This window comes from Belnapia sp. F-4-1 (assembly GCF_000802185.1).
Classification (GTDB): Bacteria; Pseudomonadota; Alphaproteobacteria; order Acetobacterales; family Acetobacteraceae; genus Belnapia.
This window is the reverse complement of the sequence record NZ_KN676113.1, coordinates 2,487,071-2,543,000: the sequence shown is the minus strand read 5'-3', so window position 1 is coordinate 2,543,000 and position 55,930 is coordinate 2,487,071. Positions and strand designations below refer to the sequence as shown.

The 55,930-nt window shown below is 70.2% G+C and carries 39 protein-coding genes and 1 pseudogene (1 of these 40 only partly in view); 18 read left to right on the top strand and 22 right to left on the bottom strand.

Translation table 11 applies throughout. The features are described 5' to 3' along the window. The 3 genes from LH62_RS31490 to LH62_RS28315 form a co-directional block, all read right to left on the bottom strand. On the bottom strand, positions 1-472 hold a 472-nt coding region (locus LH62_RS31490; protein ID WP_201445480.1), incomplete at its 3' end, for a class I SAM-dependent methyltransferase. A 40-nt stretch (positions 473-512) separates the two neighbouring features. Next, positions 513-2,591 carry a glycosyltransferase gene (locus tag LH62_RS28320; protein ID WP_052214288.1) on the bottom strand — a complete coding sequence of 693 codons (2,079 nt, stop codon included), beginning with the start codon at positions 2,589-2,591 and terminating at the stop codon, positions 513-515. 2 nt (positions 2,592-2,593) lie between these two features. Next, complete coding sequence (locus LH62_RS28315) at positions 2,594-6,709, bottom strand: hypothetical protein (RefSeq protein WP_144404466.1); 4,116 nt, start codon at positions 6,707-6,709, stop codon at positions 2,594-2,596. A 659-nt stretch (positions 6,710-7,368) separates the two neighbouring features. Here LH62_RS28315 and LH62_RS11990 point away from each other — a divergent pair. The 7 genes from LH62_RS11990 (at position 7,369) to LH62_RS30320 (ending at position 15,955) form a co-directional block, all read left to right on the top strand. Then, positions 7,369-7,977 (top strand): helix-turn-helix domain-containing protein, encoded by a 609-nt coding sequence (locus LH62_RS11990; protein WP_043361526.1) that lies wholly within the window; start codon positions 7,369-7,371, stop codon positions 7,975-7,977. Between the two features lie 70 nt (positions 7,978-8,047). Further along, positions 8,048-8,626 carry an MOSC domain-containing protein gene (locus LH62_RS11985; protein ID WP_043361525.1) on the top strand — a complete coding sequence of 193 codons (579 nt, stop codon included), beginning with the start codon at positions 8,048-8,050 and terminating at the stop codon, positions 8,624-8,626. A gap of 1 nt (position 8,627) precedes the next feature. After that, complete coding sequence (locus tag LH62_RS11980) at positions 8,628-9,575, top strand: PDR/VanB family oxidoreductase (protein ID WP_043361522.1); 948 nt, start codon at positions 8,628-8,630, stop codon at positions 9,573-9,575. Between the two features lie 157 nt (positions 9,576-9,732). After that, positions 9,733-10,824, top strand: a complete 1,092-nt coding sequence (locus LH62_RS11975) for a TRAP transporter substrate-binding protein (protein ID WP_043361520.1) — start codon at positions 9,733-9,735, stop codon at positions 10,822-10,824. A 275-nt stretch (positions 10,825-11,099) separates the two neighbouring features. After that, positions 11,100-12,665 carry a choice-of-anchor I family protein gene (locus tag LH62_RS11970; protein ID WP_144404465.1) on the top strand — a complete coding sequence of 522 codons (1,566 nt, stop codon included), beginning with the start codon at positions 11,100-11,102 and terminating at the stop codon, positions 12,663-12,665. A gap of 610 nt (positions 12,666-13,275) precedes the next feature. Continuing rightward, entirely contained in the window at positions 13,276-15,471 is a 2,196-nt protein-coding gene (locus LH62_RS11965) for a bifunctional UDP-sugar hydrolase/5'-nucleotidase (protein WP_052214281.1), read from the top strand. A 283-nt stretch (positions 15,472-15,754) separates the two neighbouring features. Beyond that, positions 15,755-15,955, top strand: a complete 201-nt coding sequence (locus LH62_RS30320; protein ID WP_144404464.1) for a hypothetical protein — start codon at positions 15,755-15,757, stop codon at positions 15,953-15,955. A gap of 65 nt (positions 15,956-16,020) precedes the next feature. Here LH62_RS30320 and LH62_RS32355 read toward each other — a convergent pair whose 3' ends face one another. From LH62_RS32355 to LH62_RS11955, 3 genes and pseudogenes are all read right to left on the bottom strand, one after another. Beyond that, the gene (locus tag LH62_RS32355; RefSeq protein ID WP_255359992.1) at positions 16,021-16,680 is read right to left on the bottom strand and encodes an EAL domain-containing protein; all 660 of its coding nucleotides are present in this window, start codon (positions 16,678-16,680) and stop codon (positions 16,021-16,023) included. Between the two features lie 13 nt (positions 16,681-16,693). Next, positions 16,694-17,686: pseudogene (locus tag LH62_RS32350) on the bottom strand (diguanylate cyclase domain-containing protein); the annotation flags it as partial. A 1,184-nt stretch (positions 17,687-18,870) separates the two neighbouring features. Further along, entirely contained in the window at positions 18,871-19,083 is a 213-nt protein-coding gene (locus tag LH62_RS11955; protein ID WP_043361519.1) for a hypothetical protein, read from the bottom strand. A 350-nt stretch (positions 19,084-19,433) separates the two neighbouring features. Between LH62_RS11955 and LH62_RS28300 the strand changes: the two genes are divergently transcribed. The 3 genes from LH62_RS28300 to LH62_RS11945 all read left to right on the top strand — a co-directional run bounded on the left by LH62_RS28300 (position 19,434) and on the right by LH62_RS11945 (position 25,983). Further along, a complete protein-coding gene (locus tag LH62_RS28300) occupies positions 19,434-23,270 on the top strand; it encodes a PAS domain-containing protein (protein WP_052214275.1) in 3,837 nt (1,278 codons plus the stop codon). A 216-nt stretch (positions 23,271-23,486) separates the two neighbouring features. After that, positions 23,487-23,588, top strand: coding sequence for a GTP-binding protein (locus LH62_RS29330; protein WP_082012839.1), 102 nt, complete (start codon positions 23,487-23,489; stop codon positions 23,586-23,588). A gap of 262 nt (positions 23,589-23,850) precedes the next feature. Then, positions 23,851-25,983, top strand: coding sequence for a TonB-dependent receptor (locus LH62_RS11945; RefSeq protein ID WP_043361516.1), 2,133 nt, complete (start codon positions 23,851-23,853; stop codon positions 25,981-25,983). 150 nt (positions 25,984-26,133) lie between these two features. Here LH62_RS11945 and LH62_RS11940 read toward each other — a convergent pair whose 3' ends face one another. Next, entirely contained in the window at positions 26,134-26,751 is a 618-nt protein-coding gene (locus LH62_RS11940; RefSeq protein WP_201445479.1) for a TetR/AcrR family transcriptional regulator, read from the bottom strand. Between the two features lie 140 nt (positions 26,752-26,891). Here LH62_RS11940 and LH62_RS30315 point away from each other — a divergent pair, with 140 nt between their 5' ends. Both LH62_RS30315 and LH62_RS11930 read left to right on the top strand, forming a co-directional pair. Continuing rightward, a complete protein-coding gene (locus tag LH62_RS30315; RefSeq protein ID WP_144404463.1) occupies positions 26,892-27,206 on the top strand; it encodes a hypothetical protein in 315 nt (104 codons plus the stop codon). A 268-nt stretch (positions 27,207-27,474) separates the two neighbouring features. After that, positions 27,475-27,894: a response regulator gene (locus tag LH62_RS11930; protein WP_052214273.1), complete on the top strand. Its 420-nt coding sequence runs from the start codon at positions 27,475-27,477 to the stop codon at positions 27,892-27,894. Here the strand turns inward: LH62_RS11930 and LH62_RS11925 are convergent. The 6 genes from LH62_RS11925 to LH62_RS11900 form a co-directional block, all read right to left on the bottom strand. Continuing rightward, complete coding sequence (locus LH62_RS11925) at positions 27,852-28,571, bottom strand: response regulator transcription factor (RefSeq protein ID WP_043361512.1); 720 nt, start codon at positions 28,569-28,571, stop codon at positions 27,852-27,854. The two genes, LH62_RS11930 and LH62_RS11925, sit on opposite strands and share 43 nt — an antisense overlap. A gap of 242 nt (positions 28,572-28,813) precedes the next feature. Next, positions 28,814-31,282 (bottom strand): PAS domain-containing protein, encoded by a 2,469-nt coding sequence (locus LH62_RS11920; protein ID WP_160299828.1) that lies wholly within the window; start codon positions 31,280-31,282, stop codon positions 28,814-28,816. 28 nt (positions 31,283-31,310) lie between these two features. Beyond that, the gene (locus LH62_RS11915) at positions 31,311-31,916 is read right to left on the bottom strand and encodes a helix-turn-helix domain-containing protein (protein ID WP_052214269.1); all 606 of its coding nucleotides are present in this window, start codon (positions 31,914-31,916) and stop codon (positions 31,311-31,313) included. A gap of 487 nt (positions 31,917-32,403) precedes the next feature. After that, entirely contained in the window at positions 32,404-33,408 is a 1,005-nt protein-coding gene (locus LH62_RS11910) for a ribonucleotide-diphosphate reductase subunit beta (RefSeq protein WP_043361509.1), read from the bottom strand. A gap of 149 nt (positions 33,409-33,557) precedes the next feature. Next, complete coding sequence (locus LH62_RS28295) at positions 33,558-35,720, bottom strand: HWE histidine kinase domain-containing protein (protein ID WP_052214267.1); 2,163 nt, start codon at positions 35,718-35,720, stop codon at positions 33,558-33,560. A gap of 168 nt (positions 35,721-35,888) precedes the next feature. Further along, entirely contained in the window at positions 35,889-37,754 is a 1,866-nt protein-coding gene (locus LH62_RS11900) for a ribonucleoside-diphosphate reductase subunit alpha (RefSeq protein ID WP_201445478.1), read from the bottom strand. Positions 37,755-38,071: 317 nt separating this feature from the next. Between LH62_RS11900 and LH62_RS11895 the strand changes: the two genes are divergently transcribed. The 3 genes from LH62_RS11895 to LH62_RS28290 all read left to right on the top strand — a co-directional run bounded on the left by LH62_RS11895 (position 38,072) and on the right by LH62_RS28290 (position 41,944). Beyond that, complete coding sequence (locus LH62_RS11895; RefSeq protein ID WP_043361506.1) at positions 38,072-38,425, top strand: hypothetical protein; 354 nt, start codon at positions 38,072-38,074, stop codon at positions 38,423-38,425. A 188-nt stretch (positions 38,426-38,613) separates the two neighbouring features. Beyond that, positions 38,614-38,964, top strand: coding sequence for a hypothetical protein (locus tag LH62_RS11890; RefSeq protein WP_043361503.1), 351 nt, complete (start codon positions 38,614-38,616; stop codon positions 38,962-38,964). Further along, on the top strand, positions 38,957-41,944 hold the full coding sequence (locus tag LH62_RS28290; RefSeq protein WP_052214265.1) for a PAS domain S-box protein: 2,988 nt from the start codon (positions 38,957-38,959) through the stop codon (positions 41,942-41,944). The genes LH62_RS11890 and LH62_RS28290 overlap by 8 nt, the downstream gene beginning before the upstream one ends. Positions 41,945-41,965: 21 nt before the next feature. Here the strand turns inward: LH62_RS28290 and LH62_RS28285 are convergent, their stop codons facing one another. Further along, positions 41,966-42,688, bottom strand: a complete 723-nt coding sequence (locus LH62_RS28285; RefSeq protein ID WP_052214262.1) for a GntR family transcriptional regulator — start codon at positions 42,686-42,688, stop codon at positions 41,966-41,968. Positions 42,689-42,836: 148 nt separating this feature from the next. On the opposite strand from LH62_RS28285, the gene LH62_RS11875 reads away from it, so the two are divergent. Both LH62_RS11875 and LH62_RS11870 read left to right on the top strand, forming a co-directional pair. After that, on the top strand, positions 42,837-44,168 hold the full coding sequence (locus tag LH62_RS11875; RefSeq protein ID WP_043361500.1) for an aspartate aminotransferase family protein: 1,332 nt from the start codon (positions 42,837-42,839) through the stop codon (positions 44,166-44,168). Then, entirely contained in the window at positions 44,168-45,184 is a 1,017-nt protein-coding gene (locus LH62_RS11870; protein WP_043361499.1) for an amino acid ABC transporter substrate-binding protein, read from the top strand. The genes LH62_RS11875 and LH62_RS11870 overlap by 1 nt, the downstream gene beginning before the upstream one ends. Positions 45,185-45,194: 10 nt before the next feature. Here the strand turns inward: LH62_RS11870 and LH62_RS11865 are convergent, their stop codons facing one another. From LH62_RS11865 to LH62_RS11850, 4 genes are all read right to left on the bottom strand, one after another. After that, positions 45,195-45,476: a hypothetical protein gene (locus LH62_RS11865; RefSeq protein WP_043361496.1), complete on the bottom strand. Its 282-nt coding sequence runs from the start codon at positions 45,474-45,476 to the stop codon at positions 45,195-45,197. A gap of 62 nt (positions 45,477-45,538) precedes the next feature. Continuing rightward, entirely contained in the window at positions 45,539-46,825 is a 1,287-nt protein-coding gene (locus LH62_RS11860) for an ArgE/DapE family deacylase (protein WP_043361494.1), read from the bottom strand. Positions 46,826-46,877: 52 nt separating this feature from the next. Further along, on the bottom strand, positions 46,878-48,443 hold the full coding sequence (locus tag LH62_RS11855) for an ABC transporter substrate-binding protein (RefSeq protein ID WP_043361493.1): 1,566 nt from the start codon (positions 48,441-48,443) through the stop codon (positions 46,878-46,880). A gap of 89 nt (positions 48,444-48,532) precedes the next feature. After that, positions 48,533-49,546 carry an amino acid ABC transporter substrate-binding protein gene (locus tag LH62_RS11850; protein ID WP_043361490.1) on the bottom strand — a complete coding sequence of 338 codons (1,014 nt, stop codon included), beginning with the start codon at positions 49,544-49,546 and terminating at the stop codon, positions 48,533-48,535. A 132-nt stretch (positions 49,547-49,678) separates the two neighbouring features. On the opposite strand from LH62_RS11850, the gene LH62_RS11845 reads away from it, so the two are divergent. Next, positions 49,679-50,566 (top strand): TauD/TfdA family dioxygenase, encoded by an 888-nt coding sequence (locus LH62_RS11845; protein ID WP_043361489.1) that lies wholly within the window; start codon positions 49,679-49,681, stop codon positions 50,564-50,566. Between the two features lie 360 nt (positions 50,567-50,926). Here LH62_RS11845 and shc read toward each other — a convergent pair whose 3' ends face one another. The 4 genes from shc to LH62_RS11825 form a co-directional block, all read right to left on the bottom strand. Continuing rightward, entirely contained in the window at positions 50,927-52,972 is a 2,046-nt protein-coding gene (gene shc, locus LH62_RS11840; protein WP_369796760.1) for a squalene--hopene cyclase, read from the bottom strand. Between the two features lie 104 nt (positions 52,973-53,076). Then, entirely contained in the window at positions 53,077-54,243 is a 1,167-nt protein-coding gene (locus LH62_RS11835) for a glycosyltransferase (protein ID WP_082012521.1), read from the bottom strand. Next, on the bottom strand, positions 54,240-55,235 hold the full coding sequence (gene hpnA / locus LH62_RS11830) for a hopanoid-associated sugar epimerase (protein WP_043361488.1): 996 nt from the start codon (positions 55,233-55,235) through the stop codon (positions 54,240-54,242). The genes LH62_RS11835 and hpnA overlap by 4 nt, the downstream gene beginning before the upstream one ends. A gap of 257 nt (positions 55,236-55,492) precedes the next feature. Next, positions 55,493-55,930, bottom strand: partial view of a tripartite tricarboxylate transporter substrate binding protein gene (locus LH62_RS11825; RefSeq protein ID WP_043361486.1) — the 3' end only. The gene runs 519 nt beyond the window's last position; 438 of the gene's 957 nt are visible here — the last part of the coding sequence; its start codon lies beyond the right edge, outside the window — the gene reads right to left on this strand; the stop codon is at positions 55,493-55,495.

The following is a 55,930-nucleotide window of genomic DNA, read 5'->3' as shown; positions in this document are numbered from 1 at the left end:
GGGGGGGGGGGGGGGGGGGGGGGAGCCACTCCGCGGCGGCGGCCGCGGCCGCCGGGTCGCTGCTGTCGCCGACATGCAGCCGCACCACCTCGCCGAGCCCGGCGCGGTCGATCCAGGCCTGGGTATAGGCGGTGACGCCGGCATCGATGTCGATGCTGAACAGCGCCCGCTGCCGGCCCATGCGGCGCAGGGCGAAGCCGAGCATCAGCGTCGAGTAGCCGACATAGTGGCCGAGCTGGACGACGGCGCCGAGGCCGTTGCCGGCGACGATGCCGTTCAGCAGGGGGAGGCCGGGGACGGAGATCTCGCCGGGGCTTGGGAATTTCGCCTCGGTGTCGGCGAACCAGGCCTGCATCAGTGCCCATTCCGGCTCGGAAAGGGCGCCGAAGACGGGCGGGACGTAGTCGCTGTCCTGCAAGTGGTACCACCAGTACCGGTTGTGGCTCCGCTGGCGAAATTCGAGGGTACGCATCGTCATGTCCTGTCACTCTGCGCCGGGTGGCCGGCAGCCGTTATCCCTGCGCCCGCAGCCACCCGAGCACCCGCGCCTCGGACGGCTCGGCGATCATCTCGAAGGCTTCGCCGACGCGGCTGAAATGCGGGTTGAAGGTCAGGTCCTCGGTGAGCGCCGAACCCCAGCGGCGCTGCATCGTGGCGAGGGCCTGGCCCCAGGCGGCGTCGCGCATCGCCTCGTCGAAGGCGGTGCGCAGGCTGCGGCTTTCCTGGTGGACGGCCTCGACATCGCCGAGGAACAGCACTTCGTGGCCGGCGGCGCGGAGCTTCAGGCAGAAATCGATGTCGTTGAACCAGACCGGCAGACCGGCAGCGTCGAAGCCGCCGCAGTCGCGGAAGGCGGAAGCGCGGCAGGCCAAGGCCGCGCCGGTGACGGCGGCGGCGCGGCGGCGGGTGACCCAGCGGCGCAGCGGGCCCGGCGCGTCGCGCTCGGCGCCGCGGCCCTCATGCTCGGTGCGTCCGTTCAGGCCGAGCACCACGCCGGCATGTTGCACGCGGCCATCCGGGTAGAGCAGGCGCATGCCGGCGGCGCCGACCTGCTGGTCGGCGAAGGCCTCGGCCAGGGCCAGGTCCCAGCCGGGGGTGAGCAGTTCCACGTCGTCGTTGAGGAAAAGCAGCAGTTCCTCCCCGGCCGTCTCGGCGGCGAGGTTGTTGAAGGCGGACCAGTTGAAGCCCCCTGGGCGCCGCAGCAGCGTGGCGCCGGCGCGGGCGGTGGCCGGGCCGGGCGCCGCCTCGGGCCGGTTGTCGACGACCGTCCAACGCAACAGGCCGGGCCGTGCGGCCTGGGCCGTAGCGGCGTCGAGGCAGCGCTCCAAGAGCGGGCCGGCCTCGCACGTCGGAACGATGACGCGGATGGCGAGCGGCGCGGCCGCACCACGCGGGTCAGGCGCCGGCGGGACCGGCGGGCGGCGGCGCTCGGCCAACATCCGCGGCAGGTGGATTACCCGGCCCGCGGCGGCGGCGGCGGCCAGCAGCGCCTCGGCGGTGGCAACCCCGGCGAGCAGGCCGCGGCGGATGGCGAAAAGGCTGGGGCGGTACCCGGCGGCGGCCAGGGCGCGCGGGTCGTAGCCGGGCAGCAGGATCGGCTGCGGCGGCGCGCCGGGCGCCTCGCGCAGCACCTCGTCGCAGATCAGCGCCGTGGCGTCGGGGCCGAGCTGCGCCGCGGCATGGGCGAACCAGGCGAGCGCCGTGTCACAAAGGGCGGCCGCGCCGGTAGCCACCAGCACCCAGTCGGCCACATCGCCCTCCGGCAGCCAGCGCGCCGGCGGCGCCGCGGGGTCGAGAAGGACGGGGCGGAGATGCCGCTCGGCCAGGGCGGCGAGCGCCGGGTCGGCGGTGACCAGGCCGAGGCGGCGCAGCACGCCGGGGGCGGCAGCAATCGCATGGGCGAGGCTTCCGACCAGCGCCGCCGCCTCGGCCGGCGCCGCCTCGCCCGGCAGCACCAGCAGGTCGAGCCGCGCCCGCCCGGCACCCGCCGGCAGGCGCGGCCGATAGCGGGCGGCGTAGAGGTCGAAGCGGTGCAGCGGCACGGCGGCGAGGCTCTCGATGGCCGGCAGCCGGGCCTCCAGCAGGGCGAGGCTGCGGCGCAGCTCCCCCACCGCGGCCAGGGTGTCGTAGAGCAGCGAGCGGCCGGCAGCCTGCGCCTCAACGATGCGCCAGCCCTGGCCGAGTGCGGCGAGTTCCGTCGCCGCATCGCCGGAGAGGGCGTCGCGGGCGAGCGCGTTCTGGTAGGCGGCGGCGGCCGCCTCGCGCCGGCCGAGCCGCTTCAGCAGGTGGCCGAGCTGCAGCCAGCCATCGGCACAGTCCGGCGCGATGGCCAGCGCGGCGCGATAGGCGGCTTCGGCCTGGAGCGGCTGGCCAGCCTCCTTCAGCATGTTCCCGAGCTGGATGCGGATGCCGGCATCTTCCGGCCCGGCGGCGAGGGCCGCGGCGTAGAGGCCGGCGGCCTCCGCCCAGCGGCCGGCGTCGCGGGCCTCGTCCGCCAGGCGCAGGATCGCGCCAGGCGAGGCGGCCGAGGCCCCGGCTGCCAGCTCCGTCCCGCGGGGCGGCAGGGCCATGCCTTCTGCGCCGTCCGGCATGGTCAACCTCCCTCGCCGGCAGGGCCGGGCCGCATGGCGGCCTGCTCGGCCTGCCAGCGGAGAAAGGCGCGCACGCCGGGACGGTCCTCCTCCACGGCGACCACCGGCGGCTCGGCATAGGGCGGCGGGCAGGGCCAGTCGGGGCAGGCCGGTAGGCCGCGCACCAGGTCCAGCACATGGTTGGCGGCGGCCTCGACCTCCCACTCCAGGCTGCGCTCGGCGGCATCCTCCCTGCAGGCAGCGGAGCGCCGCGCCCAGCCCGCCGGGTCGTCCAAGAGCCCCTGCATCGCCCGGGCCAGCGAATACTCGCCGTCGAAGGCCAGCACTGCGGTGCCGGCGCGATGGTCCAGCAGGTTGTTGTAGCGGTAGAGGTCGACCGGCACGCAGCCCGCCGCCATCATCTCGAAGGGGATGCGCGACGGGTTGGAAGCGCTGATGCAGAGCCCGACCTTGCAGCGGGCATAGAGCTCGGCGAGCCGGCCGAGATCGAGCACCAGCCCGAGATTGACCACCGGGAAGTCGAGGGTGATCGGCAGGTCCGAGCCGTAGACGTAGATAGTGACGTCCGGCCGCGCCCGCTTGAGCAGCCGCAGCGCGTGGATGCCGTGCTGCGGCGTGCGGCGCGGCTTGTCCGGCTGGTAGAGGAAGCAGACCGCCTCCTCCCGCGCGATCTCCGGGCGCGGGCGGTAGAGCGCGGTGTCGCAGCCGAGGCCGGCCGGCACGGCATCCGTCGCGTATTGCCGGCGCAGCAGGTGGGTCAGCCAGTGGCCGATGGTGATGTGGCGGAGGCCGTAGGTGTAGCTCGCCTCGTTCCAGAGATAGGCGTCGCTCACCGGGTTGAAGAGCGCCTCCAGGTCCTGCACGAGATAGGCGCGGTGGCGGGCTTCCGGCAGTTCGGCGACGAAGCGGGCGGAATGGGCGATGGTCGCCAGCGCCAGGTCGGAGGCGATGTGGCGGTGCCACTGGGTGTGGATCACCGCACTGGTGCCGGCGAGGTAGTGCTCGGCGACCTCGACCCCCTCCCCCACCCCTTCGAGGAAGACATCGAGCCGCCAGCCGAGCGCGCCGAGCGGCCGCGCCAGGTTGAACAGGGTGCGGTGGCCGCCGGAGCCGCGGATCGGCGCCGGGGCATAGACACCGATCCGGTCGCCGGGGCCTCGCAGCAGTGCGGGGCCATGGACCAGGGTGAAGGCGGTGGGCAGGGCGGCGCGCCGGGCGGGGCCGATGCCGTCCAGCCAGGCGTGGACCTCGCGGGTGCGGAGCGCCGCCGCCGGCCAGCGCAGCCCGGTGGTGGCGGCGCGGGCGGCCTCCAGCAAACTGCCGCGCGCCTTGCCCTCCAGCCGGGCCGGCAGCGGCCCGCCGCCGACCTTGTCGCTCCGGCCGGTGCCGAAGGTTTCGTCATGCTCCAGCGCGGCGAAGGCGTCGGCGACGGCGACGGGCGGGCGGTCGGCGAGGCTCTGCGCCATGCGGCGGACGAGCGGCAGCAGGTCGGCGGCGACCAAGCCGTGCAGCCGGATGTAATCGGCCAGCGGCGCCACCGCCTGGAGCATGCCGCGCTGCATGGCGGCGACCGGGCCGCGGATCACCGCCTCCTCGCCCGGGATCGGGGCGCGGCGGGCGATGATCCGGCCATCTTCCTCCGCATAGTCGCGGACCGAGCCGCCGGGTGCGTTGAACAGCATCTCGAGGCCCGCCACCTCGTCCAGGGCGAAGCCCTGGCCCGGCAGGTTCTCGTTGCCCAGCCAGCCATGCTTGCGGCTGCGCGGCGGCTGCGGGTTGAGGAAGCCGAAGAGGCCGAGATACCAGCCGACGGTCGGCGCGCCGGAAACCAGGGCGATGTTGTCCTGGATGGTGCCGCGCCAGCCGATATCGACGCAGTGGCGCGGCGTGGCGCCGGCGGTGAAGCCGCGCTCGGCGAGATAGGCGCGGAGCAGGGTGCGCTGCCCGCCGAGCCGCTCGCCGGCGGCAGCGCGAAGCTCGGCATCCTCGAGGATGCGCAGCACCGCGGGGCTCTTCCAGGGGTAGCGGACCGGGCGGCCGGCGGCGAAGCCGTGCCGCTCCGCGACCCGGCGCATCAGCGCGGCATCGAGGTTGAGCGAGGCGGCGAGGCCGGCCATCGACTGGGTGCCGTAGAGGCTCCAGAGCCGCATCAGCGCCTCGGCCGAAAGCTCGGGCAGCGAGGGGCCGAAGGTCGCCAGCCGGCTGACCTCCAGCAGGCCGCTTTCGGGCAGGGCGAGGTTGAAGGGATCGGCGGCGCGGATCGCCTCGTGGACCTCGCGCAGGAAGGCGCCCTCGCGGGTGAAGAACCAGAGCGTCTCGGCACCGGCGGCGAGCGCGCCCTCGGCGGCGTTCAGGCAGAAGCCGAAGGCGAAGAGGGAGAGGCGGATGCCGGCGGCGGTGTCGGCATCCGGCGCGGCCCGCGCCAGGTCCTCCAGCAGCCCGAGGATGCGGCGGTGGTGGGGGCCGGCATCGCCGCCGCGCAGCGCCTCGAAGGCCTCGCCGAACCAGGACTTGCGCGCCTCCTCGGCGGGCGAGACGTAGCGGAGGGAGCGCAGCCCGTGGCGGCGCGGCATCTCGACATCGGCTTCGAGGTTGTCGCCGACATGCAGGACCTCCTGCGCCGGCAGCCCGGCCTCGGCGAGGATGCGGGGGAAGAGCTGGCCGCCGCGCTTGGTCTCGAAGCTGTCGCAGGAGACGTGGCGGGACAGGAAGCCGTCATCCATGCCATGCGCGGCCAGCAGCCGGTCCATGAAGCCGTCCGGCATGTAGAAGTCGGAAGCGTAGCCGGCCCGGCCGGCGGCGGCGCGAAGCAGTTCGCGGGCGATGGCGTCGGGGCGAGTGGCGCGGCGCTCGGCGGCGAATTCGTGGTCGAGCAGGGCCTGGCGCAGCGTGGCCAGGGCGGCTGGCGGGGTACTCGGCACCAGGGCGCGCCACAGCCAGACATCGGCCGCCTCGGGGAAGCGGAATTCATGTCCGGCATGGGCGACGGCGGCCTCGGCCTCAAGCCGCAGCGTCAGCAGCGTGGCCGGCGTCGCCTCCTGGTCGCGCAGGAAGGCCTGGCCGCGCAGCTTCAGCAGGCGGGCGGATTGCAGCTTGATCTCGTCGGGGTGGCAGTCGCGCCGCAGCAACGTGTCCCAGATGTCGAACGAGACACGGCCGGCGCTGGCGATCGCCGCCAGCAGCGGGGCCGGGGCGGACATCGGGCGGCGCTGCGGCAGGCGATCGGCGGGGCCGGCCTCGGCACCGTAATCCTCGAGGTCGATGACCGCGCGGATCGGCGCCGGCGGGGCAGCGGCCGAGGCAGCGCTCGCCGCGGCCTCGCGCGCGGCGGCGAGGTCGCGGTCGCCGATCAGGCCGGCGCCGTCCGTCAGCAGGTGGCGGTAGAGGGCGAGCGGTTCGGCCGGCGCCTCCGGATACTCGGCCGCGCAGGCGGCGAGGTCGATGCCGGGATGCGGCGCCGCGCCGGCGGCGGCGCCTCGGGTGAGGAAATGGACCAGCGGATTGAGGCCGGGGGCGGCGGCCTCGGGATGGCGGGCGGCGTACCAGGAGACATCGAACAGGCGGTTGGGCGAGAGGCCATGCGCCCAGCCGGCCTCGACGAAATGGGTCAGCGGGTTGACCCGCGCGGCGCGCAGCTCCGGCGCCTGGCCGAGGTAGAAGTCCGGGTCGAAGGCCGGGTGCGGCGGGAGGCCCGTGGCGAAGCCCTCGCTCAGGTAGTGGCGGAACAGCCCGGTCGCCGGAATGCCGGGAGCCTGGGCGGCATACCAGGCGGGATCGAAGAGCGGGTGCGGGCTGGCGCCGGCGGCGGCGCCGGCCAGCACGTAGTGGCCGAGCGGCGTCGCCGCCTTCTCCTGCCAGCCGGGGTTGGCGGCGGTGTAGTGGGCGACGTCGAAGAGCGGATGCGGCGGCTGGAGCGGCGCTTCGCGCAGCTGCCAGGCGACCACGCCGGCCGGGTCCCCGGCCGCCTCGGGGTGGCGCTCGGCGAACCACTGCGCGTCGAACAGGCCGGGAGCTTCGATCCGCTCCACCTCGGCGGCGCGGTGATCCTGCTTGCCGAAGCCGGTGGCGAGCGTGGAGAAGGCGTCCAGCGCCGGGCTGGAGCGGAGGGAGACGTTCATCGGGCCGCCCCGTGGAAAGGCCGGCATGGGTGGCCGCCGGTCGACGGCGGCGCAACCGGGGCGTCCTGAATCCCGCGTTGCTGCGGCATCTTTCCGTCCTGGCGACGATCCGTCACGCTCGTTATCATTACAAAATGATAGCACATGGTTTATGGAATGCCAGGGCTTTGGCAAGGCATGCGCAGCATCGGCGCCAAACGTTACTTGGGCGTCACGCCAACGACCCGGTTGCAGCGCGGCGGGGAACGGGCGAATGAGCCTCGATAGGATGGAGGGAGGCCTTCCGGCCGCCTGCCGGAAAACGCCGCCGCGGCCGTCGCGAGCCATGCCCCGGGCGTGGCCGCCCGGAGTGGACGCCCGAACCTTTGGGCGGGGACCGCCGATCGAGGCGCGTTGAGGCGCACCGGGCGCCGATCCGGGACATGGAACAGCCGGAACTGGCGCGCTGGCGCCGACGCCCACCAAGCGCCAGGCGGCGCCGGCGCGCCGCGGGGCCCGGGAGCACCCGCGCGGCCATGCTGATGAGATCGGGCGGGCCGCCCAGACCGATCGGCTGCGCCCCGTCACAGGTTGCCGCTGATGCCAGGGGCGGGCTCGTCCGGCCATCTCATGACCTCCCGCTTTCCCCTGGAGCCGCCTCCGGTGTAGGGAGACGGCAGATGCCAGACACACAGACCGCCGACCCGCGCGCAGCCGACCGTGCCGCCGAGATCGAGGCGCTGGCGGCCGAACTGCGCGAGCGCCGCCGCCGCCAGGGCCTTTCGCTGGAGGCATTGAGCGCGAAGTCCGGCGTCAGCCGCTCCATGATCTCCAAGGTGGAGCGGGGCGAGGCGGTCCCCTCCACCGTCGTGCTGTCCCGCCTGGCCGAGGCATTGGGCACGACCTTCGCGGCACTGATGATGCCCGCCAGCGCCGAGGCCGAGGTGCTGGTCATTCCCCGCGCACGCCAGCCGGTGCTGCGGGACGAGGAAACCGGTTTCACGCGCCGCGTGCTCTCCCCCGTGCTGCCGGGCCGGGGGCTGGATGTGGTGCACAACACCCTGCCGCCAGGCGCGGCGACAGGCGCCTTCACCCCGCACCGCAGCGGCGTGGAGGAATATGTCTGGGTGCTGCGCGGCCGGCTGCTGGCGCAGCTGGGCGAGGCGGAAGTGCCGCTGGAGGCCGGCGACAGCCTGTTCTTCGGCGCCACTATCCCCCATGGCTTCAGCAACCCAGGCACGGAACCATGCGAGTACCTGCTGGTCATCGACAGCTCCTCGCGTCGATGAGGCTTCCCTTGTGATGGAAATATCTCCACCATAAAAGAGGAACAACGAACAGCAGGCAAGGGCAGCGTGCATGAACAGCCTCCCCCCCAAGGCCCCGCCCACCCATTGGGAAGCCTTCGACCACCCCGCCGCCCGCATCGCCAGGGATGTCGCCGGCGGCGCGGGCGGCTGGCGCGGGGAGCTGCTGCACATCCACATCGCCGAGGCCGCCAGCTTCGAAATGGAGGAACTGCCCGAAGCGACCTGCGTCGCCGGGCGCGGGATCGAGGGCGACCGCTACTTCCTCGGCACCGGCACCTACTCGCCCAAGCCCGACGTGCGGGAGGTGACGCTGATCGAGCAGGAGGCGCTGGACGCGCTGGCTCGCAACGATCCGCCGCTGCAGGGCGGCCCCATCGTGCTGGCGCCCGAGCAGCATCGCCGCAACCTGACGGTGCGCGGCGTGCCGCTGAACCACCTGGTGGGCCGGCGCTTCCAGGTGGGCGAGGTGATCCTGCGCGGCGGCCGGCTGAACTTTCCCTGCAAATACCTCGAAGAGCTGCTGGGGATGCCGGTCTACCTGCCCCTCTACAACCGCTCCGGCCTCAACTGCGGCATCGAGCGCGGCGGCATCATCCGGCCCGGCGACGCCATCATCCCGCTCGACTGACATGACGGCGCGCATCATCCAGAAGCTGCGCGTCGCAGCCGTGCAGGCCTCGACGCCGGAGGTCATGCTCTACACGCTGGAACACCCGCGGAAGCCGCTGCTGCCGGCCTGGGAAGCGGGCGCCCATGTCGACCTGCGCCTGCCCGATGGCCGCCTGCGCCAGTATTCCCTCTGCGGCGAGCCGGGCGTGCAGCAGCGCTGGCAGCTGGCGGTGAAGCGCGAGGAAGGCGGCCGCGGCGGCAGCGCCTGGCTACATGGCGCGCTGGCCATGGGCAGCGATGTGCTGGTTTCTTCGCCCCGCAACAACTTCCCCCTGGTCGCGGGCGCTCGCCGCCATGTGCTGGTGGCCGGCGGCATTGGAGTCACCCCGCTGCTGGCCATGGCGCGCAGCCTGGCTGCCGAGGGTGCGGACTTCACTCTGCATTTCTGTGCCCGCAGCGCCGAGCTGGCACCGCTTCTGCCGGAGTTGCGCGCGGCCTGCCGTGAGCAGCTCGTGACCTGGTTCGCCGAGGAGGGCCGTCGCTTCGACCCGGCGCTGATCGGCGGGCCGGAGGCGGGCACCCACCTCTATGCCTGCGGCCCGCACCGGCTGACCGAGGCGGTGCGCGCGGCGGCCAGGGCGCTCGGCTGGGCCGAGGCCAACCAGCACTACGAGGTGTTCCAGCCGACGCTGGACGAAAACTTCAAGCCCGAGCCCTTCGAGTTGCGCATCGCCTCGACCGGCCAGGTGCTGCTGGTGCCCGCTGACCGCTCGGCGCTCGAGGTGCTGCGGGAGGCCGGCTTCGCCCTGGCCTCCTCCTGCGAGCTGGGCGTCTGCGGCAGCTGCGTCTGCGGCTACCGCGACGGCGTCGTGATCCACCGCGACAACGTGCTGCCCGTGGCCGCACGCCAGGACCGGATGACGCCCTGCATTTCCCGTGCAAGGGTGTCGGTGACGCTCGATTTGTAGGCGGAACGCCGGACTTCCGGGCTGCGGCGCCTGGACGCCGCGCAATTCAGCTGCTGTTGCGCAGCAATCGCCGGGTTAGCCAGCGGCACGGGATGTGCATCTCCTTTGATGGAAGTTCCTCCAATGCGGTGGAACCGACTTCCGAGAAGGACATCCCATGCGTCGCCGCGACATGCTCTCCGCAGGAGCCGGTTCCGCCCTGGCCGCCGCCCCTCTCGCCGCGCCGGCCCTGGCGCAGACTGCGCCGGCCATCCGCTGGCGCATGACCTCCTCCTTCACCCGCACCTTGGATATCACCTATGGCACCGGCGAATTCTTCTGCCGCCATGTCGCCGCACTGACCGACGGGCAGTTCCAGATCCAGCAATTCCCGGCCGGGGAGCTGGTGGGCGGCTTCCAGGCGCTCGATGCCGTGCAGCAAGGCTCGGTCGAGGCGGCTTACACTGGCCTGCTCTTCAACATCGGCAAGGATCCGACCTTCGCCCTGGCCGCTGCCGTACCCTTCATGATGAACCCGCGGCAGCAGCATGCGTGGTGCTACCACGGCGGCGGCAACACGATGATCAACGAGTTTCTGAAGGGCTACAACATGGTCGCCCTGCCGTGCGGCCAGACCGGCAACCAGTGGGGCGGCTGGTTCCGGGAACCGATCCGCGACGTGGCGCAGCTGAACGGGCTGAAGATGCGCGTGGCCGGCCTGGCCGGCACGGTGATGCAGCGCGCCGGCGTGGTACCGCAGCAGATTCCGCCCGGCGACATCTACCCGGCGCTGGAGCGGGGCGTGATCGACGCCGTGGAGTACATCGGGCCGTACGACGACGAGAAGCTTGGCCTGTACCGGGTGGCGAAGAACTACTGCTACCCCGGCTGGGGCGAGGGCGGCACCGTCTTCCATGCGGTCTTCAATGCGCAGAAATGGGCGGAGCTGCCGGCGCGATACAAGTCCGCGGTGGCTGTCGCGGCGCAGGCTGCCACGCTGAACATGATGGCGGAGTACGATGCCAAGAATCCGGAGGCGCTGCGACGCCTGGTTGCCAGCGGGGTGACGCTGCGCGCCTTCCCGAACGAGGTGCTGGATGTGCTGTATCGCGCGGCGACGGAGCTCTATGCGGAGATCTCGGTGCGCAACGCCACGTTCAAGGCGATGTACGAGAGCCAGGCGGCGTTCCGCGACCTGAACTACCAGTACCATCAGGTTGCCGATTTCCAGTTCGACGCCATGATGCTGAGGCTGCGCCGGCGGAACTGAAAGCCCGTCAGGGATGCCAGGGCGGAGCAGGAGTGCGCCCAGGCTGACGTCGAGTGGCGCTCGTAGTCGCGGACGAAACGGCGCCAGTCGCCCGAATCCGCAAGAATGGTCCGCCGGTAATGTAGTCCGTCGGCTGTTTTGGGAGCGGATGTTTCAGCGGCAGGCTGCGGGCTACGCCACTCTCATTGTTGTGTATACAATGTCACATAACCATGCCGGACGGGGTGCCCGGCTTATCCTAGCTGCAACCGGACCGGAACAACACGGGGGCTGGAATGGTGAAGTCGGTGGCGCAGGTCAAAGGGACGTCCGTATGGTCCTTCCGGCACCTCGGAACGACGGCGGACCCGTTAACCGACCCGCGCTCGGTTTCGTCCGGAGCGGAGGTGGTTGCCTATGACCCGCTGCGCGACCAGACGCTCGTCCTCGGCAACAGCGGCGTCGATATCCTTGACGCCGATGATGGCGGCTGGCTGGGCGGCCTGACCGCCACCGCGCTCGAATCGATCCCGGGCGACACGCTCGATCCAGGTGAGATCGGCGGCGGCAACAGCGTGGCGGTGAAGGGCAACTTGGTCGCGGTCGCCTTCAATGGCGCGGTTCCCGGCAGCAATGGCTGGGTCGGCCTCTACACGTTCGATGCGGCGGGCAGCGTGACCTCCGTCCGTGCCATCGAGAGTGGCGCCGTGCCCGATATGGTGACCTTCACACCCAACGGCCGCCATCTGCTCGTTGCGATAGAGGGCGAGCCGACTGCCGACTACGCCAGCGACCCGGCCGGCGGCGTGCAGGTGATCGACACGGCCACCGGCCAGAGCAGCTTCGCCGGCTTCGGCGCCTTCGACACCGCAGCGCTGCGCGATGCCGGCGTGCGCATCACCGGGCCGGCCGGGACGCTTGCCACGACCGACCTGGAGCCGGAGTACATCGCGCTGTCGGCGGATGGCCGGAAAGCCTATGTCACGCTGCAGGAGAACAATGCCGTCGGCGTGCTGGACCTGGCGGCAAAGGGCGGCCCGGTCTTCACCGATGTCTTCGCGCTGGGCGCCAAGGACTTCTCGCGCAAGGATGCCGGTCTCGACGCCTCGGACCGTGACGACAGCGTCGGCAACATCAAGCCGTGGCCGATCCATGGTCTCTACATGCCCGACGGCATCGCCACCTTCGACCGCAACGGCAAGACCTACCTCGTCACGGCGAACGAGGGCGACGCCCGGGAATACGGCGACTACACCGACACGGCCCGGATCGGCGCGCTCGAGCTTGACCCCGAGGCATTCCCCGACGCGGACGCGCTGCAACAGAACGCCAATCTCGGCCGGCTCGACGTGCTGACGACCGAGGGCGATGTCGACGGCGACGGCGACTATGACGCACTCTACACGCTAGGCGGGCGGAGCTTCAGCATCTGGGAGGTCCAGAAGAACGGCCTGAAGCTGACCTTCGACTCCGGCGACCTGATCGAGCGCACATTGCTGCAGGCCGCCCCGTCGCTGCTCGACGATTCGCGGTCCGACAACAAGGGCCCGGAGCCGGAGCACGTGGCGGTCGCCACGCTGGATGGTGAGGTGTATGCCTTTGTCGGCCTGGAGCGCTCGAACGCGATCATGGCCTTCCAAGTGGATGGCCCGCGCAAGGCGAGCTTCGCAGGTTTGATCGCAACGCCGGGCGATGTCGGCCCGGAGGTCTTCACCGTTGTCGATGAGCCCGGCCAGGGAAATGCGACACTCTACGTGGCCAACGAGGTTTCCGGTACGTCACGCGCCTATGCGCTGAGCTTTTGCGAAGACGATACCTTGCAGTGCGCAGGCCCGCGGACTTCGGATCTCGACCTGTTCTGACGAGGAACGCGTCGCGGCGGCCGGCGAACCGCCGTGCCGTCGCATTCTGGTCCACGTCCCCTCCCCTATCATGGCCAGTCGGACCGGCGTCACGATCACGGATTCAGCCCGGCCTGCGCTGTCAGGGCCCGCTCAAGAGGAACAGGACCAAGCGTCGCCAGGCTGACCTTGTCGTGGGACACGGCTTCCCTGCCCATGGAAGTAGTCCGCTGGCAAGGCAGTCCGGCGGCTACGGAGGAGGCTGGGCTGAGGCCGCAAGAACCCATATGCCGGTGGAGATCATCGCCAAGCTGCGGCAGGTCTGGCTTCTCATGGGCGGGAGCAGGATGGCCTGAAGGCGGCTCAGGAGACCGGAACGCGAAAGCGCGCGACTGCGGAGGCAATGCCGGAGGTGGTGCCCGAGAAGGCTATCCCTAAAGCTCCGTCCGGGCCTCTCGATGAGGTTGGCGAGCACGGCCAACGAGTCAGCAGCATTGCATTCGATTGAACGCCATTTCATTGACGGACCTTAACGTCACAGATACGTGCCGGATCGTCGCTGCCGCTCCGCTTATTCGTTCCCATGCGCCATCCGGCGCCACAAAATTTACGGTATCGGGACGACAAGCCAATGGCCGCCAATTATACGTTGCAGATCCTGCATGCATCGGATTTCGAGGCGGGGCTTGCCGCCCCTGATCGGGCCCCGCAATTCGCGGCAATCGTCGACAAGCTCGAGGATTCGGCACCGAACAGCATCACGCTGTCTTCCGGCGATAATTTCATTCCCTCGCCCTTTCTCAACGCCGAGGGCGATGCGAGCCTCGCCGAGCCGCTGCGAGACGCCTATGCCGCTTTGCTCGGCGTCCCCGTCGAGCAGCTTCCCAGCCTCACCCAGGACCTCGGCCGCGTCGACATGGCAGTGCTGAGCGCCATCGGCGTACAGGCCAGCGTCTTCGGCAACCATGAATTCGATCTTGGCACGACGGTGCTGGCGAATGCCATCGACGTCGCCGCCGACGAGGACGGCATCACCGCGCTTGGCCCGCTTTTTCCCTACCTGTCCGCCAATCTTGACTTCTCCGGTGATGCCGCGCTCGGCCGCCTCTACACGGCCGACCTGCGCGATGCAGCCGGCTATGCGGCCACCGCCGCGGACATCGCAGCACCCGAAGCAGCGGCGGATGCACCGCGCATCGCCCCCTGGACGACGATCGAGGAGAATGGCGAGACGATCGGCGTCCTGGGCGTCACGACCCAGATCCTCGCCTCCATCTCCTCCGTCGGCGGCGTCCAGGTGCTGGATCCGAATGGCGACGGCGCCTTGGACAACACGGACGAGCTGGCATCGATACTCCAGCCCTATGTCGATCAGATGACGGCGCAGGGGATCGACAAGGTGGTGCTTCTCAGCCACCTGCAGCAGTACCAGCTCGAGCTCGAGCTCGCCACCAAGCTTTCGGATGTGGATGTCGTGGTCGCCGGCGGCAGCCATGCGCTCTTCGCCGATGACGGCACGCCGCTCCGCTCCGGTGATGCGCCGGCCGAGGGTTACCCGGTGATCCAGACCGGCGCCGACGGCAACCCCGTGGCCGTGGTCAATACCTCGAGCGAGTACAGCTATGTCGGCCGCCTCGTGGTGGGCTTCGATGAGAACGGGGTCGTCCTCCCCGCCGAGACGGACACCGCCGAGAGCCGTCCCTATGCGACGACCGACGAGACCGTCACCGAGCTTTGGGGCAATGAGGATCCTTATGCCGAGGGCAGCCGTGGCGCCATCGTGCGCGGCCTTACGGATGCGGTCGACCAGGTCATCGACGCCAAGGATGGAGAGGTCTTCGGCTTCACCGACGTCTACCTGGAAGGCCGCCGCACCGCCGTGCGCGCGCAGGAGACCAATCTCGGTGACCTGACGGGCGATGCCAATCTCGCCGCGGCGCGCGAAGTGGACCCGGCCACCGTCATCAGCATCAAGAATGGCGGCGGCATCCGGGCCGAGATCGGGACCTACGGAACCGGCGCCACGCCCGAGCCGCTGCCGCCGCAGGCCAATCCCGATGCGGATAAGCCGGAGGGGGGCATCAGCCAACTCGATATCGAGAATGCGCTGCGCTTCAACAACGGGCTCTCGCTGGTGACGCTCACTGCGGAGGGGCTGAAGGCGGTGCTTGAAAGCGCCGTCGCCGGCGTTGCGCCTGGCACCACCCCGGGATCCTTCCCGCAAGTCGCCGGCATCGAGTTCTCCTTCGACCCGACCCTGCCCGCGGGCGAGCGCGTGCAAAGCCTTGCCTTGGTGAATGAAGCGGGGGCACCGACCGAGGTGCTGGTGCGCGACGGCGAGGTTGCGGTCGATCCTGCACGCGAGTTCCGGGTTGTGACGCTCAACTTCCTGGCCGAGGGCGGCGACGGCTATGCCTTCGACGAATTCGTCACGGATCGGGTGGATCTTTATCAAGGCGATGACAGCTCCTTCGCTGCCGAGGGACGGGAGCAGCAGGCGCTCGCTGACTTCCTTGCCGCCGAGCATGGCACGCCGGAGACGGCCTTCGACGTGGCGGAGGTGCCGGCTGAGCAGGATGAGCGTGTGCAGAACCTTTCCGTCCGTGGCGACACCGTCCTTGAAGGCGCGACCGGTGGCGGCGGTGAAGAACCGGTTGATTGGAACGCGCTCGCCGCACAGGTTCTCGCCAACTTCGAGGCAACCGGCTTCTGGTACCTCGATGGCGTGGGCCTCGGCGCAATCGATCCCGCCGAGCCGCAGGACTGGAATGCCCTCGCGGCCCAGGTGACCGCGAATTATGAGGCAACGGGCGTCTGGTACCTCTGAGCCGGAGGCTGGCGGGAACGCCCGGCCATTGCGTCCGGGCGTGACACGCAGACCTTGATCCGCAGGAACACCAGGTAGGCCTGCGGGCTTTGCAGGCCTGCTTGCCGCGGGCCTGGGCCGGTTGGAGTTGCAGCGCCTCGAATCCGTCCGGCGGCAATGCCGGGCAGCATTGGAGCGTGGCCGATAAGCTCCGCATGCGATGCGCTCGGCGTGCAGGTGGCCGGAGCAGCGGCGCAGAAGGCCATCTACCGCCTGGTGTTTCAGTGGTGGCGGCAGGCCCGGGATGGCCTGTCGGTGGACGGCTGCGCTGGAACAGATGTGCGGCCATCCCGTGCTGGCGCATGAGGTCCGCGACCCGGTGCCGCCCGGCCCGGATAGCTTCGGCACGCGATGCGGCATCCACCCCTTGCAATGTCTTGAACTCGTCCCGGAAATCTACCAGGCGTACCCGCCGAATGCGGGAGACCCACATGCCGGGGGATGATCCGCTTCATCCCCCGGTGCCGTCCTTTACGCCGACCTGGTCGACCCACCTCGAGGCGCAGCGGCTCAGGTCGCTGCTTCTCCATCCACGAGCGCCTTCTTCGTGGCCATGCCGGCGGCCGCGAGTTCCCTGGCAGCCTCAGGGGCCATGGGTCTGCCCAACAGGTAGCCCTGGACCTGCTCGCAACGCATGGCGCGGAGTTCGTCGAGTTGCCCTTCCGTTTCGACACCCTCGGCGAGCACCGACATCCGGAGACTTCGCCCGAGAGTGAGGACGGAGGCAACAATGGCCTTGGATTCAACATCCCGCGACAGATTCTGGATGAAAGAGCGGTCGATCTTGATGCGGTCGAAGGGAAAGCGGCGCAAGTAGGTCAGGCTGGAATGGCCCGTTCCGAAATCGTCGAGCGCCAGGCGGACGCCCATCTCTCGCAGGCCATTCATGTTGCGAAGGACTATGTCGGAATTCCCCAGCATCAGCCCTTCCGTGACCTCAATTTCGAGACGGCTCGCCGATAAACCTGTCCTGTGGAGTACATCGGCAACCTGCGTGCAGAGATCCGGCTGTAGGAATTGCGGCGGGGACATGTTGACCGCGACGAACTGTCCGCCTTCCCATGCTGCAGCTTCGGCACAAGCCGCTTCCAGCACCCATGCCCCGATCGGCAGGATGAGGCCACTTTGCTCCGCGGCAGGAATGAATAGGGTGGGGGGATACGACGCCACGGTCGGGGTGGTGCCAGCGGATAAGCGCCTCGAAGCCGGTGACCTCGCTGGTGTCGGTGCGTCGCACGGGCTGGAAGACGAGACGGAACTGCCTTTCCGCAACCGCCACCCGGAGGTCGCTCTCGAGGTTTTTCTGTTCCTCGACGCCGCGTGCCATCGCTACGTCGTAGATGGCATAGGTCCCCCGGCCAGAGCACTTCGCCTCGTACATCGCCGTATCGGCGGCCGCCATCATGGCAGTTCCGCTTGCTCCGTGCTCCGGGTGCATGGCGATGCCGACGCTGGCGCCGATGGAGAATGCCCTGCCCGCGACCTCGAACGGCTCCGACAGGAGCGCGACGATGCGGCGAGCCACCGCGCCCGCAGCCGCCGGTGTCGCGTTCGGCAACATCACAGTGAACTCGTCGCCACCCAGCCGGGCGATGGTGTCCCCGGGCCGCACGACCTCGCGCAGCCGGGCGGCAACGTCCACAAGAAGCTTGTCCCCGGCATCATGCCCATACAAGTCGTTCACCAGCTTGAAGCGGTCGAGGTCAACGAACAGGAGGGCGTAAGCGCCACGGCCGGTGGCTGCGGTAAGACGCTCGTTGATGAGCGCACGGTTGGGCAGGCCGGTCAGCGTATCGTGCAGGGCGAGATGCCGCGCCCTTTCCTCGGCCGCCTTGCGATCCGTCACGTCGGTGTACGTCCTGACGCAACCGCCACCATCCGGCAGGGGATTGGTCCTCACCTCGAGGACCGTGCCGTCGCTCCGGACCCGCTCGTAGACATGCGTCCTGGTCAGGTTGGCCCACTCGCCCCGGATATAGTCGACGACGTCCTCCTCCGAGGCGAACCTGTCGCCGAACTCGCCTGCGCGGTACTGCGCCAGGGTGACGTCCACCAAGTTCGGCATCCCTTCCAGTGTCTCGCGCGGCACCCCGAGGAGGCGGGCGGTCTGCCCGTTGGCGACGAGAACCCGGCCTTCGTCGTCCAGCAGCAGGATGCCCTGGCTCACATTCTGCATCGCGTCCGACAGCGCCTTGCGGGACGCGACCAGAATCCTTTGGGACATCTCCAGCCGCTGCCGCCGCTGGGCAAGGGCGATGCCCCCTGCGATGGCCAGCAGGCTCACCGCCGCGGCGCCCCCGGCGGCCGACCTGCGGCTGTGCGACAAGCTGCTGGATGGACGTTCCTCCTGAAGCGAGACGGCCACTATGAGACCCAGGTCGTGCAGCCGCCGGACCGCGGTGACGGATCGGTCGGATGCCGATGGCGTGAGCGTTGCCTGCGTGGCAAGGGCCACCGCCTCGGCGAGCGCAGGCGCGCCCCTTGTAGCCCAGGCAGGCGCGGGGTTCGGGGCCAGGGCACGCATCTCGCCATCCCTGCCGATGAGGGCGAAGGTGGCATTCGCCTCGCCTATCTCGGCCCTCACTTCGGTCAGGAAAGCCGGGCTTACCGAGGCCACGACCACCCCCCCGAACCCGCCGCTGCGGTCAACAAGCCGGCGGGAAAACTGGATCGACGTCTTTCCCGAAACCCGCCCGATGATGGGTCGGCTGATGAAGAGCTCGTCGCGCTCGGGGGTGTCGGCATGGAAGCGGAAATGCTCGCGGTCGCTGAGGTCCAGCCTCGACGGAGTCGCCGTCAGGTTGCTGCTCACCAGCCGGCCGTCGGGCCCAAGGAGCGCGATCTGGAAGACCGGCGCACCCCGTTCCACGGCGTCGCTCCAGATGCGGACGTCCATGTTGGGCATCCCATCCGCTTCGGAGGCGCGAAACAGGAGGAGCGTGTTGTCGATGACCTTGATCCGCCCCGTCACGTTCTCCTCGAACAGGCGGGCGAGCGTCTCCGCCCGCACGACGGTTTCCTCGACCTCCGCCGCATGCTGGTGAACGACAAACACCCATGCTCCAAGCCAGGCCACGACGATGATCGAGGCCACGGCCAGGAGCTCGGCCTTCAGTCTCCGGCGGGCGGCGGCAGTGATGCGTCCAAGCCATCCAAGCATTCTCGTCACTCGCTCCGCGGTCGGCTTCAGCCGAGGACCGGGGCGTCTGGTTCGAGAGACGCCTGGAACTCGGGTTCCGGGCTTCCTCCGGATCGCGCGAGAGGGCGCGCTAGGTTCCTGGTAGTAGCTTCGCTTGGTCTACAAAGCGTTAAATCCGCGCCCCGATTCGCCAAATCGGGGAGGCATGGCGGAGCCCTGCCTCATCCAAAACCGCGCGTCGGACCGATCGGGAAGGTCAAGCGCCGCCGCCAGTTGGCGTGCGTCATGCCGCAAGGGAGCGGCGGAAGCACGAAGGCTTGTTGTCGGGTCCGGCCGACCATGTCGTCCACGCCGCAGGGGCGGTACGGTCGCAGGTGGTTGGTCTGCCAGGTGCGCTGCACCGCGCTCGGGCCGATGCCGGTCGTCCCGGCCATCCCGCGAGGCCGTGTCGGGCCTCCATCTGGCGACCCAAGGTTTTGCGTCGGCACAGGGAGCAGGTCAGCAACTATTGGTTGAAAGCTAGTTCTTTGAATTGGCATGGTTTTGTCGTTATGGATTCACAATATTATTGTTGGTTGCTCAGCGCTAATGGAAACTTTACTCACCGCAACCGTGAGCGCGGACAAGATCCTGAGTGGGGGTGGTCGCGGTGGTGCTGACAGAGCTGCGAGGCCGTCCTGGCCCCCCGCCAAGTGATGCGCACATTCAAACCCTCGGTTCAGCGAAGCGCGCCCCTACCCTCCGCCGCCGGGTTCTCGTTTTCGCCCTCGGGGCTGCCCTTCCCTTGCTCGCCCTGGCGGGCGGTGCCGTCTGGCAGCAGAATCGCGCCGAGCGGCTGCGGGTGGAGGAAGGCCTCGTCGCCCGCGCCTATGCGATGGCCCTGCTGCTCGACCGCGAGTTCGCGGGGGCCGAGCGCCTCCTCCATGCCCTGTCCCGCTCGCCTGCGCTTGCCCGTGGCGACCTGCCGACCTTCTGGTCCGAGATGCGCTCGGCCGCGACGGCCTTTGGGGCCCAGGCCGTAAACCTTGTCGGACCGGACGGCCGCATGCGGCTGAGCACGAGCTGGGCGCCGGACGAGCGGCGGCTGCCCATGTCGACCGGACCGGCCGTCGAGGCACTCGCCACCTGGCGCACCGTGGTCGGCAACCTGTTCGTCAGCCCGAGCGTAGGGAAATGGTCCGTCGCCGTCGCGGTCCCCTTCCTGGTTCCCGATCCCGCAGGAACCGAACCGGTCAGGTATGTCCTCGGTTTGGTCATGCCGCGTGAGCGCCTGCTTTCGACCCTGACCGAACAGCGCCTGCCGCCCGGCTCGGTGGCCTCCGCCCTCGACCGGGAACTCACGACCGTGGCGCGGACCTCGCGCGACCGGGAGGCGCTGGCGACCAAGCCATCCGCCGAGGTGCAAGCAGCCCTCGGGGCGGAGGCCGGGATGATCGGGGCCTACACCGCGCTCGAGGGCGAGCGGGTGCGCGCGGCCTACGCTCTGGCGCCGCAATCCGGCTTCCGGGTCAAGGTGACCGTGCCGGAGGCGGCGTTCGAAGCCTCGCTGCGGCAGGCCCTGCTGCCGACGCTCCTGATCGGGGCGGGGCTGCTCTCGGTGACCCTCGTCTTCAGCGTCCTCTTCGCCAACCGCCTCGCGGGGTCGCTGCGACGGCTCGGCGACCCGGGGCTGGCAGGCGCACCCGCCGGGGCCGCCGTCCGCGAGATCGATGAGCTGGGGGCGCTGCTGGCGCGGCGGGCCGAGGCGCGCGAGGCCGCTGCCGCCGAGGCGCGCGCGCTGTTCGAGACGAGCCCCGTGGGCGTGGTCCGCTCGGACGCGGGCGGGCGGGTCACCGCCGCCAACGCCGCCTTCCTGCGCATCGTCGGCATGACGGGCGAGGATCTGGCGGCGGGCCGCATCCGCTGGGACGACCTGACGCCGCCCGAGTGGATCGGCCGTGACGAGGCCGCGATCGCCGAGGCAGCCCGGAACGGCGCCTGTGCGCCCTACCAGAAGGAGTATGTCCGGCCCGACGGCACCCGGGTACCGGTCCTGATGTTCTTCGCCTTCCACGACCGCGCGGTCGGCGCGACCTCGGCCTTCGTAGTCGACCTCTCGGGCTGGGAGGCCACCGAGGCCGCGCTTGCCCATGCGCATGAGCGGATGCACCTCGCCATGGGGGCGGCGCGGATCTTCTCCTGGGACTGGAACGTCGTCACCGGCGCCGTGCAGTGGTCGGGCGGCCTGGAGGCGGCGCTCGGCATGTCCGAGGCATCCTTCGGCGGCACCGTCGACGACTTCCGCGCCCTGGTGCATGAGGACGACCTGCCGCGGGTCGAAGCGGCGCTCCGCCGCGCCCTGGCCGACGAGGCCCCTTACGATATCGAGTTCCGCATGCGCCGGGCCGATGGTGGCGAGCGCTGGGTGGTGACACGCGGCACGGTGCTGCGGGACGGCACCGGCAGGCCGACCCGGATGATCGGCATCGACTTCGACATCACCGACCGCAAGCGTGCCGAATTGGCTCTCGCCGAGAGCCAGGCTGCGCTCCGCCGCGTCACCGAGGCAGGCCGGGTCGCCACCTACGAGGTGAAGAACCCGGGCACGGGCGGCGAGGCGGAGGTTTCGCCCGGCTTCCGCGAGCTCTACGGCCTGCCACCCGATGCGCGTTGCGATTTCGCCGCCGTGCTGGCCCGCGTGCATCCCGAGGACCGCGACGTCTTCCTGGCCGAACACCGGCGGCTCGCCGCTCAGGGCGGCCGGTTCGACACCGAGTTCCGCGTGGTCCTGCCAGGCGGCGACGTCCGCTGGATCCAGACCATGGGCGAAGCCGAACCGGGGCCGGACGGCATGCCCGCACGGCTTTGCGGCGTGGCATTCGACGTCACCAAGAGCAAGGCCGCCGAGGCGGCCCTGGTGCGCGTCAATGCGGAGCTCGAGGTCCGCGTCACCGAGCGCACCCGTGCGCTGAGCGAGGCTGCCGAGGAGCTTCGGGCGGAGATCCGGCGCCGCGAGGAAACCCAGACGGCGCTCGTCCAGGCGCAGAAGCTCGAGGCCCTGGGCCAGCTCACGGGCAGCGTGGCCCACGACTTCAACAACGTCCTCGCCGCGGTCATGGGCAGCCTGCGGCTGATTGCGCGGCGTGCGGGCGGCAACCAGCAGATCCTGAACCTGGCGCGGGGCGGGGAGCAGGCGGCGGAGCGGGCTGCGGCCCTGGTCCGGCAACTCTCGGCCTTCGCCCGCCGCGAGGACGTGGTTCCTGTCGTCGTCAGGCCCGTTCGCGTGCTGGAGGAGATCGACGAGATGCTCCGGCGCTCCGTGGGCAGCGGCATCGCCTTGTCCCTGGGCGCCGACCCGGATGCCTGGCCCATCCTGACCGACCCGCACCGCCTCGAGATCGCGCTGCTGAACCTCGTCGTCAACGCGCGCGACGCGATGGAAGGCGCCGGCAGCCTCGTGGTCGCCGCGCGCAACGCTGCCGCGTCGCCCGACAGGGACCATCCGGAAGGACTGGACCCGAATCAGGACTATGTCGTCGCTTCCGTCCGGGACAGCGGTCCCGGCATGGCGCCCGAGGTGCTGGCTCGGGCATCGGAGCCCTTCTTCACAACCAAGCCGCGCGGCCAGGGCACCGGGCTCGGCCTCGCCATGGTGCATGAGTTCGCTCGGCAGTCGGGCGGGGTGCTCCGTCTGCTCAGTGCGCCGGGCGAGGGCACCACGGCCGAGATCTGGCTGCCGCGCGCGGCAGCGTCGGCCGCAGTCCCGGCCGTCGCGGCGGAGGCCGATCCGAGCCCGGCGCTGCACGGCCCGGCGACCGTCCTCGTCGTGGATGACGACGATCATGTCCGGCTGGTCATGACGACCCAGCTGCGCGATCTCGGCTACGAGGTGATCGAGGCCAACAGCCTTGCCTCGGCCATGGCGCAGGCATCCGCCACGGCGCAGCTCGATCTCGTCGTGACGGACATCACCATGCCGGGCGGCCGCGGACCGGACCTCGCCCTTCGCCTGCGCTCCGTCTGGCCCGGCGTCCCCATCCTGTTCGTCAGCGGCTACCGCGATGCCGCCGCGCTGGTGAGCGAGGTGGTTCTCGCCAAACCCTTCACGCAGGCCGAGTTGTCCCGGCGGGTGCTGGCCGCCCTCGGCCGCCTGCCGAGCACGCCGCATGAGACCATGCTCATGCGCCTGAGCAGGCCGGAGCTGCGGGGGATCTACCTGGCATGGTGCGCACTTCGCAGCATGGCGGGCGGCGACGGCCTGCCCAGTCCGGAGGCGCTGGACCTCGCCGGGCATGCCGGGGCCGAGCACGCCTTCACGGTGGCGCTGGAGGAAGTGGAGCAGGGCGAGCCGCGCCTGCGCTTCGTCAGCGTCGGTGCCGCGCTGGCGCAGCGGCTGGGCCGGCCGCTGGAGGGCGAGCAGGTCGGGGGAGATCTGGAGACGGATGAGGCGTTCAGCGGCCTTGACGACGCCTATCGGCGCTGCACCCGCCTCGGAGCACCCAGCCATGACTGCGCCCGCCAGGGCTGGGGGGGGGGGGGGGAGCCCCTCTGCTTCGAGCGGCTGGTGCTGCCGCTTGCCGCCGACGGCGGCTGCCGGCCAACCCACCTCGTCGGTCTTGCCTTCTTTTTTCATCCGGCTTGAGAAAGCATCCGGTTCCGCCATGAGCCGGTCTCGGCGCGCGGTCTTCTCATGGCAGGTGGCGACCATGCGCCATTCTTTCAGCCCTGCCCAAGGGTTCTCGACCAGGCGATGGTTGGCATAGACAGAGTCCAGGCAAGCGGCCCCCGGATCGGTGCGGCGAGGCGGGATCGCAGGCTAGGCAGTCCATGTGCTGGCCGATGACGACTTCATTGCGCCCTGTGGGCCGATGGCATCCGGCAATCGAAAATCGTTTTCATTGGCCGCACCCTGAATCGCCCTGCGCTGCGACGGGGCTTCGAGGCAAGCTCGGCCGGCTGAGTGCGTGGTCATGGCCCGGTTCCTTCCGACGCGGGCCGAGCGACGGCCGCTTGCCAGGCGGCGCCTTGCTCGGCATTTGCCCCATAGGTCCCGTTCGGCATCGCCCCATGGCTGTCTGTCGAGCACACGTCGCCAAGGACCCTCACCGCAGGCTCTTGCGCTCCATCCATTTTGGAATGTTATAACCTAACTTACGCCAACGCCGATCAATAACCGTTGGTTGCTGAAGGCCGGGGCCCACATGATGATGTCTAGCCGTTCGATGCTCCTAGCGACGGTCGCAGTCCTTGCTTCCATCGGGACCTGGCCGAATGCCTCGGCGCAGGAGTTGGGCCCGGCCTGGCAAGATGCCTCGCCGTCGATCTCGCTTCCGCCCGTTTCAGTGACGGCAAGCCCCATCACCACGGACCAGCTTGGCAGCTTCGTACCCGTGACGACGCTGGAGCGGGAGCAGATCGTCGCCAGTCCGGCCCGCAACCTTGGTGATGTCCTGTTTACCGAGCCGGGGATCACCTCCAGCACCTTCGCCCCCGGCGCCAGCCGGCCCATCATCCGTGGCCTGGAAGGCGTCCGCGTCCGGCTCCAGGAAAACGGCTTCCTTTCGGGCGACGTCTCCGCCCTGGGCGAGGATCACGTCGTGCCGCTGGACCCGCTCGCGGCGGAGCGGGTCGAAGTGGTCCGCGGTCCGGCTGCGCTGCGCTGGGGCTCGCAGGCCATCGGCGGCGTGGTGAACGTCATCAACAACCGCATTCCCACCGCTCTTCCGGACAGGGCTGTGCAAGGTCGCATCTCGGGCGGCTGGAACAGCGGGTCCCGCGGCTGGGATGGGGTGGGCACCACCGATGTGCGCGTGGGGAACTGGGTCGCGCATTTCGACATGTTCGGCCGCTACGATAGCGACTACCGCATCCCCGGCGGCAGGCGGCAGGAGAACAGCGGCGTGCGGACGGACGGCAAGTCGGCCGGCTTGAGCTACATCTTCAGCCAGGGTTTCGTCGGCACCTCGGTGTCCCATTTCCGCAGCCTGTACGAGATCCCCGGTGGCGAGGAGGCCCAGGCCCGTACGGCCCTGCGGGCGGAGCAGGTTCGCTGGTCCACCCGCGCCGAGTACCGTCCGGGCAGCGGTCCTGTCCAGCGGATCAGCGGCTGGCTCGGCTTCTCCAAGTACCGCCACGAGGAGATCGGTGCAGAGGAAGCGGATGAGCTTGGTGGGGAGGGGCTCGGTGCGGGCCAGTTAGCAGGCGCACGAGTGGTTCATGGCGGGTTCCGCAACAGCAGCTGGGATGGCCGCATCGAACTGCAACATGTCCCGATCAACACGGGCCTTGGCCCGCTCAGCGGCAGCTTCGGCGTCTCCGTCGAGCAGGAGCGCATCCGCACCACCGGCGAGTTCCTGGAGTTTCTGCCGCCGAGCCGCACGGACCGCTACGCTGGCTACCTTTTCGAGGAGCTGACCCTGACACCGCGTCTGCGGCTGCAGGCCGCCGGGCGGGTCGAGTTCAACCGGGTCGTCGGGGCGACCGGTGATTTCCCGCAGGGCAACCTTCCCCTCGATCCTGATGCGGAGCTGGCCACCACGGGGCAGCGCCGCACATATACGCCGTTCAGCGTCAGCCTCGGCGCGCTCTACGACCTGCCTTGGGCGATGCAGGCGCGTGTGACCGGGCAGCACGTACAGCGTGCGCCGAGCGCCGCCGAACTCTTTTCCCGCGGCGCACACGACGCCTCCGGCACCTTCGACATCGGCAATCCCAACCTGCGGAAGGAGCGAGCCACCTCGGTGGAGCTGGGACTGTCCCGCACGACCGGATCGACCCGTTTCGACACCAGCGCCTTCTACTCCAGCTTCGACGGTTTCATCTATCGCACGCTCACCGGCAACAGCTGCGGCGAAGAGTTCAGCTCCTGCGCGGAGGGGAATAACGGAGACTTCCTGCAGACCGCCTACGGCCAGCGGAATGCCCGCTTCCATGGCCTGGAAGCGAAGGCCGAGCAGGACCTCTTCCAGCTTTGGGACGGCACCCTGGGCGTCTCCGGCCGCTACGATTTCGTGCGCGCTCGGTTCGAGGGCGGCGGCAACCTGCCGCGCATCCCGCCGCACCGGCTGGGAGGTGGCGTGTTCTGGCGCGACGGCAGGATCCAGAGCAGCATCGACTACCTTCATGCCTTCAATCAGAACCGCCTGGGAGAGAACGAGACGCCGACGAAGGGCTACGATCTGCTGAACGCGCGCATCGGCTATACGGCGCGGCTGGACGACGTCCGTAGTGCGAACCTTTCGATCATCGGGACCAATTTGCTGGACTCCGATATCCGCAACGTCGCTTCCTTCAAGAAGGACGAGGTGCTCTTGCCCGGCCGCACCGTGCGCTTCCTCGTGACGGTGACATTCTGACCGCTGGATGACTTCGGCTTGGCCCCGAACGGGAGTCCATGGGCCATGAGGGAGTTGGCCCATGGTCCGGCGCGCCCGGCCGGGCGCGGCAAGGTCGCTTCCGGCGCAGGCGGCCATCCTGATCGACATGCGCCAGGCGCCAAGCCCGCTTCATCCCGCGCGTGCGCGCAATCCACCCTCGATCAACGATGCGAAGACGCCGGCAGCTTCGGCCTCGCCGACGTTGCCGCGCACCAGCGCGGCCGAAAGCGCCTCGCCCGCGCCGACCAGGCCGATGCAGCGGTGCTCCAGCTCGGCAGCCGGCAGGGTGCTGTGAGGCTGCAGGACCGATACGAACATCCGGACGGAGTTGTCGAGTAGCTCCTGGAAGACCTTGGCTTTCTCCTCGCTGCCCGCCAACGCGGCGCCCACCGCGTGGAACTCGTCGGTCTTGTCGGCCGCACAATGGATGTAGGCGGCCGCCAGGGCTGTGACGCACTCCTTGAGGCTCCGCTTACCGATGGCCATCGCGTCCCGAAACGCATTCACCCGCTCGACATCGATCCATCGGTAGAGCTCGATCAGCAGGCCCGACCGGGTGCCGAAATGGTCGTAGGCCACGGGTTTGGAGATACCGGCGCGAGCGGCCAAGTGCCCCAGCGTCAGCCGGTCCGCACCCTCCTCCCTGACGATCAGCAGCGCCGTGTCGAGCAGCTGACGCCGCCGCTGGTCCTTCGAGAGCCTGCGCGGCGTCTCGTGCCCGTCTCCCTCTCGCGGATCCTTTTTCACTTCACCGGCCGCCTTGCGGAACCTACCAACGGTAGCCAAGTTCGATTCTCTACTAAAGGTAGGTTAATAGCCCGAAACAAGGAGGCTAGTATTACGGACGGCCCCTGCCGGAAAGCTTTCCTGGCGCGGACGTGCTAAGCGTGCAGGAGTTGAATTTCTACGCCAGCCATTTCGAGCGCACCGGCTTCACGCCGGCCATCAACTGGTACCGCAACCTGTCGAGGAACTGGCAGGCGGGGCTTGGCGCCGACCAGACCGTCCGTGTGCCGTCCATGATGGTGTCGGCTGCCCATGCCGTGGTTCCGTCCGAGTATGGCGAACGGCATGGATGCCCACGTGCCAGACCTCGAGAAGCACATTGTCGCCGATTGCTGGAATTGGACACCGGAAGAAAAGCCGGACAAGCTGAATCGGCTGGCCATTTCCTGGCTCACGAGGCGCTTCCCCCCAGGTAGTCTTGCCAATCTCCTGCGCTATGGGGCGGACACTTGGAATATGCTTGACTGATATTTGCTCATGAAACTGTTGTGGCCCGTGTTCCTTCGCCACAGCAGAAGCTGCCCTCTCGGCACTTCTGCAACCGACCAGACGCGCGAAGGAATCTCTACAACCTATGCGGGTAACTCAATCGTAAGATCCCAGGCACGTGATCTCACGCATCCCGAATGCGGGAGCAGTGTTCACCCTGCGGTGGCGGAATCCAGGAGCGAAGGAACTACGGCGATGGCGGTGTTGTTGGTCGAAGACGATGCCATGGTGCGTCTTACCCTCGCCGATTTTTTCGAGGATGCCGGAATCGACTTCCTTGAGGTCGGCAATGCCGAGGATGCCCTGGCCATCATCGACGACACCTCGCAGCGCATCGATGTCCTGGTCACCGACCTCGACCTGGGGGCCGGCGACAACGGCCTGGCTCTGGCCATCAAGGCTCGGCAAAGGCGGCCAGAACTGCGGATAGTATACGAAACAGGCAGCCGAGAGATGCTGGCCGACCGGGCCTTCTCCTCGTGGGAGAAGGTCTTCTACAAGCCTTTCGATCCCGTAGCCCTGGCGGCTGCGGTTTCGGCCCTGGACAGCGCATGCTGCCCAGGGCGTAGTCATCAGCGACCGGCAATCTCGAACACGGTGGCATCCAGCTTGTAGCCGCCATTCTCGGTCACCAGCAGGCGTGGCTGGCTGGGATCGGCCTCGAGCTTCTGGCGCAGCCGGTAGACATGCGTCTCAAGCGTATGGGTGGAGACGGCGTTGCTGTAGTTCCAGACCTCATTCAGCAGCACCTGGCGCGATACCGCCTTGCCGCCGGCGCGGTAAAGGAACTTCAGGATCGCGCATTCCTTGTCGGTCAGGCGGATCTTGCGGTTGCGGGCCGCCTCCTGCAGCAGGCGCAGGCTGGGGCGGAAGACATAGGGGCCGATCAGGAAGTTCGCATCCTCGGAGTTGTCGAATACCCGGAGCTGAGCGCGCACACGGGCCAGGAGCTCCGGCATGCGGAAGGGCTTCGCCAGGTAGTCGTTCGCCCCGGCATCGAGGCCCCGGATCACATCCTGCTCGGCATCGGCGCCGGTGACCATGATCACCGGCATTCGCCGCCCGTCGCGGCGCAACTTGGCGCAGAACTCCCGGCCATCCGCATCCGGCAGCCCGACATCGAGCAGGATGGCGTCGTAGCGGGCGCCTGCGCTGGCCAGCTTGGCCTCAGCCTCGGCTGCGCTCTCCGCCTCATCGGCGCTGAACTCGCCGCCGGACAGGATCTGCTCGGCCAGGGTGGCACGCAGCGCGGCATCATCCTCGACGATGAGGATTTGGCGAAGGGCGGACATCGTGGTCTCCAAGGGGACAGAGGCAGGCCTCATGGCGGGCCTGGAATATCGTCTACAGGTTGATGCCCCGGCACTCAAATCACTCAAATGCGAGTTTTGTCTCAAAAATACCGCGGATGATTGAATGTGCTACCGACGGGTGCCCTTTCCGGCCCTGGCGCGCGACCCGGCAGGTGATGTGCCCGGCTCCTTGGCGGTGAGTGCGGTGATCCAGCAGGTGGGCAAGCCTCCCGAGGCATGGGTCAGGCCTCGGGATCCCTGGCCTTCTCCCGGTGGCCTGCTTTCAGGATGGCCTGGATTCGCAACGTCAGCGTGTCGAGCTCGAATGGTTTGCTGATCACCTGTACGCCCGGCGGCAGGGCCGTGCCCGCATAGCCGCTGATGAACAGCACCGGCAGCCCGGGCACCTGCTCGCGCGCCGCCTCGGCCACCTGCCGCCCGTTCATGCCATTCGGCAGGCCGACATCGGTGATCAGCAGATCCGGACGGGCGGATGCCAGGATTCGCAATGCCCCGGGTCCATCCGCGGCCTCCAGCACGACGTAACCCAGCTCGCGTAGCCGGTCCGCCACCGGACCACGACCCGCGACCTCGTCGTCGACCAGCAGCACCGTCCGGCGCGGGCCGCCCTCATCCCGGACTGGCGCTGCCTTCGGCGTCTCGGGTGACTGCACATGTCCATGGAGCGGCAGCAGCAGGCGCACCGTCGTACCCTGCCCGGACGCGCTCCTGATCGAGACCAGCCCGCCCGACTGCCGAACGAAGCCGTAGATCTGGCTCAGCCCCAGTCCCGTGCCCTGGCCCTGCGGCTTTGTGGTGAAGAACGGCTCGAATGCGTGTCGCAGCACCTCGGGCGACATGCCCGTCCCAGTGTCGGTGACCGAGATGGCGACGTAACGGCCAGGTGCCGCCTCGCCATCCGGTATATCGGCCGCTGCGAGCTGTACGTCCTCCGTGCCGACCACCAGCCGTCCGCCATCGGGCATGGCATCCCGCGCATTGATGCAGAGGTTCAGCAACGCGTTCTCCAGCTCGCTCGAGTCGCACAGCACGCTGTCGATTCCATCGCGCAGCCTCAGCTCAACCCCGATGCCCGGCCCCATCGTGTGGCGGATCAGGTCCGCCAGGCCCGCGACCAACCCGTTCGCACCCACCGGCCTCGGGTCGAGCCGCTGTCGCCGGGCAAAGGCCAGCAAGCGTCGTGTCAGCCCCGCTGCCCGGCCCGCCGCGTCACGTGCGGCATCGAGATAGCGCAGTGCCTCTTCGGTCTTCTTCTGGGCCATGCGTCGGCGGGCCATGTCCAGCCCACCTGAGACGCCCTGGAGCATGTTGTTGAAGTCATGCGCCAAGCCACCGGTGAGCTGGCCCACCGCCTCCATCTTCTGCGCCTGTCGCAACGCCTCCTCGGCCGCCATGAGCTCGCCCGTGCGCTCGGTCACCAGCGCCTCCAGCTCGTCATGGCTGCGGGTCAGGACTGCGCGGGCACGTGCCTGTTCCTCGATGTCCGCCGAGGTGCCAAGCCACTCCACGATGCGCCCGCCAGCGTCGCGCACCGGTGCCGCATGAGTGTGATGCCAGAGCCAGGCACCGTCCGAGGCTCGTTTGAGGCGGAACTCCACATCGAAGCGGCCGCGAGTTTTTGCTCCCTCCCAGGCACTCATCGTGGCTTCCTGGTCCTCGGGATGGACGGCATCGAGCCAGCCGAGCGCCTGGCTCTGCGCCTGGCTCTGCCCGGTGAAGCCCTGCCACTGCGGGCTGGACCAGGTCCACATCCCCTTGTCCTGCGACCGCCAGACGAGTTCCGGGATGCCGGCTATCAGGGTCTGCAGGCGGGCTTCGCTCTCGCGCAGGGCATCGAGGGTCAAGCGGTGGTCATGGATGTCGGTGGCGGCACCGAACCACTGGACGACGCGCCCGTTCGCGTCGCGCAAGGGTAGCTGGCGAACCAGGAACCAGCGGTACACGCCGTCGTGCCGGCGGATGCGGTGCTGTAGCTCGAGCGGCTGCTTCGTCTCAAGCGCATCGGCAAATAGTTGCGCAGTAGTATCGTGGTCGTCCGGATGAACGACCGCGAGCCAGCCACTGCTCTGGCTCTCCCTATCGCTCTGACCCGTATAGTCCAGCCACCCCTGGTGCAGCGTCACCTCCTGGCCGCTTGCGTCGACATGCCACAGCAGCGCGGGCACCAGGGTCGGCAGGGCCCGGAACCCCTCCTCGGCCGTCTTCAGTTTGCGAACCTTGTCCAGGCGGTCGATCACCGGCCCAAGGATCGTGGCATAGGTGCGGAGGAACTCCGTATCCTCCTCGCCGAAGCTGCGTGGCTCGGTGGCATCCACCTGGAGCAGGCCGTAGGCCTTCCCGCCCGGCAAAAGGATTGGGACGTTCACCAGGGCGACCACGCCCGCATCCTTCAGGAAGGTTGGCACCTCGAACCGGTTCTCCCGCCGGACATCCTGGGTGACAACGGGCTCGCCGAGCTTGATCGAGAAGGTTTCCGAGGAGTGTTCCCCGAGCGGCAGGCGGAGCTTGCCAACGATATCGGGCTTCCAGCCGACGCCAGCCCGTACCAGGAGCGTCTGTCCCTCCGGCTCGATCTCCAGGATCTTCGCGCGTGTCGCGCCGAGCGCCTGGCTGACGAGGAAGCACGCTTCCGTCAGCACCTCATCCAGCTTGTCGCTCCGCAGCGCGAGGTTGCCGAAGTCGGCCAGCACCCGCTGGCGCCTGACCATCTGCTCAAGGTCAAGCATGCTGCTGTCCGGTCGGCAGCCTTCCGGTCAACTCGCTGGAGCAGCGGCACAGCAGCTTTTCGACATCCCGTCTGAGTCGGCCTTCCGGATCCAGATGCCGGTAGAGGGTCTGGCGGGTGATGCCAAGCTCGGCGCAGAGCGCGCCCACCGCGATGCCTCGCCGGCTCATGCCTTCCTGGGCAAGGCGCAGCTTGGCGGGCGTCATCTTGCAAGGCCGCCCGCCGGGGTGGCCATGGGCACGTGCCGCGGCGAGCCCCGCCGCTCCGCGTGCGGAGGCCAGCCTGCGCCCGAACTCGACCAAGGCCGCGAAGACGCCGGGCATCGCCTGATCGTTCGAGGCCGTGGTGTCGATTGGCCTGCCCGCGCCGGCCAGGACACGTAGCCCGACCCTGCGCTCAGCCAGGTCATCCACGCGCCGGACCAATTGCCGCGGGCCTTCCAGACAGGCCGCCAGACCAGGCCAATCGTCGTGCTTGCCCAAGGCATGATCCTCGCGCAGCCGAGCAGGAGTTACCCCAGCGGCGAACAAGGCATCACCCTGGCAAGCAAGCACTTGCTGGCTGTCCGCCATACCAGGGCGCAGGTAGCCGATCAGCATGAGCCATGGCGCTCCGCAAGCGGCCGAAGCTTGACACCGGCGATGCGCCGATGCCGGAAGCGGCCGATCCGTCACACAACCCCACATGGAAGTGACAGGCAGCAAGCGGACCGTTGCACAGTTACGTGATGGTTGGAGGGACAGTCTCGCCACCATACCGACGCCCGGGACGGCAGGCCTGGGCGGGCCGGACTTCGCGGCCAGCGGCGACCCGCAGCGCAGCGCGCAGGTCCTCGGCGGGTGCCTTCAAGCAGCCAACCCCCTGGCCAGCGCCGTAGCTGCTGACAAACCGCCGCTCAGCGGCGGCGGGTCGTTCGGCATCCTCAGGCGGCAAGGCCAGGCAGGGCGCGGCCAAGGCCCATTCGTCATGGGTAACATCAGGCGGGCAAGGCTTGCGGGGCATTCATGCCCCGCAGCTTGATCGTCACCCTGCCAATGGTCCAGGACGGCCTCTAGCTGGGCGCCGCCCCGGCGTCGTGGACACGGTTCATGAGGACCATGCCTCCTCCCAGGTGCCCGAGGTGCTGGCCTTGGAGTATTCCGTCGCGCGGTTCTCGAAGAAGTTCGTGTGCTCGACCGCGTTCAGCATCTCGTCGAGCCAGGGCAGCGGGTTCTTCTCGACGTGGTAGAGCGGCTGCAGGCCGAGCTGCTGCAGGCGGCGGTCGGCGATGAAGCGGATATAGGTCTTGGTTTCCGCTGCGTTCAGCCCCTCGACGCCGCCCAGCTCGAAGGCGAGGTCGATGAAGGCGTCCTCATGGTCCACGATAGTGGCGCAGATGAGGTAGAGGTCGCGCCGGAATTCCTCGGTCCAGATTTCCGGGTTCTCCTGCACAAAGGTGCGGAAGAGGCGGATGACGGAAAGGCAGTGCAGCGTCTCGTCGCGCACCGACCAGGAGACGATCTGGCCCATGCCCTTCATCTTCCCGAAGCGCGGGAAGTTCATCAGGATGGCGAAGGAGGCGAAAAGCTGCAGCCCCTCGGTGAAGGCGCCGAAGGCGGCCAGCGTCTTGGCGATCTCGCTCTTGTTGTCGACCGTGAAGCCCTGCATGTAGTCGAACTTGTCCTTCATCTCCTTGTACTTGAGGAAGGCGCTGTACTCGAGCTCCGGCATGCCGACCGTGTCCAGGAGGTGGCTGTAGGCGGCGATGTGGATGGTCTCGATGTTCGAGAAGGCGCTGAGCATCATCAGCACTTCGGTCGGTTTGAAGACCTGGCTGTAGTGCTTCATGTAGCAGTTGTTCACCTCGACATCCGCCTGGGTGAAGAAGCGGAAGATCTGGGTGAGCAGGTTGCGCTCGCCGGTGGTGAGGTTGCGCTGCCAGTCCTTCACGTCGTCGGCGAGCGGCACCTCCTCCGGCAGCCAGTGGACGCGCTGCTGCGTCAGCCAGGCGTCATAGGCCCAGGGGTAGCGGAAGGGCTTGTAGACCGGGTTGGAGGTGAGGAGATCGAAGCGCACGGGGTGCTCGTCGGGGGCGTGGATGCCATCGGGCATGGTCGTGTCCTTGCGGCTGGCGGGCACTCCGTCGAGTCCCCGGTGGAGTCAGGATGGGCGGAGTCCCCGCGTGCCACAAGAAGGCCAGCGATGTCGCGGGGTTCCTCAACCTACCAGATTTTGTGCGTGTTGCTTCCCAGGCACACAATTTATGGGACAACGGCGAGGTTTGTGGCCTCGGACGCCAGGGGCCGCAAATGAGTCAGCGGCAGGCTGATGTGGCAGACCAGCCCCTCGGCCTCCCATGCCTGCATCACCTGGCCATGGAGCTGGTCCTCGATGCTCGCCCGGATGACGCGGCTGCCGAAGCCGCTCCGCTCCGGCAGCCGCGCGAGCGGCGGGCCGCCACGCTCCTCCCAGCGCAGCCGCAGCAGGCCAGCCGCCTGGTCCGGCTGCCAGGACAGGCTGAGCCGGCCGCCCGGGAGCGACAGCGCGCCGTATTTGGCGGCGTTGGTGGCGAGCTCGTGCAGCACCAGGGAGAGCGGCTGGGTCGCCGCGGCGGTCAGCTCGACCGCCGGGCCAGCCAGTGTGCAGGCCGGGCCCTGCACGGCGCCGGCGGGCAGGAAGGCGGCGAGGCTGCGCTCGGCCAGCGTCCGCAGCGCGGTGCCGGACCAGCCGGTTTCGGCCAGCAGCCCCTGCACCCGGGCGAGCGCCGTGACGCGGCCCTCGACCGCCGCGGCGAAGGCGGCCGCATCCTGCTTCGGGGCCAGCCGCACGGCGGCCTGCACCACGGCCAGGGCGTTCTTGGCGCGATGGTCGACCTCGCGCATCAGCAGCCATTGCCGCGCCTCCGCCGCCTTGCGCTCGGTCACGTCGCGGGCGACGCCGGCGATGCGTAGCGGGAGGCCGCTTGCCACGTCGCGCTCCACCACGGCGCCGTAGGATTCCATCCAGATCCAGGCGCCCTCGCGGTTCCGGGCCCGGTACTCGACCCGGTAGTGCTCGCTCGCGCCGGTCGCCACCGCCTCCACCGCTGTCCCGACGCGGCTGCTATCCTCGGGATGAACCACATCGGCCAAGTAGCGCTCCAGGGAAAAGCCGTCGAGTGGCAGGCCAAGGCGGGCAGGCAGGACATGGCCGGTCCGCGTCGCGGTCCGGTCCCGCAGGTCGATCTCGAAGCTGCCGAGCCCGGCCGCCTCCAGGGCCAGGCGCAGCCGGGCATCGCCGCGGCGCAGGGCAGCCTCGGCCCGCAGGCCGGCCATCCGCAAAGCCTCGAATTCGGCCACCGCCGCTTTGGGCTGGGGGAGCGGGCGGTCCTCCGGCGGCAAGCCGGCGGCGATTCGCTCGGCATGGCGCACCAAGGCGTGGACGGGGCGCAGCACGCGGCGCGACAGGCCAACCGCCAGGAGGAGGCCGAAGCAGAGCGCCAGCAGGCCGCCGCCCAGCAGGGCCACCATCGGGCTAAACCAGGCCTCCAGGAAGGTGGTTTCGGGCTCGTTCACCCAGAGCGTCCAGCCCGGCGCGGTGGCGAGTTGGTGATAAGCGGTGCGGATGGGCTTGCCGTCGATCAGCCGCCGGCCCGTCAGCAGGCCGGTGACCTGCCGCGGCTCCTGGTCGCCGCGTGGGGGCCGTTGCTGCCCGATCAGGCGCTCGTGGTCCTCCGAATGGGCGACCAGGACGCCGCGCCGGTCGGTGATGGCGATGGCGCCGTGGCCCGAAAGCACCTGGCCACGCAGCAGCCGCGCCAGGTGCTCCGGCAGGATCGGCATGCCGACGACATGCTGCACCTCCCCATCGCGCAGGGCGGGGACGAAGACGAAGGCGCTGAGGCGCCCCGAATTGCGGCCGGTGGCCAGGTCGCTCACGGTGGGCTGCCCGGTCTCGAGGACCCGTGCGATCGCCACCCCGCCCCCGCCCGGGCCGATGCCGCCGCCAGAGCCGGGCACCGGGCCGCCCGGTGGGACGAGGGTGTGGATGACCGGGCGCAGCGAGCGGTCCAGCACCGTCACCCAGCCGCCGAAGGCCGTGCCGACATTGCGCGCGAGGCTGTCGAAGGCGGCGAGGTCGCCGGCCCGGTCGAGATAGGAGGAGGCAGCGAGTACCTGCAGTGCGGCGCGGCGGGCGGCGATCTCGCTGTCGATGACCGAGGCGAGGGCGCGGGCGCTGTCGATCAGCCGGGCCTCGGCGGCACTGCGGTAGCTGCGCAGCGCAGTCCAGCAGGCGGCGCCGCCGAAGCCGAGGGCCGGGAGCAGCACCGCCAGGACCAGCCCGACGAGGTGCAGGCGCAACCCTCGAAGGCGGCCGCCCGGCGGGGCGGAGAATACGGCGGCCGACGCGGGAGCGGGCACACCCATGGCGGCGCTCTGGTCCATGAGTCCGGTATGTTCCTGAGCCGCGCCGGCGGATCACTGGAATGTTGCGATGGCTTTATATGAACTGAAATACTAAGCGTGTCATTAACGAAACGTCTGCCCGCCATGCGGAGAATGCGCCATGAGGCGCATTCCCGGGCAGGCCAGACCTTCAGGCGACGGGGCTGGTCACTGGCAGGCCAGGCACTCCTCGTAATCCGTGGTCGAGATTTGGGCGCTGCGGGCCACCAGCGGCAGCACCGCATCGGCCGCGGTCGGCACATGAGCCGCCATGATGTCGTCCTGGCCAACGATCTTCTCGCTGATCGTGTCGGCGCGCTGGATGGACAGGCTGCGGCAGTAGTAGAGCGACTTCACCCCGCGCTTCCAGGCCATGACGTGAATCTGGTGCAGGTCGCGCTTGTGGACGTTGGCGGGGAGGAAAAGGTTCACCGACTGGCTCTGGCAGATGAAGGGCGAGCGGTCGGCGGCGTGCTCCACCACCCAGCGCTGGTCGAGCTCGAATGCGGTCTTGAAGGTGGCGCGCTCCGGCTCGGTCAGGAAGTCGAGATGCTGCACGCTGCCCTTGCGGACGGTGATGCTCGTCCAGGTCTCGTCGTCGTCGCGGCCGTGCTTCGCCAGCACCTTCTTGAGGTACGGGTTGCGGACGATGTAGCTGCCCGAAAGCGTCTTGTGGTTGTAGACGTTCGCCGCCACCGGCTCGATCCCCGGCGAGGCGCCGCCGCAGATGATGGAGATCGAGGCCGTGGGCGCGATCGCCATCTTGTTCGAGAAGCGCTCCATGAAGCCGTATTCGGCGGCATCCGGGCAGGCGCCGCGCTCCTCGGCCAGGACGCGGCTGGCGACATCGGCCTGCTCGCGGATATGCTTGAACATCCGCTTGTTCCAGACCTTCGCCACCACGCTCTCGAAAGGCACGTTTTGCGCCTGGAGGAAGCTGTGGAAGCCCATCACGCCGAGGCCGACGGAGCGCTCGCGCATCGCCGAGTACTTCGCCTTCGCCATGCTGTCGGGCGCGGTGTCGATGAAATTCTGCAGGACGTTGTCGAGGAAGCGCATCACGTCCGGGATGAACTGCTTGTCGTCCTTCCACTCGAACCAGGTCTCGAGGTTGAGGGAGGAGAGGCAGCAGACGGCGGTGCGGTCGCGGCCATGCTGGTCGCGGCCCGTGGGCAGGGTGATCTCGGAGCAGAGGTTGGAGGTCTTGACCTCGAGCCCGGCCAGCTTGTGGTGCGCCGGCATCGCCTTGTTCACATGGTCGGAGAAGACGAGGTAGGGCTCGCCGGTCTCGATGCGGGCGGTGAGGATGCGGATCCAGAGGGCGCGGGCGGAGATCTTCCGCATGATCGCGCCGTCCTTCGGGCTGCAGAGCGGCCATTCCTCGTCGGCCTCGACGGCGCGCATGAAGGCGTCCGAGATCAGCAGGCCGTGGTGGAGGTTCAGCGCCTTGCGGTTCGGGTCGCCGCCGGTGGGGCGGCGGATCTCGATGAACTCCTCGACCTCGGGGTGGCTGATGGGGAGGTAGACGGCGGCCGAGCCGCGGCGGAGCGACCCCTGGGAGATGGCGAGCGTCAGGCTGTCCATGACGCGGATGAAGGGGACGACGCCGGAGGTCTTGCCGTTGCGGCCGACCTTCTCGCCGATGCCGCGCAGGTTGCCCCAGTAGCTGCCGATGCCGCCGCCCTTGGCGGCCAGCCAGACATTCTCGTTCCAGAGGCCGACGATGCCGTCGAGGCTGTCATCCGCCTCGTTCAGGAAGCAGGAGATGGGCAGGCCGCGCGTGGTGCCACCGTTGGACAGCACGGGGGTCGCCGGCATGAACCAGAGCTTCGAGATGTAGTCGTAGATGCGCTGGCTGTGCGCCGCGTCGTCGCCATAGGCCGAGGCGACGCGCGCGAAGAGGTCCTGGTAGCTTTCGCCGGGCAGCAGGTAGCGGTCATCCAGCGTCGCCTTGCCGAAATCCGTCAGCCGCGCGTCGCGGCTGCGATCGACCTGAACCTGGTGATGGCCTGCAAGCTGAACCGTATCGAACACCGCGCTATCCCCTTCCAGTCCCCGGTGGGGGAGAATGCATCCAGCAGCGACGCGACACAAGATATTGTCGTCTGCACCCCCTCATAACACCAGATGGGGTATTTGGTTCCGGCGGGGCGCAAAGGCGGGCCGAGCGCCGATGTTCATATTCCGTTCATGGATAAGCGGTCATTGCGGGTGAGTCCGTCAAGCCTCATCGCCATCCATCCCCATGATCCCCGCTATCCACAGCCCCATCGCAACGCAGGCGTGACGGATTGCCGGGCGGGACGGGGTTTTGCATGCTCCCCGGAGACGATGCGAAGGGAGGATCGGCCATGGTCTGGCGTCGGCATCTCGCGGGACTCGGCCTGGCGCTGCTGCCGGGGCTGGCGGCGGCGCAGGGCGGCGAGGTCAGCCTGTTCAAGGTGGTCGGGCCACGGGACGAGGTAACGATCGGCCTCACCGAGGCGGAGCTGGCGCGGCTCGGCGGCGGGCCGGCGGTTGAGCGACTCGCCCGCGCGCTGGTGGCTGAGGGGCAGGTCACCGCCTGGCGCTACGCTGTCGGGCGGGCACCGGACGGGGCAACGCGATTCGCCGCCACCGGACGGGTGGCGATCCTCAGGAGCGAGAGCCTGCGAATCGAGCCCTATGCGGCCGCGCTGCCGGTGGCGCCGCCGCCTGCGGAATAGGAAGCGTGCCGCGGCGCCCGACGAGGCGCCGCGCATTCGCAGATCCTTCATGACGGCGGCATGACGGCGGCCGGGCGCCACGGTGGCGCTGTCGGCAGATGCGCGCGAGCACGGCGCGGGAAGTGGTTGTGCTCCCGGCCCGGGGAGGCTCGGCACCGCGAGGTCCATCGAGGCCGCGCCGGGAGGACATGCGCAAGCGCACCCGCAACGAGCAACCCGGCCCGAAGATGCGTGAATGCAACCATCGGCCCTTCGCGGCGCTGCATGCCCGGAGCGGGCGGGCGCTGACCCTGGTAGCCCGACCCTCAAAGCCCGCGCGAGGGCCGGCGGCCGCCATGGCAAGGCCGGCTAACGGCCCGCAGGATTTCACGTTGCCAGTGCAGGATTCCACCATGGCCGGTTGGCCCGCATCGCCCAACGCCTTCCTCGCCCATGCACCGAGCGATGACGCCGCTGGCCCCCTGCGCCTGGGCTGCCGCCGCGCCGTCGGCAAGGCCGCACCGCGGGGCGTGCCCCGGGCATCCGACACCCATGCATGACCAGCCCGGCCCCGATCCGGAGGAACTCCGCCGGGAACGGGCGGCGCTGCAACGGGAGGTCGAGCGGCTCCGGCAGGAGCTCGAGGAGGCCAGGCGGGCGCCGGCCGGCCCGGCGGCGGAGCTGGGCGCCCTGCTCGACCAACGCATCGCGGAGGACCAGGCCCGGCTAATTGCCTCCCGGGCAGCCGCGACCCTTCGCGGGCAGGCCGATGCGAGCCCGGCCGCCGGCTGGCACGAGGCGGAGCTGCGAACGGTCATCGAGGGCGCGATCGATTGCGCCATCGTCGTCACCGGCCGTGACGGGCATGTCCTGTCCTGGAATCCCGGCGCAGGCGCCCTGCTCGGCTGGGGCGAGGCGGCGGCGCTGGCGGGGATGCCGCTGGACGCCGCCCTGGGCCCCAGCGATGAGGCAGCGGCCAGCGCGCTCGCGGCAGATGCCGCGACGGTGCTGGGCGGCGGCCGGGTGTCGCGCGAGGGCTGGGTGCGGCGGCGGGGCAATGGCCGGGCCTGGGTTGCGATCGAGGCGATGCCGCTGCGCGCGCCCGGCGAGGCCATGCCGGTGGGCGCGGTCTGGATGCTGCACGACCGCAGCGCGGCCCGCCTGGCCGAGGCGGCGCTGCGGGAGGAGGAGGCGAAGTACCGCATCCTCTTCGAGGCGATGGACGAGGGGGTAATGATCTTCGAGCGGCTGCCGCAGCGCCCCGACGGGCTGCGCGACTGGCGCTACGTGGCGATGAACCCAGCTTCGAAGGCGATGTTCCGCACCGGCGACCTCACCGGGCGGTCGGTGCGCGACCACTTCCCCGACGAGGACGAGGGTTGGTACGACATCTTCGACCGCGCGCTCGACACCGGCGAGGTGGCGCGCTTCGAGCGCGAGGCACGCTCGCAGGGCAGGATCCTGCAGATGTACGTCGCCCGGGTGCAGGACCGGGCACGCGGCCGGATCATGGTGGTGATGCAGGACGTCACGACCCACCGCCGCGCCGAGGCGGCGTTGCGCGAGAGCGAGGAACGGTTCCGCAGCTTCGCCGAGAACTCTGCCGACGTGCTGTGGATCGTGGGCGAGCAGGGGGCAAGGCTGGAATACCTTTCGCCGGCCTTCGAGCGCATCTTCGGCGAGTCGCGCGACCACCTGCTGGCCGATCTCGGCCGCTGGCGCGACCTGGTGCACCCGGGGGACCACGCGGCGGCCTTCGCGGCGATGCCACGCGCCCTCGCAGGCGAAACGGTGATCGCGCAGTACCGCGTGGTGCGGCCGGCAGATGGCCGGGTCGTCCACCTGCGCGACACCGGCTTCCCGATCCGCGATGCCTCGGGCCGGGTCGCGCGCGTCGCCGGCATCGTGCAGGACGTCTCCGACATGGTCGCGGCCAGCGGTGCGCTGGAGACGGAGAAGGAGCGATTCCGCCGGCTGGCCGAGGGCATCCCGCAGCTCGTCTGGCGCTCGGCGGATGGCGGGGACTGGAGCTGGGCCAGCCCGCAATGGATCGCCTTCACCGGCCTCACGGATGCGATGAGCCGCGGGCCCGGCTGGCTGGGAGCGGTCCACCCCGACGACCGGGCGGCGGTGCGGGCGGCTTGGAGCCGCGCCGCCGCGATGGGCGTCGTCGATGCCGAATGCCGCCTGCGCCGCGCCGTGGACGGCACCTGGCGCTGGTTCCAGATGCGCGGGGCGCGCGGCCCGGCCGCCGGCGCGGGCGGCGCCGCGGAATGGCTCGGCGCCTGCGCCGACATCGACGACACCATCCGTGCGCGAGAGGCGCTGACCCGCGGTGCGGAGGAGCTGGAGGCGCGGGTGGCCGAGCGGACCGGGGCGCTGATGGCCGCCGAGGAGAGCCTGCGCCAGGCGCAGAAGATGGAGGCCATCGGCCAGCTTACCGGCGGCATCGCGCATGACTTCAACAACATGCTGCAGGGCGTGACCGGGGCGCTCGAAATGGCGCGGCGGCGGATGGACGACGGCCGCACCGCCGATGCCGCGCGCTACATGCTGGCGGCGCGCGACGCGGCCGGGCGCGCGGCCAGCCTTACCCGCCGGCTGCTCGCCTTCGCGCGGCGCCAGCGGCTCGACCCGAAGCCGCTGAAGCCGGAGGCGCTGGCCGCGGGGATGGCTGACATGCTGCGGCGGATGGTCGGGCCCGCGATCGCGCTCGACCTGCGGCTCGAGGACGGCGCCGGCGCCGTGCTGTGCGACCCGAACGAGCTGGAGAGCGCCATCCTCAACCTCTGCATCAATGCGCGCGACGCGATGCCGGAGGGTGGGAGCCTGACGATCGCCAGCCGCGGCGCCCGGCTCGGGGCGGCGGCATTACGGCCTGACGAGGCGGCGCTGCCGGGCGACTTCATCGAGATCGCGGTGCGGGACACCGGCACGGGCATGGGGCCCGAGGTCATGGATCGGGTGCTGGAGCCGTTCTTCACCACCAAGCCGCAAGGCCAGGGCACCGGCCTCGGCCTGAGCCAGGTCTTCGGCTTCGTGCGGCAGTCCGGTGGCGTGCTGCGCATCGCCAGCACGGTGGGGCGCGGGACGACGGTGCGCTTGCTGTTGCCGCGGCACGGCGGAGGGGATGCGGCCGTCGCCGACGAGGCCGCCGGGGCGGAGCAAACGGAGCTGGTCGCCGCCGGGGCGACGGTGCTGATGGTGGACGACGAGACAACGGTGCGGATGCCGGCGGCCGAGCGCCTGCGCGACCTCGGCTACCACGTGGTCGAGGCGCCTGACGGCCCGGCGGCGCTGCGGCTGCTGGATGAGGGGCTGCGCCCCGACCTCCTGGTGACGGATGTCGGCCTGCCGGGCCGGATGGACGGACGCAGCGTGGCCGAGGCGGCGCAAGAGCGGCTGCCGGGCCTGCCGGTGCTGTTCATCACCGGCTTCGCGCGGGTGGCGCTGCCGGACGACGCGGCGGTGATCCCGAAGCCCTTCGACCTGGAGGTGTTGGCGCGCGCGATCACGGCGGCGCTGCCGCGCGAGGGGTGACGGCGGCGCGGGCGGGGCCGCTCAGGCCCGGGCGCGCATCGCCCGCGGCATGGCCGGGACCTCGTCCTCGAATTGCAGGGCGCCGCTCAGGAAGGCGGTCATCCGCTCGATCTCGGCCTTCAGCTCCCGCGCGGCCTCCTCGCCGGCGCCACGGCGCAGGGCGGCGAGGATCGGCCCGTGCCGGTGCGCGGCCTCCGGCGGACTGCCCATTACGATCCAGCGGGCCTCCCAGAAGAGTGGGCCGCGTCGCAGCCAGAGAGCCTCGATCATGCCGAGCAGCATCGGCGCCCCCGCCTGCCGGTAAAGGCCGAAGAGGAATTCGCGGTCCTTCTGCAGGCAGAGCTCGGGCCGGCCGGCGGCGCGCGCGGCATCCTGCTCGGCCACCACCGCCGCCAGTGCGTCGAGCGTGCCCGAATCCACCCGGCTTGCGGCCAGGCGGATGGCCAGCGGCTCCAGCTCGGCGCGGATCGCGCTGACCTCCTGGAAGGCGGCGCGGGTCAGGCGGGGGACCAGAACGGTGCCCGAGGGCAGTGCGTCGAGCGCCTGTTCGGTGGCGAGGCGGCGCAGCGCGGTCCGGGCGGGCATCGGGCTGGTGCCGAGCGCCTCGGCGACGCGGCGGATCGACAGCTTCTCGCCCGGGGCGAAGACGCCCTCGACCAGGGCCTGGCGCAGCCGGCGATAGGCCTGCTCTTCGAGTGGCAGGTCATCGGCGGCGATACCGGGAATGGAAAGAGTGATTGTCATGGGTGGAGCTTTGTGATCACATTTTTTCGGCAAATGATATGCCGAAATGGGGCCATGGCCCCGGGGTATTGTCCATGCAGCCCATACCGGAGTGCCCGCTCATGCCCAACCGGTCGCCGCCCGCCCGCCCTGCCCCCGAGGCCACGCCATGAGCGCCGCCCTGGATGCCCGCCGGAACAGCCTCGACCTGCCGGGCGCGGTGGAGGCGGCGCGGGCGGCCTATGCGGCGAAGCGGCCGCTCAGCGCGGCGCTGCACGAGCAGGCGCTCGAGGTGCTGGGGGGCGGTAATACCCGCAGCGTCATCGCCTATGGCCCCTTTCCGGCGGCGATGACGCGGGGCGAGGATTGCCGGCTCTGGGATTTAGACGGCCACGAGTATCTCGACCTTTGCGGCGAATACACCGCCGGGCTGTTCGGCCATTCCGAGCCGCGCATCCATGCCGTGCTGCACGACGTGCTGCGGCGGGGCATCAACTTCGCCGCGGTCGGGCCGGGCGAGGAGCGGCTGGCGCGGCTGCTCTGCGGCCGCTTCCCCTCGCTGGAGCGGGTGCGCTTCACCAACAGCGGCACCGAGGCGAACCTGATGGCGCTGACCGCGGCGCGGGCCCTCACCGGCCGGCCGAAGGTCATGGCCTTCCGCGGCGGCTACCATGGCGGTGTGCTGACCTTCCCCTTCGCCGGCAGCAGCCCGGCGGCGCTGCCGCTACCCTTCGTGATGGCGGACTACAACGACACTGCCGGCGCCACCGCCACGGCACGGGAACACGGCGCGGAGCTCGCGGCAATCATCGTCGAGCCGATGCTGGGTTCCGGCGGCTGCATCCCGGCGGAGCCGGCCTTCCTCGCCGCGCTCCGGGCGGTGGCGGACGAGACCGGCGCGCTGCTGATCTTCGACGAGGTGATGACCAGCCGCCACGCCGGCGGCGGGATGCAGGCGCGGCTCGGCATCACGCCGGACATGACGACGCTCGGCAAGTACATCGCCGGCGGCATGTCCTTCGGCGCCTTCGGCGGGCGGGCCGACATCATGGCGCAGTTCGGCGGCAAGCTCGCCCATGCCGGGACCTTCAACAACAACGTGCTGTCGATGAATGCCGGCGCCGTCGCGATGGGCGAGATCTTCACCGCCGAGGCGGCCGAGGCGCTCTACCGGCGCGGCGAGGCGCTGCGTGCGCGGCTGAACGGGCTGGCGGAGGCGGCCGGGGTGCCGCTCGGCTTCACCGGCATCGGCTCCATGCTGACCGTGCATTTCCGTCGCCCGATGCCGGGGCGGCCCTATGCCTCGACCCCAGGCGAGGAGCAGCTGCGCGAGCTGTTCTTCTTCGACATGCTGGAAGCCGGCATCTACCTCGCCCGGCGCGGCATGGTGGCGCTGAGCCTGCCGGTGGGCGAGGCGGAGCTGGACCGCTTTGCCGCCGCCGTCGCCGGCTTCGTCGAGCATCGGGCGGAGCAGCTTCGCGCCGGCGGGGTTGCCGGCTGATGCGCGCTGCGATCCTCACGCTGCTCGCGGCGGCGCTGCTTGGCCTCGCCGCGCCGGCGAGCGCCGGCCCAACGCTGGACGCGGTGCGGCAGAACGGCGCCGTGCGCTGCGGCGTGCCGTCCGGCGTCGCCGGCATGGCACGGCCGGATTCCCAAGGCCGCTGGGTCGGGCTGCATGCCGATATCTGCCGCGCGATCGCCGCGGCGGCGCTGGGCGATGCGGAGAAGGTTCGCTTCGTGCCGCTCACGGCGCAGAGCCGCTTCACCGCGGTGCAGAGCGGCGAGGCGGACGTGCTCGTCTATCTCACCGCGCTGACGCTCTCGCGCGATGCGACGCTCGGCCTCAGCATCGTGGCGCCGCCTTATTTCTACACCGGCCAGGGCTTCCTGGTGCGCCGCAGCCTCAAAATCAGCCGCGCGGTGGAGCTGGATGGCGCCACGGTCTGCGCCACGCAGGGCAGCGTCGTCGAGCGGAACCTGAACGACTTCGCCCAGCGCTCCAACATCCGGCTGACGACCATCGCCTTCGACACCCAGCCGAACGTCATCGCCGCCTTCTTCGCCGGGCGATGCGACGCCATCAGCAACGACATGATCAGCCTCAGCGCCAACCGCCTCGCCGCGCCCGACCCGGATGCCGTGATGCTGCTGCCGGAGCTGATCGCCAAGGAGCCGCACGGCGCCATGGTGCGCAACGGCGATGGCGAGTGGGCGCTGCTGGTGCGCTGGACCATCTCCGCCCTGATCCAGGCGGAGGAGTTCGGCCTGACGCGCGAGACCGTCGTCGCGGCGCGCGCCAGCACGACGGACCCGCAGGTCCGCCGCTTCCTCGGGCTCAGCGAGAATGTCGGCGCCGGGCTCGGGCTGCGCGACGACTGGGCCTTCCAGGTCGTCCGGCAGGTGGGCGACTACGGCTCGCTCTATGAGCGCCATGTCGGCGCGCAGGGGCTCGGGCTGGACCGCGGGCTGAACCGCCTCTGGACCCAGGGCGGGATGATGATGAGCTGGCTCTGGTAGGAGGCAGGCGTCAGCGCGGTTGCTGCTGCGCCGGACGGCGCGGCCGTGGGCGGGGCGCGGCAGGAGCCGGCGACGCCGCCTCGCCCGCCCGCGGCATGGCCGGGGCGGCGTTGCGGCCGAGGCGGCGGCGGGCCTGCTCGTCCCAGCCGCGGACATCGGACCAGAAGTCGCCCGGCTCCACCGTGAGCGGCGGCTGGCTGCTCGGCGGCTGGCCGGGCCGGGGCTGCGGCTGGGCCGCGGCCGGCAGGGCGAGGCCGAGCGCCAGCACGAGACCGGTCCAGAACTGCTTCATCACCCTCCCCTTCCCTGGCTCGGCCCCTACTTCGCCAGGGCGAGGCGCCGGCGCAAGGGGGGTCAGCCGGCCGGGCGGGCCCCGCACCAGTCGGCGATGAAGGCGGCGATGGCGAGCGTCGTCTGCTTCAGGTGGTCGAGGCTGGTCCGCTCGTCGAAGGCATGGGCCCCCTCCCCCTTCGGCCCGTAGCAGAGCCCGGGGATGCCGAAATAGAGGCCGTAGAAGCGGGTGTCGTTCACTGCCGTGGTGATGCGCGCCGGCATCTCCTCACCGAAGACCTGGGCATGGGCGCGGGCCAACACCGCCTCCGCCTCGCTGCCCGGCTCCAGTACGTAGCCGTCGGCGAGGAAGCCGTGCCACTCGACCGCCGGCGGGTTGTTGGCGAGGAAGTTGTCGCCGCGCGCCGCCTCCGCGACGCAACGCTCGACGCCGCGCTGGATCTCGGCGACATCGGCGCCGGGCAAGAGGCCGATGCGGCAATCGACCTCGCACCAGGCAGGGGTGCTGCTCGCCCAGTCGCCGCCGCGGATGATGCCGGGGTTGAATTTCAGTGGGCTCTCGATGCCGTTGTACCATTCGTGGTGGCGGGCCGCCTCGTTCAGCGTGGCGGTGTGGGACTGCAACGCCTGGATCAGGTGATAGGCGGAGAGGATGGCGTTGCTGCCGCTCTGCGCCACCGCGACATGCACCGGGATGCCACGCACCTTGATGCGAAACCAGAGCGTGCCGGTATGGGCGCGGGTGATGGTGCCGCCCGTGGGCTCCGGCACCAGCGCGGCCTCGGCGCGGTAGCCGCGGAGCAGCGTCGAGAGGGCGCCGTTGCCAGTGCTCTCCTCCTCGGTGACGGTCTGGAGGTGGACATCGGCGGCGGGCTCGAGGCCGGCGGCCTTCAGGGCGTCCATGGCGAAGACCATGGCGGCGACGCCGGACTTCATGTCATGCGCGCCGCGGCCGTACATCCAGCCGTCCTTGATGGTGGCGCTGTAGGGCGGGTAGGTCCACATCTCGACGGGGCCCTCGGGCACCACGTCGATATGGCCCTGGAGGATCAGGCTGCGGCCGGTCGGCTTCTCCGCCCGATGAGTGGCGACGACCTGGACGGAACGGGCGGGGTCGGCCTCCACCATCGGGCTGGCCTTGGGGTGGCTGGCGAGCGGGACATCGGCGAGGGTGAAGCGATCCACCGCATAGCCGCGGGCGGCGAGCTGGCGGGCCATCCAGTCCTGCAGCGGCGCCTCGTTGCCGCGGGTGGAGGGGAAGCGGACGAGATCGGCAAGGAAGGCGGTCTCGCGCTCGAAATTCGCATCCACCGCGGCGGCGAGGCGGGCGAGCAGGGCGGCATCGGGCATGCGAAGCGTCTCCGTGGCGATGCCGCAGCATGCGCCGGGCCGCGCGCCCGCGCTACTGCACGGGGCGGGCGTATTGCGCGGTGGTATGGTTCACCGGGCTCGGCTCGTAGGTGACCTTGTCGCGCCGCCCGGCCCAGGTATTGCGGAGGAAGATGATCGGCAACACGCCCTTGTCCTCCAGCAAGGCCTGCGCGGCCTGCTGGGTGAGGATCTCGCGCCGCTCGGGGTCCATCGTGGTCAGCGCCTCGGCCAGCGGCGCGTCCATGGCGGGATTGGAATAGCGCTGGCGGTTGAAGGGGCCGTGGCCAAGCTCCGGGTTCCGCGTCATCGCCACCTGGCGCATCGGGTTGATGGTCAGGTAGCTGCTGAAATAGGTCATGAAGAGCGAGAATTCGCGGTTGGTGGCGCGGGTGAAGAGCGTCGCCGGCGGCAGCGTCTCCACCGAGGTCTCGATGCCGATGCGGGTGAAGGACTGCGCGAGGGCCTGCAGCAGCCCGTCATCGCCGGGGAAGAAGCCGTTCGGGCCGTGGATGGTCAGGCGGAAGCCTTGGGGATAGCCAGCCTCGGCCAGAAGGGCGCGGGCGCGGGCCGGCTCATGCGGCAGGGGCGGCAGGTTGGGCAGGCGGTGCGCGGCGATGGGCGCGGCGAACTGATCCGCTGCGCGGGCCTGGCCGTGGTAGAGCCGCTCCGCGATCGCCTCGCGCGGGATGGCGAGGGAGAGCGCCTCGCGCACCCGGCGGTCGGCGAGCGGGTTGCGCGGCAGGGGGCGGCCCTGGCGGTCGAAGGCGAAGGGCGTCGTCTCCCGCATCGCATCCGGGGCGAGGTAGACGAAAGTCACGCTGTCCACGCTGAAGAGGGCGAAGCGCGGGTCCCGCTCCAGCCGCGGCATGTCCTGCATGGGGACGTAGTCGATCAGGTCCGCCTCGCCGGTCAGCAGCGCCGCCATGCGGGAGCCGCCCTGCGGGATGTAGCGGAAGGTCACGCGGTCCCAGGGCTCGGCCGGGCCCCAGTACTCGGCGTTGCGCGTCACCTCCAGCCGCTCGTTGGGGAGCCAGGCGGCGTAGCGGTAGGGGCCGGTGCCGATGGCCAGCCGCCCGGAGTTGAAGTCGGGAGTGGACGGGTTCGGGCCATGGACCTTGCGCGAGAGGATGAACGGCGCCGCCATGTCGATGGGCATCAGCGGGTTCGGCTCGCGGGTGCGGAGGATGACGGTCTGCGGGTCCTTGATCTCGACCGCGCTGATGGTCCGCACGGCGGGGGTGAAGAGGGCCGGGCTGTTCGGCACGGTGGGGATGCGGGCAAAGGTATAGGCGATGTCCTCCGCCTCGAAGGGCGTGCCGTCATGGAAGCGGACGCCAGCGCGGAGCTTCACCTCCCAGGTCAGCGGATCGATCAGGCGCATGCTCTCGGCGAGCCGCGGCTGCGGGCGGGCCTGGGTGTCGAGCTCGAAGAGCGGCTCGAAGATCTGCCGCAGCACCATGTTGTTGTTGGTGGTGTTGTGGTAGTGCGGGTCGAGCGCGCTGGGCGGCGTCTGCGCCGCGATCACCAGGTTGCGCTGCGCCGCCGCGGGCGTGACGAGGCAGAGCGTCAGCGCCGCCGCCATGATGCCATGGTGCATGGAAGCCTCCCGTCGGGCCGGTCTGTCGCCGGCATCGGTAGGAAGCGTCCGACGCGGGCCGGGTCCGCGTCAAGCGGCCTCGCGCGGCCTCAACGAATGGGCGGGGCGTATTGCAGCCCGCCCTGGTTCCAGAGCCCGTTGATGCCGCGCGGGATGCCGAGCGGGGTGATGTTACGCTCCCAGGTCTCGCCGAGATTGCCGACCTGGCGGATGATCTTCACCGCCCAGTCGTTGTCGATGCCCATCGCCCGTCCGAAATCGCCCGTGCGGCCGAGCAGGCGCTGGATGTCGGGGTTCGGGCTGTTCATAAAGCTGTCGATGTTCTCGCCGGTGATGCCGTGCTCCTCCGCCGTCACCATGGCGAAGTGGGACCAACGGACGATATCGAAGAAGCGCCAGTCGCCCTTGCGCACCACGGCGCCGAGCGGCTCCTTCGAGATGATCTCGGGCAGCAACACGAAGTCGTCGCGGTTGCCCTGGCCGGCGCGGAAGGAGGCCAGTGACGAGGCGTCGTTGGTGTAGGCGTCGCAGCGGCCGCTGACGAAGGCGGCGCGGATCTCCTCCACCTGCTCGATGATCACCGGGGTGAAGCGCAGCCTGTGGCTGCGGAACCAGTCGGCGAGGTTGAGCTCCGTCGTCGTGCCGGGCTGGACGCAGATGGTGGCGCCGTCGAGCTGGCGGGCGGAGGTGACGCCGGAGGACTTCCGCACCATGAAGCCCTGGCCGTCGTAGAAATTGATGCTGGCGAAGGCGAGGCCGAGCTGCGCCTCGCGTCCCAGGCTCCAGGTGGTATTGCGGACGAGGAGGTCGACCTCGCCCGATTGCAGGGCGGTGAAGCGGACCTGCGTGGTGGTCGGGACGAAGCGGACCTTGTTGGCGTCGCCCAAGATGGCGGCGGCGACGGCGCGGCAGGCATCGACGTCGAGGCCGCGGAAGGTGCCGCGGGCATCCGGCACCGCGAAGCCGATGGCATTGACCGAGACGCCGCAGACGAGCTGGCCGCGGGCTCTGATGGCCGCCAGGGTATCGGCGGCGGGCTGGGCTTCCGCCCGGGCCAGGACGGCAAGTCCGAGGCAGAGACCGAGAAGCAGCGTGCGCGTCATGCCCATCCTCCGTTGCGGCGGAGGAAGCTTCGCCGGGGCCGGCGGGCGGGCGCAAGCATTTCCCTGGCGCCGCAGTTTGCCCTAACCTCGGCCGGAACGGGGCCGAAGCCCCCGACCGAGGGAACCTTTGCCATGAGCATCGCCATCCGTCCCGCCAATCCGGCCCGCCCCGATTTTGTCGGCGAGGTCTCGGGGATCGACCTGCGCCAGCCGATCGGCGCCGCCGAGGCCGCGGCGATCGATGAGGGGATGGACCGCTATGCCGTGCTCGTCTTCCGCGACCAGCCGATCGACGACCAGCAGCAGATCGCCTTCAGCCGGCATTTCGGCGAGCTGGAGCTGGCGACGGGCGACATCGTCCAGGGCGCGGCGCGGCGGCTGTCGATGGAGATCAACGACATCTCCAACCTGGAGCAGGACGGCAAGGTCATGGCGCGGGACGACCGCAAGCGGCTGTTCAGCCTCGGCAACATGCTCTGGCACAGCGACAGCAGCTTCAAGCCGACGCCGGCCAAGTATTCGCTGCTCTCGGCACGGGTGATCCCGGGCGGCGGCGGCAACACGGAATTCGCCGACATGCGCGCCGCCTGGGATGCGCTCGACGATGAGATGAAGGCCATGGTGCGGGACCTCGTCTGCGAGCACAGCCAGATCTATTCGCGCGGCGTGCTCGGCTTCACCGACTTCACGGCGGAGGAGCTGGAGAAGTGGCGGCCGGTGCCGCAGCGGCTGGTGCGGCGGCACCCGAGGACGAGGCGGCTCTCGCTCTTCCTCTCGGCCCATGCCGGGGCGATCCAGGGCTGGCCGGTTCCGGAGGCACGGGCCCTGCTGCGCGACCTCAACGAGCATGCGACGGGGCGGGAGTTCGTCCACGCCCATGTCTGGCGGCCACATGACCTGGTGATGTGGGACAACCGAGCGACGATGCACCGGGCGCGGCGGTATGATTCGACCAAGGTGCGGGACCTGCATCGCACCACCGTCGCCGACGTGGCGCCGACCCTCGAACAGGCGGCCTGATCTTTCTGCGGGGCTCCCCGCGGAAGGCGGTGGGGCCGGACGGACTTTCCACAGACCGGGCCACGAGGGCGGCCCGGTACCGTTTCGGACACCCGGCTGCGCTCGCAGGCTCCCCGAAATCTCCCACATCTCAAGGATCTGCGAGGCCGGCTTGCAGACACTGGATTAAGGCGGTGCGCACGGGTCCGCGATCGTTCCGGACGCAAAGCTCCGGGCTTTGGCCCCCAGATTTATCCACAGGTCCCGGGATAAGGGTGTGGATGAGGATGTGGACGGGTTGCGCCGGCGGCAGCCCGGCCTTGTCCTTCCGTCGATCCGCGCCACGGCATGGACCGGGCCGCAGTCGAAGCCTACGAGCCTTTACAGCCCGTGCGTGACCCGCCGGGAATTGCCTCGGCGGAGGTTGCGCAGCCGCGCCAGGGCCCAGAGCGGGAAGAGCCGCGCGTAGCCGTGGTAGCGGAGGTAGAAGACGCGCGGGAAGCCCGTGCCGGTATAGTCCTCCTCCGGCCAGGCGCCGTCCGGCCCCTGGTTGCGCAGCAGCCAGAGCGCGCCGCGATCGACCGCAGGATCCTCCACTACCCCGGCGGCCATCAGCGCCAGCAGCGCCCAGGCGGTCTGGCTGGCGCTGCTCGGCCCCATGCGGCGGTCCGGGTCGGCGCGCGTGCCGCCGCGGCGGGGGTAGGTCAGTCCGTCCTCGCCCCAGCCGCCATCAGGGTTCTGAACGGATTTCAGCCAGGTGACGGCCTTGCGCATGGCCGGATGCGCAGGCGGCAGGCCGGCGGCGTTCAGCGCCGTCACCGCCGACCAGGTGCCGTAGACGTAGTTGACGCCCCAGCGGCCGTACCAGGCGCCGTCCGGCTCCTGCTCGCCGAGCAGGTAGTCGATGGAGCGGCGCATCACCGGGCTGTCCGGCGCATGGCCAAGCTGGGCGAGCATGGCGAGGCAGCGGCCGGAAACGTCGGCGGTCGGCGGGTCGAGCAGCGCGCCGTGGTCGGCGAAGGGGATGCTGTTGAGGTACTGGTGGGTGTTGTCGGCGTCGAAGGCGCCCCAGCCGCCGCCCTTCGACTGCATGCCCACCACCCATTCGGTGGCGCGGGCGATGGCGGCGTCGGTGCGGTCTTCCGGCAGGGCACTGGTCTGCTTGCGGGCGCGGTCGAGGGCGAGGACGACGGCGGCGGTGTCGTCCACATCCGGGTAGTGCGGGTTGGCATACTGGAAGGCCCAGCCGCCGGGCGGCACGCCGGGGCGGGCCTCGGCCCAGTCGCCCTCCACATCCGTCACCTGCCGGTCGAGCAGCCATTCGAGGCCGCGCCCGGCGGCCGCCTCGGCCTCATCGCCGCCGACCTCGAGCAGCGCGTGGGAAACGAGGGCGGTGTCCCAGATGGGGGAGAGGCAGGGCTGGACATAGGTTTCGTCCCGCTCCGGCCGGTCCATCACCAGCTTCTCGACTGCGGCCCAGGCGGTGACCATGCGCGGATCGTCCTCGGCCACGCCGAGGCAATGGTACATCCAGATGGCATTGGCCATCGCGGGGTAGATGGCGCCGAGCCCGTCCTCGCCGTTCAGCCGCTCGGTAACGAAGGCCTCGGCGCGGGCCTCGGCGCGGGCGCGGAGCGTCTCGGGGATCAGGCCATGGGCGCGCTGCAGGACAGCGTCCATCTGGCGGAACAGGGTGCGCCAGGGCTCGGCCGCATGGGCGCCGCCGGGCCATTGCCTCACCAGGGAGGGCGGGGTGCGGAACAGCTCCGTCACCGAGACGCCGAGCGGGGCCAGCGGCTGCGGCCTGTGGGCCATCACCACGGTCAGCGGCACCAGCACGGTGCGGGCCCAGTAGCTGATCTTCGACAGATGGAAGGGGAACCAGCGGGGCAGCAGCACGATCTCGGGCGGCATCACCGGCACCGCCTGCCAGGGCACCTGGCCGAAGAGCGCGAGCGTCGCCCGGGTGAAGACGTTGCTCTGCTCCGCCCCGCCGGCGGCGAGGATGGCGGCACGGGCCCGCTCCATATGCGGGGCATCCGCCGGGTCGCCGATCAGGCGGAGGGCGAAATAAGCCTTCACCGAGCAGGAGATGTCGATCGGCCCGCCGTGGAAAAGCGGCCAGCCGCCGGCGCAATTGGCATCCTGCTGCGCCTGGAGGCGACGGAGGTAGCGGCCGATCCGCGCCTCGCGCGCCGGGTCGCGCCGGCTGAAGAACCGGCAGAGCATCAGGTACTCGGCGGGGATGGTGGCGTCGGCCTCCAGCTCGAAGACCCAATGCCCATCGGCCTGCTGACGGCCGAGGAGATGCGCCGCGGCGCTGTCGATTGCGGCGTCGAGAGGTCCCGGCACCAGCGGGCCACTCGGTCCGGCCAGCGCCAGGTCCGACCGCAGCGCCGCCGCGGCGAGATCCTGAATCGTGGACAAGGCAACAATCCTCTCGAGGCCGGACGTGACGCCAGCCGATCAACCACTGCGAATACGGCGTCTTTCCGCGCTTGCGAAGGGGCAGTTGGCAAGGTGGAAACGGATTAATCAGACCCTGTGGCACGATCCGCCCGCGGACCGGCCTCTCCTTTCCACATTCCCCCACGGCCACGCCATTCGGCGAAGGCCGAGTCCAGGGTGAACGCCATATAGGTTGCGGCGATCCCCGGCAACGCGATGCCCTGCAGGGGAGCCAGACCGAATCGGCGCAACGTGGGGGCGAAGGCGAGCGCCATGGCCGCCCAGGCGGCGAGGCCGAGCCAGCGGACGACGCCCTCGGCGAAGAGCGCCAACAATGGCGGGGCGAGGAAGACGAGGGCGAGCGCGGCGGTCATCCCCACCAGCGCCATGAGGTTGTAGCCAAGCTGCGCATAGGCCGTGCGCGCCACCATGCGGCGGATGGCGCCCGCCCCCTCATAGGGGCGGAGGCTCTCGACCCGCTCGGTGAGGCCGGTCCAGATCGGGCCGACGCCCTTCATCCGCCGCGCCAAGGCGCAGTCGTCGATGATGGCGCCGCGGATCGGGGCGAGGCCGCCGGCGCGCTCGAAGGCAGCGCGGTCGAGCAGGACGCAGCCGCCGGCCGCCGCCGCCGTCCGCGCCCGCGGGTCGTTCGACCAGCGGAAGGGGTAGAGCATCTGGAAGAAGAAGATGAAGGCCGGGATCAGCCAGCGCTCGGCGGCGCTGGCGCAGCGCAGCCGGGCCATCAGCGAGACCAGGACGAGGCCCCCGGCCTCGGCCCGCTGCACCAGGCGGCGGAGGCTGTCCGGCGCGTGGCGGATATCGGCATCGGTGAAGAGCAGCCGGCCGGGTGGCTCGCGCAGCGCCTCGGCGAGGCCCTGCTCCAGCGCCCAGAGCTTGCCGGTCCAGCCGGGCGGGCGGGCACGGCCCCGGATCACGGTGAGCCTGGGGTCGCCGGCGGCGGCGGCGCGGGCCGCCTCGCCGGTGCCGTCCGTGCTGCGGTCATCGACCACCACCAGGCGGAAGGGGCCGGGATAGTCCTGGGCGAGCAGGCCGCGCACCGTCTCGCCGATCGTCTCAACCTCGTCCCGCGCCGGGATGACGGCGGCGACGTCCGGCCAGCGCGGCGGCTCGGGCAGGCGGGCGGCGTCGCGGTCGTCGTCGCGCGCCAGCCAGAAGAAGCCGCGGCCGAGCAGCAGCACGGCCCAGGCGAGGCAGGAGGCCAGCGCCAGCCCCAAGGCCAACCAGGTCACCGGTTGAGCATCCCCTGCTCGCGGAACCAGGCGATGGCCTCGGCCACCGCCTCCTGCCAGGGCCGGGCATGGTGGCCGAGCACGCGCTCCGCCTTGGCGGCGCTGAAATACATCGGGCGCGCGGCCATGCGGAGGCCATCGAGGGTCAGCATCGGCTCCCGCCCCGTCAGCCGGGCCAAGCCCTCGGAGGCGACGGCCGCCGGCCAGAGCGGCGCACGCGGCAGCCGCACCGGGCGGCGTCGGCCGAAGATCGCCGAGATGCGGGTCAGCAGCTCGCCGAGCGGCACGTCCTGGCCGCCGAGGATATGGCGCTCGCCTACCTCGCCCCGGGTGAGCGCGGCGACGCAGCCGGCGGCCACGTCATCGACATGGACGAGGTTGAGGCCGGTATCGACGAAGGCCGGCATCCGCCCCCGCGCCGCCTCGAGGATGATGCGGCCGGTCGGCGTCGGGCGGCGGTCGCGGGGGCCGATGGGCGTCGAGGGGTTGACGATGACGGCGGGCAGGCCGGCCTCGGCGACCAGCCGCTCGACCAGCCGCTCCGCCTCGGTCTTGCTGCGCTTGTAGGGGCCGATGGCCTCCCCGGGCGAGGCGGCATCCGTCTCGGTGGCCGGCTGGCCGTCGCGGCGGGGCTTCAGCGTGGCGACGGAGGAAACATGGACGACGCGGCGGCAGCCCTCGGCCAGCGCTGCGCGCATCACCGCCTCGGTCCCAGCGACGTTCACCGCCCACATGCGCTCCGGGTCGGGGACGAAGATGCGGTAGTCGGCGGCGCAATGGATGGCGGCGTCGCAGCTGCGCATAGCCTCGGCGATGGAGGCCGCATCGGTGAGGTCGCCGGGGATGAACTCCACCGGCAACCCGCCGAGCACGGCGCGGGGCGTTTCCGGCCGAACCAGGGCGCGGACGCGGTGGCCGGCGCCATGCAGGGCCAGGGCGATGGCCGAGCCGAGGAAGCCCGTTGCCCCGGTCAGCATCACGGTCCCGGTCATGGCCGGCGGCGGCTGGTGCCGGGCGGGGGAAGCCCGGGCCTCATCGGCAAAGCGGCGGCGAACCTGGCATTTCGGACCGTTTGTGTCGGCAATGTCCCATTCCGTGTTACGGCGCAGGGCGCATGGATAGGTAATCGGGGACCGTTAGGCCAGTACCCTTCGGCGCCGCCCCCTGCCCTGCCGCGGGGCTTGCTTCGCCGAAGCCGAGGGGCTGCAGCTCGATCGCCGGCCCCGCAGGCCTGGCAGGCGGAGGATCGCTATTCCCGTTCGATCCCGGCGCGGCGCACGACATCCTGCCATCGGGCCCGTTCCGCGGCGAGCAGGCGGTCCATCGCCTCGGGCGGGCCACCCACCGGCTCCGCGCCCCAGCTCGCCAGCCTCTCGCGCACCTCCGGCAGCAGAAGGATGCGGTCGATCTCCTCCGCCAGTCGCCTGCGGACCGTCATCGGCGTGCCCGCGGGGGCGGCGTAGCCAAGCCAGGCTGCAGCCTCGTAGCCAGGGATGCCGGCTTCCTGCAGCGTCGGCACCTCGGGCAGCAGGGCGAAGCGCCGGGCGCCGCCCACCGCCAACGGGCGCAGCGTGCCGGCGCGGAAATCCTCGAGGAAGGAGGGCGCCTGCTCGATCACCAGCTGGATCCGCCCCGCCAGCAGGTCGGTCCGCGCCGGGGCGCCGCCCCGGTACTGCACCATCTCCAT

Coding starts and splice junctions, on each gene's coding strand:
- LH62_RS28320 (WP_052214288.1), bottom strand. CDS start 2,591: ATGCCGGACGGCGCAGAAGGCATGGCCCTGCCGCCCCGCGGGACGGAG.
- LH62_RS28315 (WP_144404466.1), bottom strand. CDS start 6,709: ATGAACGTCTCCCTCCGCTCCAGCCCGGCGCTGGACGCCTTCTCCACG.
- LH62_RS11990 (WP_043361526.1), top strand. CDS start 7,369: ATGCCAGACACACAGACCGCCGACCCGCGCGCAGCCGACCGTGCCGCC.
- LH62_RS11985 (WP_043361525.1), top strand. CDS start 8,048: ATGAACAGCCTCCCCCCCAAGGCCCCGCCCACCCATTGGGAAGCCTTC.
- LH62_RS11980 (WP_043361522.1), top strand. CDS start 8,628: ATGACGGCGCGCATCATCCAGAAGCTGCGCGTCGCAGCCGTGCAGGCC.
- LH62_RS11975 (WP_043361520.1), top strand. CDS start 9,733: ATGCGTCGCCGCGACATGCTCTCCGCAGGAGCCGGTTCCGCCCTGGCC.
- LH62_RS11970 (WP_144404465.1), top strand. CDS start 11,100: ATGGTGAAGTCGGTGGCGCAGGTCAAAGGGACGTCCGTATGGTCCTTC.
- LH62_RS11965 (WP_052214281.1), top strand. CDS start 13,276: ATGGCCGCCAATTATACGTTGCAGATCCTGCATGCATCGGATTTCGAG.
- LH62_RS30320 (WP_144404464.1), top strand. CDS start 15,755: ATGGCCTGTCGGTGGACGGCTGCGCTGGAACAGATGTGCGGCCATCCC.
- LH62_RS11955 (WP_043361519.1), bottom strand. CDS start 19,083: ATGGCCGGGACGACCGGCATCGGCCCGAGCGCGGTGCAGCGCACCTGG.
- LH62_RS11945 (WP_043361516.1), top strand. CDS start 23,851: ATGCTCCTAGCGACGGTCGCAGTCCTTGCTTCCATCGGGACCTGGCCG.
- LH62_RS11930 (WP_052214273.1), top strand. CDS start 27,475: ATGGCGGTGTTGTTGGTCGAAGACGATGCCATGGTGCGTCTTACCCTC.
- LH62_RS11925 (WP_043361512.1), bottom strand. CDS start 28,571: ATGTCCGCCCTTCGCCAAATCCTCATCGTCGAGGATGATGCCGCGCTG.
- LH62_RS11915 (WP_052214269.1), bottom strand. CDS start 31,916: ATGCTGATCGGCTACCTGCGCCCTGGTATGGCGGACAGCCAGCAAGTG.
- LH62_RS11910 (WP_043361509.1), bottom strand. CDS start 33,408: ATGCCCGATGGCATCCACGCCCCCGACGAGCACCCCGTGCGCTTCGAT.
- LH62_RS28295 (WP_052214267.1), bottom strand. CDS start 35,720: ATGGACCAGAGCGCCGCCATGGGTGTGCCCGCTCCCGCGTCGGCCGCC.
- LH62_RS11895 (WP_043361506.1), top strand. CDS start 38,072: ATGGTCTGGCGTCGGCATCTCGCGGGACTCGGCCTGGCGCTGCTGCCG.
- LH62_RS11890 (WP_043361503.1), top strand. CDS start 38,614: ATGCGCAAGCGCACCCGCAACGAGCAACCCGGCCCGAAGATGCGTGAA.
- LH62_RS28290 (WP_052214265.1), top strand. CDS start 38,957: ATGCATGACCAGCCCGGCCCCGATCCGGAGGAACTCCGCCGGGAACGG.
- LH62_RS28285 (WP_052214262.1), bottom strand. CDS start 42,688: ATGACAATCACTCTTTCCATTCCCGGTATCGCCGCCGATGACCTGCCA.
- LH62_RS11875 (WP_043361500.1), top strand. CDS start 42,837: ATGAGCGCCGCCCTGGATGCCCGCCGGAACAGCCTCGACCTGCCGGGC.
- LH62_RS11870 (WP_043361499.1), top strand. CDS start 44,168: ATGCGCGCTGCGATCCTCACGCTGCTCGCGGCGGCGCTGCTTGGCCTC.
- LH62_RS11865 (WP_043361496.1), bottom strand. CDS start 45,476: ATGAAGCAGTTCTGGACCGGTCTCGTGCTGGCGCTCGGCCTCGCCCTG.
- LH62_RS11860 (WP_043361494.1), bottom strand. CDS start 46,825: ATGCCCGATGCCGCCCTGCTCGCCCGCCTCGCCGCCGCGGTGGATGCG.
- LH62_RS11855 (WP_043361493.1), bottom strand. CDS start 48,443: ATGCACCATGGCATCATGGCGGCGGCGCTGACGCTCTGCCTCGTCACG.
- LH62_RS11850 (WP_043361490.1), bottom strand. CDS start 49,546: ATGACGCGCACGCTGCTTCTCGGTCTCTGCCTCGGACTTGCCGTCCTG.
- LH62_RS11845 (WP_043361489.1), top strand. CDS start 49,679: ATGAGCATCGCCATCCGTCCCGCCAATCCGGCCCGCCCCGATTTTGTC.
- hpnA (WP_043361488.1), bottom strand. CDS start 55,235: ATGACCGGGACCGTGATGCTGACCGGGGCAACGGGCTTCCTCGGCTCG.